At 43.8% G+C, this 57,285-nt stretch carries 59 protein-coding genes, 3 tRNA genes and 3 rRNA genes (2 of these 65 cut by a window edge); 54 read left to right on the top strand and 11 right to left on the bottom strand.

Annotated elements, in window-relative coordinates; genetic code table 11:
• The 23 genes from rpsC to G3341_RS18535 form a co-directional block, all read left to right on the top strand.
• Positions 1 to 682, top strand: the 3' portion of a protein-coding gene (gene rpsC / locus G3341_RS18645) for a 30S ribosomal protein S3 (RefSeq protein ID WP_004926451.1). It extends 20 nt beyond the left edge of the window; 682 of the gene's 702 nt are visible here — the last part of the coding sequence; its start codon lies beyond the left edge, outside the window; the stop codon is at positions 680 to 682.
• Between the two features lie 12 nt (positions 683 to 694).
• Positions 695 to 1,105 (top strand): 50S ribosomal protein L16, encoded by a 411-nt coding sequence (gene rplP / locus G3341_RS18640; RefSeq protein ID WP_004926449.1) that lies wholly within the window; start codon positions 695 to 697, stop codon positions 1,103 to 1,105.
• The gene (rpmC, locus tag G3341_RS18635) at positions 1,105 to 1,296 is read left to right on the top strand and encodes a 50S ribosomal protein L29 (RefSeq protein ID WP_008913885.1); all 192 of its coding nucleotides are present in this window, start codon (positions 1,105 to 1,107) and stop codon (positions 1,294 to 1,296) included. Before rplP ends, rpmC begins: the two co-directional genes overlap by 1 nt.
• Complete coding sequence (gene rpsQ, locus G3341_RS18630) at positions 1,296 to 1,550, top strand: 30S ribosomal protein S17 (RefSeq protein WP_154624956.1); 255 nt, start codon at positions 1,296 to 1,298, stop codon at positions 1,548 to 1,550. Before rpmC ends, rpsQ begins: the two co-directional genes overlap by 1 nt.
• A gap of 177 nt (positions 1,551 to 1,727) precedes the next feature.
• Positions 1,728 to 2,099 (top strand): 50S ribosomal protein L14, encoded by a 372-nt coding sequence (gene rplN / locus G3341_RS18625; protein ID WP_004926446.1) that lies wholly within the window; start codon positions 1,728 to 1,730, stop codon positions 2,097 to 2,099.
• A gap of 11 nt (positions 2,100 to 2,110) precedes the next feature.
• Positions 2,111 to 2,425 carry a 50S ribosomal protein L24 gene (gene rplX / locus G3341_RS18620; protein ID WP_154624955.1) on the top strand — a complete coding sequence of 105 codons (315 nt, stop codon included), beginning with the start codon at positions 2,111 to 2,113 and terminating at the stop codon, positions 2,423 to 2,425.
• Positions 2,426 to 2,440: 15 nt separating this feature from the next.
• Positions 2,441 to 2,980 carry a 50S ribosomal protein L5 gene (rplE, locus tag G3341_RS18615; RefSeq protein ID WP_070928791.1) on the top strand — a complete coding sequence of 180 codons (540 nt, stop codon included), beginning with the start codon at positions 2,441 to 2,443 and terminating at the stop codon, positions 2,978 to 2,980.
• Between the two features lie 12 nt (positions 2,981 to 2,992).
• The gene (gene rpsN, locus G3341_RS18610; protein WP_154624954.1) at positions 2,993 to 3,298 is read left to right on the top strand and encodes a 30S ribosomal protein S14; all 306 of its coding nucleotides are present in this window, start codon (positions 2,993 to 2,995) and stop codon (positions 3,296 to 3,298) included.
• A gap of 34 nt (positions 3,299 to 3,332) precedes the next feature.
• Positions 3,333 to 3,725, top strand: a complete 393-nt coding sequence (gene rpsH / locus G3341_RS18605) for a 30S ribosomal protein S8 (protein ID WP_004907134.1) — start codon at positions 3,333 to 3,335, stop codon at positions 3,723 to 3,725.
• Positions 3,726 to 3,739: 14 nt separating this feature from the next.
• Positions 3,740 to 4,273 carry a 50S ribosomal protein L6 gene (gene rplF, locus G3341_RS18600; RefSeq protein ID WP_154624953.1) on the top strand — a complete coding sequence of 178 codons (534 nt, stop codon included), beginning with the start codon at positions 3,740 to 3,742 and terminating at the stop codon, positions 4,271 to 4,273.
• Between the two features lie 9 nt (positions 4,274 to 4,282).
• Positions 4,283 to 4,636 (top strand): 50S ribosomal protein L18, encoded by a 354-nt coding sequence (rplR, locus tag G3341_RS18595; RefSeq protein WP_070928789.1) that lies wholly within the window; start codon positions 4,283 to 4,285, stop codon positions 4,634 to 4,636.
• A gap of 14 nt (positions 4,637 to 4,650) precedes the next feature.
• Complete coding sequence (gene rpsE, locus G3341_RS18590) at positions 4,651 to 5,151, top strand: 30S ribosomal protein S5 (RefSeq protein WP_004265471.1); 501 nt, start codon at positions 4,651 to 4,653, stop codon at positions 5,149 to 5,151.
• Positions 5,152 to 5,157: 6 nt separating this feature from the next.
• Complete coding sequence (gene rpmD / locus G3341_RS18585; protein ID WP_004265475.1) at positions 5,158 to 5,337, top strand: 50S ribosomal protein L30; 180 nt, start codon at positions 5,158 to 5,160, stop codon at positions 5,335 to 5,337.
• Positions 5,338 to 5,340: 3 nt separating this feature from the next.
• On the top strand, positions 5,341 to 5,775 hold the full coding sequence (gene rplO / locus G3341_RS18580) for a 50S ribosomal protein L15 (protein WP_070928788.1): 435 nt from the start codon (positions 5,341 to 5,343) through the stop codon (positions 5,773 to 5,775).
• A gap of 7 nt (positions 5,776 to 5,782) precedes the next feature.
• The gene (secY, locus tag G3341_RS18575; RefSeq protein ID WP_070928787.1) at positions 5,783 to 7,108 is read left to right on the top strand and encodes a preprotein translocase subunit SecY; all 1,326 of its coding nucleotides are present in this window, start codon (positions 5,783 to 5,785) and stop codon (positions 7,106 to 7,108) included.
• 47 nt (positions 7,109 to 7,155) lie between these two features.
• The gene (gene rpmJ / locus G3341_RS18570; RefSeq protein ID WP_071548716.1) at positions 7,156 to 7,272 is read left to right on the top strand and encodes a 50S ribosomal protein L36; all 117 of its coding nucleotides are present in this window, start codon (positions 7,156 to 7,158) and stop codon (positions 7,270 to 7,272) included.
• 145 nt (positions 7,273 to 7,417) lie between these two features.
• On the top strand, positions 7,418 to 7,774 hold the full coding sequence (gene rpsM, locus G3341_RS18565; protein ID WP_004907144.1) for a 30S ribosomal protein S13: 357 nt from the start codon (positions 7,418 to 7,420) through the stop codon (positions 7,772 to 7,774).
• A gap of 16 nt (positions 7,775 to 7,790) precedes the next feature.
• Positions 7,791 to 8,180 carry a 30S ribosomal protein S11 gene (gene rpsK / locus G3341_RS18560; RefSeq protein ID WP_002919257.1) on the top strand — a complete coding sequence of 130 codons (390 nt, stop codon included), beginning with the start codon at positions 7,791 to 7,793 and terminating at the stop codon, positions 8,178 to 8,180.
• A 34-nt stretch (positions 8,181 to 8,214) separates the two neighbouring features.
• Positions 8,215 to 8,835 (top strand): 30S ribosomal protein S4, encoded by a 621-nt coding sequence (gene rpsD / locus G3341_RS18555; protein WP_004265487.1) that lies wholly within the window; start codon positions 8,215 to 8,217, stop codon positions 8,833 to 8,835.
• A gap of 25 nt (positions 8,836 to 8,860) precedes the next feature.
• Positions 8,861 to 9,850 (top strand): DNA-directed RNA polymerase subunit alpha, encoded by a 990-nt coding sequence (locus G3341_RS18550; RefSeq protein WP_004926425.1) that lies wholly within the window; start codon positions 8,861 to 8,863, stop codon positions 9,848 to 9,850.
• Positions 9,851 to 9,887: 37 nt separating this feature from the next.
• Positions 9,888 to 10,274, top strand: a complete 387-nt coding sequence (gene rplQ / locus G3341_RS18545; protein WP_154624952.1) for a 50S ribosomal protein L17 — start codon at positions 9,888 to 9,890, stop codon at positions 10,272 to 10,274.
• A gap of 127 nt (positions 10,275 to 10,401) precedes the next feature.
• Positions 10,402 to 10,818 carry a Zn(2+)-responsive transcriptional regulator gene (gene zntR / locus G3341_RS18540; RefSeq protein ID WP_154624961.1) on the top strand — a complete coding sequence of 139 codons (417 nt, stop codon included), beginning with the start codon at positions 10,402 to 10,404 and terminating at the stop codon, positions 10,816 to 10,818.
• Between the two features lie 42 nt (positions 10,819 to 10,860).
• Positions 10,861 to 11,061: an alternative ribosome-rescue factor A gene (locus G3341_RS18535; RefSeq protein ID WP_167520927.1), complete on the top strand. Its 201-nt coding sequence runs from the start codon at positions 10,861 to 10,863 to the stop codon at positions 11,059 to 11,061.
• A 3-nt stretch (positions 11,062 to 11,064) separates the two neighbouring features.
• Here the strand turns inward: G3341_RS18535 and mscL are convergent, their stop codons facing one another.
• The 5 genes from mscL to def all read right to left on the bottom strand — a co-directional run bounded on the left by mscL (position 11,065) and on the right by def (position 15,842).
• Positions 11,065 to 11,475: a large-conductance mechanosensitive channel protein MscL gene (gene mscL, locus G3341_RS18530; RefSeq protein ID WP_154624951.1), complete on the bottom strand. Its 411-nt coding sequence runs from the start codon at positions 11,473 to 11,475 to the stop codon at positions 11,065 to 11,067.
• 101 nt (positions 11,476 to 11,576) lie between these two features.
• A complete protein-coding gene (gene trkA / locus G3341_RS18525) occupies positions 11,577 to 12,953 on the bottom strand; it encodes a Trk system potassium transporter TrkA (RefSeq protein ID WP_163863313.1) in 1,377 nt (458 codons plus the stop codon).
• Positions 12,954 to 12,986: 33 nt separating this feature from the next.
• The gene (gene rsmB, locus G3341_RS18520) at positions 12,987 to 14,273 is read right to left on the bottom strand and encodes a 16S rRNA (cytosine(967)-C(5))-methyltransferase RsmB (RefSeq protein ID WP_163863312.1); all 1,287 of its coding nucleotides are present in this window, start codon (positions 14,271 to 14,273) and stop codon (positions 12,987 to 12,989) included.
• Between the two features lie 71 nt (positions 14,274 to 14,344).
• The gene (fmt, locus tag G3341_RS18515) at positions 14,345 to 15,292 is read right to left on the bottom strand and encodes a methionyl-tRNA formyltransferase (RefSeq protein WP_163863310.1); all 948 of its coding nucleotides are present in this window, start codon (positions 15,290 to 15,292) and stop codon (positions 14,345 to 14,347) included.
• 25 nt (positions 15,293 to 15,317) lie between these two features.
• The gene (gene def, locus G3341_RS18510) at positions 15,318 to 15,842 is read right to left on the bottom strand and encodes a peptide deformylase (protein ID WP_163863309.1); all 525 of its coding nucleotides are present in this window, start codon (positions 15,840 to 15,842) and stop codon (positions 15,318 to 15,320) included.
• 134 nt (positions 15,843 to 15,976) lie between these two features.
• Here def and dprA point away from each other — a divergent pair, with 134 nt between their 5' ends.
• From dprA to G3341_RS18485, 5 genes are read left to right on the top strand one after another with little or no spacing between them, the layout of a single operon-like run.
• The gene (dprA, locus tag G3341_RS18505; protein WP_154622877.1) at positions 15,977 to 17,056 is read left to right on the top strand and encodes a DNA-processing protein DprA; all 1,080 of its coding nucleotides are present in this window, start codon (positions 15,977 to 15,979) and stop codon (positions 17,054 to 17,056) included.
• A gap of 17 nt (positions 17,057 to 17,073) precedes the next feature.
• Positions 17,074 to 17,613 (top strand): DNA topoisomerase family protein, encoded by a 540-nt coding sequence (locus tag G3341_RS18500; protein ID WP_163863307.1) that lies wholly within the window; start codon positions 17,074 to 17,076, stop codon positions 17,611 to 17,613.
• 12 nt (positions 17,614 to 17,625) lie between these two features.
• Positions 17,626 to 18,195 (top strand): L-threonylcarbamoyladenylate synthase type 1 TsaC, encoded by a 570-nt coding sequence (gene tsaC, locus G3341_RS18495; RefSeq protein WP_163863305.1) that lies wholly within the window; start codon positions 17,626 to 17,628, stop codon positions 18,193 to 18,195.
• A gap of 7 nt (positions 18,196 to 18,202) precedes the next feature.
• Positions 18,203 to 19,021: a shikimate dehydrogenase gene (gene aroE / locus G3341_RS18490; protein WP_163863303.1), complete on the top strand. Its 819-nt coding sequence runs from the start codon at positions 18,203 to 18,205 to the stop codon at positions 19,019 to 19,021.
• Positions 19,018 to 19,278, top strand: coding sequence for a DUF1488 domain-containing protein (locus tag G3341_RS18485; RefSeq protein WP_163863300.1), 261 nt, complete (start codon positions 19,018 to 19,020; stop codon positions 19,276 to 19,278). Before aroE ends, G3341_RS18485 begins: the two co-directional genes overlap by 4 nt.
• Here G3341_RS18485 and G3341_RS18480 read toward each other — a convergent pair.
• Complete coding sequence (locus tag G3341_RS18480) at positions 19,254 to 19,799, bottom strand: gamma carbonic anhydrase family protein (RefSeq protein ID WP_154622872.1); 546 nt, start codon at positions 19,797 to 19,799, stop codon at positions 19,254 to 19,256. The two genes, G3341_RS18485 and G3341_RS18480, sit on opposite strands and share 25 nt — an antisense overlap.
• Before the next feature lie 555 nt (positions 19,800 to 20,354).
• On the opposite strand from G3341_RS18480, the gene G3341_RS18475 reads away from it, so the two are divergent.
• The 6 genes from G3341_RS18475 to G3341_RS18450 all read left to right on the top strand — a co-directional run bounded on the left by G3341_RS18475 (position 20,355) and on the right by G3341_RS18450 (position 25,793).
• A 16S ribosomal RNA gene (locus tag G3341_RS18475) occupies positions 20,355 to 21,894 on the top strand.
• 133 nt (positions 21,895 to 22,027) lie between these two features.
• Positions 22,028 to 22,103 (top strand) — tRNA-Glu (locus tag G3341_RS18470).
• Positions 22,104 to 22,436: 333 nt separating this feature from the next.
• A 23S ribosomal RNA gene (locus G3341_RS18465) occupies positions 22,437 to 25,342 on the top strand.
• Between the two features lie 119 nt (positions 25,343 to 25,461).
• A 5S ribosomal RNA gene (gene rrf, locus G3341_RS18460) occupies positions 25,462 to 25,577 on the top strand.
• Together the 16S, 23S and 5S rRNA genes with 3 tRNA genes alongside form the textbook arrangement of a ribosomal RNA operon.
• Before the next feature lie 55 nt (positions 25,578 to 25,632).
• A tRNA-Asp gene (locus G3341_RS18455) sits at positions 25,633 to 25,709 on the top strand.
• A gap of 8 nt (positions 25,710 to 25,717) precedes the next feature.
• Positions 25,718 to 25,793: transfer RNA gene (locus G3341_RS18450), tRNA-Trp, on the top strand.
• Positions 25,794 to 26,650: 857 nt separating this feature from the next.
• On the opposite strand, the gene hdfR is transcribed toward G3341_RS18450, so the two are convergent.
• A complete protein-coding gene (hdfR, locus tag G3341_RS18445; protein WP_154624507.1) occupies positions 26,651 to 27,490 on the bottom strand; it encodes an HTH-type transcriptional regulator HdfR in 840 nt (279 codons plus the stop codon).
• 111 nt (positions 27,491 to 27,601) lie between these two features.
• On the opposite strand from hdfR, the gene G3341_RS18440 reads away from it, so the two are divergent.
• Positions 27,602 to 27,940 (top strand): DUF413 domain-containing protein, encoded by a 339-nt coding sequence (locus G3341_RS18440; protein ID WP_004915426.1) that lies wholly within the window; start codon positions 27,602 to 27,604, stop codon positions 27,938 to 27,940.
• A gap of 202 nt (positions 27,941 to 28,142) precedes the next feature.
• On the opposite strand, the gene G3341_RS18435 is transcribed toward G3341_RS18440, so the two are convergent.
• Positions 28,143 to 29,669, bottom strand: a complete 1,527-nt coding sequence (locus G3341_RS18435; RefSeq protein WP_163863298.1) for a YifB family Mg chelatase-like AAA ATPase — start codon at positions 29,667 to 29,669, stop codon at positions 28,143 to 28,145.
• A gap of 479 nt (positions 29,670 to 30,148) precedes the next feature.
• Here G3341_RS18435 and ilvL point away from each other — a divergent pair, with 479 nt between their 5' ends.
• The 6 genes from ilvL (at position 30,149) to ilvA (ending at position 36,729) form a co-directional block, all read left to right on the top strand.
• Positions 30,149 to 30,250 (top strand): ilv operon leader peptide, encoded by a 102-nt coding sequence (gene ilvL / locus G3341_RS18430; RefSeq protein ID WP_071599630.1) that lies wholly within the window; start codon positions 30,149 to 30,151, stop codon positions 30,248 to 30,250.
• Between the two features lie 134 nt (positions 30,251 to 30,384).
• On the top strand, positions 30,385 to 32,031 hold the full coding sequence (gene ilvG, locus G3341_RS18425) for an acetolactate synthase 2 catalytic subunit (RefSeq protein WP_163863296.1): 1,647 nt from the start codon (positions 30,385 to 30,387) through the stop codon (positions 32,029 to 32,031).
• Positions 32,028 to 32,297 (top strand): acetolactate synthase 2 small subunit, encoded by a 270-nt coding sequence (gene ilvM, locus G3341_RS18420; protein WP_154623521.1) that lies wholly within the window; start codon positions 32,028 to 32,030, stop codon positions 32,295 to 32,297. Before ilvG ends, ilvM begins: the two co-directional genes overlap by 4 nt.
• Positions 32,298 to 32,309: 12 nt before the next feature.
• Entirely contained in the window at positions 32,310 to 33,236 is a 927-nt protein-coding gene (locus tag G3341_RS18415) for a branched-chain amino acid transaminase (protein WP_154623520.1), read from the top strand.
• A 65-nt stretch (positions 33,237 to 33,301) separates the two neighbouring features.
• Complete coding sequence (gene ilvD / locus G3341_RS18410; RefSeq protein ID WP_163863294.1) at positions 33,302 to 35,152, top strand: dihydroxy-acid dehydratase; 1,851 nt, start codon at positions 33,302 to 33,304, stop codon at positions 35,150 to 35,152.
• 2 nt (positions 35,153 to 35,154) lie between these two features.
• Positions 35,155 to 36,729, top strand: a complete 1,575-nt coding sequence (gene ilvA / locus G3341_RS18405) for a threonine ammonia-lyase, biosynthetic (RefSeq protein WP_163863291.1) — start codon at positions 35,155 to 35,157, stop codon at positions 36,727 to 36,729.
• Here ilvA and ilvY read toward each other — a convergent pair.
• Complete coding sequence (gene ilvY, locus G3341_RS18400) at positions 36,721 to 37,617, bottom strand: HTH-type transcriptional activator IlvY (protein WP_154623518.1); 897 nt, start codon at positions 37,615 to 37,617, stop codon at positions 36,721 to 36,723. The two genes, ilvA and ilvY, sit on opposite strands and share 9 nt — an antisense overlap.
• Before the next feature lie 177 nt (positions 37,618 to 37,794).
• Between ilvY and ilvC the strand changes: the two genes are divergently transcribed.
• The gene (ilvC, locus tag G3341_RS18395) at positions 37,795 to 39,270 is read left to right on the top strand and encodes a ketol-acid reductoisomerase (protein ID WP_154623517.1); all 1,476 of its coding nucleotides are present in this window, start codon (positions 37,795 to 37,797) and stop codon (positions 39,268 to 39,270) included.
• 375 nt (positions 39,271 to 39,645) lie between these two features.
• Positions 39,646 to 41,670 (top strand): DNA helicase Rep, encoded by a 2,025-nt coding sequence (gene rep, locus G3341_RS18390; RefSeq protein ID WP_163863289.1) that lies wholly within the window; start codon positions 39,646 to 39,648, stop codon positions 41,668 to 41,670.
• A 49-nt stretch (positions 41,671 to 41,719) separates the two neighbouring features.
• Here rep and gppA read toward each other — a convergent pair whose 3' ends face one another.
• Together gppA and rhlB are read right to left on the bottom strand one after the other, a co-directional pair.
• Positions 41,720 to 43,225, bottom strand: coding sequence for a guanosine-5'-triphosphate,3'-diphosphate diphosphatase (gppA, locus tag G3341_RS18385; RefSeq protein ID WP_154623515.1), 1,506 nt, complete (start codon positions 43,223 to 43,225; stop codon positions 41,720 to 41,722).
• An 11-nt stretch (positions 43,226 to 43,236) separates the two neighbouring features.
• On the bottom strand, positions 43,237 to 44,523 hold the full coding sequence (gene rhlB, locus G3341_RS18380) for an ATP-dependent RNA helicase RhlB (protein ID WP_096617953.1): 1,287 nt from the start codon (positions 44,521 to 44,523) through the stop codon (positions 43,237 to 43,239).
• 117 nt (positions 44,524 to 44,640) lie between these two features.
• Here rhlB and trxA point away from each other — a divergent pair, with 117 nt between their 5' ends.
• The 11 genes from trxA to wzxE form a co-directional block, all read left to right on the top strand.
• Positions 44,641 to 44,967, top strand: coding sequence for a thioredoxin TrxA (trxA, locus tag G3341_RS18375; protein WP_096617951.1), 327 nt, complete (start codon positions 44,641 to 44,643; stop codon positions 44,965 to 44,967).
• A gap of 680 nt (positions 44,968 to 45,647) precedes the next feature.
• On the top strand, positions 45,648 to 46,907 hold the full coding sequence (gene rho, locus G3341_RS18370) for a transcription termination factor Rho (RefSeq protein ID WP_004915469.1): 1,260 nt from the start codon (positions 45,648 to 45,650) through the stop codon (positions 46,905 to 46,907).
• 730 nt (positions 46,908 to 47,637) lie between these two features.
• On the top strand, positions 47,638 to 48,726 hold the full coding sequence (wecA, locus tag G3341_RS18365) for a UDP-N-acetylglucosamine--undecaprenyl-phosphate N-acetylglucosaminephosphotransferase (protein WP_163863287.1): 1,089 nt from the start codon (positions 47,638 to 47,640) through the stop codon (positions 48,724 to 48,726).
• A 31-nt stretch (positions 48,727 to 48,757) separates the two neighbouring features.
• Entirely contained in the window at positions 48,758 to 49,816 is a 1,059-nt protein-coding gene (gene wzzE, locus G3341_RS18360; protein WP_163863285.1) for an ECA polysaccharide chain length modulation protein, read from the top strand.
• A gap of 98 nt (positions 49,817 to 49,914) precedes the next feature.
• Positions 49,915 to 51,045 (top strand): non-hydrolyzing UDP-N-acetylglucosamine 2-epimerase, encoded by a 1,131-nt coding sequence (gene wecB / locus G3341_RS18355; protein WP_163863284.1) that lies wholly within the window; start codon positions 49,915 to 49,917, stop codon positions 51,043 to 51,045.
• Positions 51,042 to 52,304: a UDP-N-acetyl-D-mannosamine dehydrogenase gene (gene wecC, locus G3341_RS18350; RefSeq protein WP_154624222.1), complete on the top strand. Its 1,263-nt coding sequence runs from the start codon at positions 51,042 to 51,044 to the stop codon at positions 52,302 to 52,304. The genes wecB and wecC overlap by 4 nt, the downstream gene beginning before the upstream one ends.
• Entirely contained in the window at positions 52,301 to 53,368 is a 1,068-nt protein-coding gene (gene rffG / locus G3341_RS18345) for a dTDP-glucose 4,6-dehydratase (RefSeq protein ID WP_154624223.1), read from the top strand. The genes wecC and rffG overlap by 4 nt, the downstream gene beginning before the upstream one ends.
• 9 nt (positions 53,369 to 53,377) lie before the next feature.
• Positions 53,378 to 54,259, top strand: coding sequence for a glucose-1-phosphate thymidylyltransferase RfbA (gene rfbA / locus G3341_RS18340; protein ID WP_154624224.1), 882 nt, complete (start codon positions 53,378 to 53,380; stop codon positions 54,257 to 54,259).
• On the top strand, positions 54,237 to 54,977 hold the full coding sequence (gene rffC, locus G3341_RS18335) for a dTDP-4-amino-4,6-dideoxy-D-galactose acyltransferase (RefSeq protein ID WP_163863282.1): 741 nt from the start codon (positions 54,237 to 54,239) through the stop codon (positions 54,975 to 54,977). Before rfbA ends, rffC begins: the two co-directional genes overlap by 23 nt.
• On the top strand, positions 54,964 to 56,094 hold the full coding sequence (gene rffA, locus G3341_RS18330; RefSeq protein ID WP_154624225.1) for a dTDP-4-amino-4,6-dideoxygalactose transaminase: 1,131 nt from the start codon (positions 54,964 to 54,966) through the stop codon (positions 56,092 to 56,094). Before rffC ends, rffA begins: the two co-directional genes overlap by 14 nt.
• Positions 56,094 to 57,285: the 5' portion of a lipid III flippase WzxE gene (wzxE, locus tag G3341_RS18325; RefSeq protein ID WP_163863280.1), read on the top strand. The gene runs 59 nt beyond the window's last position; the window shows 1,192 of its 1,251 coding nt (coding positions 1–1,192); it begins with the start codon at positions 56,094 to 56,096; its stop codon lies off the right edge, out of view. Before rffA ends, wzxE begins: the two co-directional genes overlap by 1 nt.

The following is a 57,285-nucleotide window of genomic DNA, read 5'->3' as shown; positions in this document are numbered from 1 at the left end:
TAATGGTATTCGCCTGGGTATTGTCAAACCTTGGAACTCTACTTGGTACGCGAATACTAATGAATTCGCTGACAACCTAGACAGCGATTATAAAGTACGCCAGTACTTGAACAAAGAATTGGCAAAAGCGTCAATTTCACGCATCGTTATCGAGCGTCCTGCAAAAAGCATCCGTGTGACTATTCACACTGCTCGCCCAGGTATCGTTATCGGTAAGAAAGGTGAAGACGTAGAAAAACTGCGTAAAACAGTAGCGGATATCGCTGGTGTTCCTGCGCAAATCAATATCGCCGAAGTTCGTAAACCAGAACTAGACGCTAAATTGGTTGCTGATAGCATCGCTTCACAGCTGGAACGTCGTGTTATGTTCCGTCGTGCTATGAAACGTGCTGTACAGAACGCAATGCGTCTGGGCGCTAAAGGTATCAAAGTTGAAGTCAGTGGCCGTTTAGGCGGTGCTGAAATCGCTCGTACCGAGTGGTATCGTGAAGGCCGTGTGCCACTGCACACTCTACGTGCTGATATCGATTATAACACTTCAGAAGCGCACACTACTTATGGTGTTCTCGGCGTTAAGGTATGGATCTTCAAAGGTGAGATTCTGGGTGGTATGGCTGCTGTTGAACAAGCTGAGAAACCAGCTGCTCAACCTAAAAAGCAGCAGCGTAAAGGCCGCAAGTAAGGAGAGTCGCTGATGTTACAACCAAAGCGTACAAAATTCCGTAAAGTGCATAAAGGCCGCAACCGTGGTCTGGCACAAGGTACGGATGTTAGCTTCGGCACTTTCGGTCTTAAAGCTGTGGGCCGTGGTCGTCTGACTGCTCGTCAGATCGAAGCGGCACGTCGTGCTATGACCCGTGCAGTTAAGCGTCAAGGTAAAATCTGGATCCGTGTGTTCCCAGATAAGCCAATTACTGAAAAGCCACTCGAAGTTCGTATGGGTAAAGGTAAAGGTAACGTAGAATATTGGGTTGCTTTGATCCAGCCTGGTAAAGTCCTGTATGAAATGGACGGTGTGCCTGAAGAGCTGGCTCGTGAAGCATTCTCTCTGGCAGCAGCGAAACTGCCTATCAAAACCACCTTTGTAACTAAGACGGTGATGTAATGAAAGCACAAGAGCTGCGCGAAAAAAGCGTTGAAGAGCTGAATTCTGAACTGCTGAATCTGCTGCGTGAACAATTCAATTTACGTATGCAGGCTGCAAGCGGTCAGCTACAACAGTCTCATCTGTTGAAACAAGTGCGTCGCGATATCGCACGTGTGAAGACTTTACTGACTGAGAAGGCAGGTGCGTAATGAGCGATAAAATCCGTACTCTGCAAGGTCGTGTAGTTAGCGATAAAATGGAGAAATCCATCGTTGTTGCTATCGAGCGTATGGTGAAGCACCCTCTGTATGGTAAATTCATCCGTCGTACGACTAAATTGCACGTACATGACGAGAACAATGAATGTGGTATCGGTGACGTGGTAGAAATCCGCCAAACTCGTCCACTGTCTAAGACTAAGTCTTGGGCCTTAGTTCGCGTTGTTGAAAAAGCAATTCTGTAATAGAATAGCTTCTTCTGATAAATAAACGGCTCTTTTTTTACTGGGCCGTTTATTTTTTTCTGTCCATAACGAAGATGTGGTGTTATAATGCCGCGCCCTCGTATTATGGGGTATATTGAACGGTCTCTTCAATAATGAAGTGGCTCAGTAGTAGTTGACATTTAGCGGAGCACTAAAATGATCCAAGAACAGACTATGCTGAACGTGGCCGACAACTCCGGTGCACGTCGCGTAATGTGTATCAAGGTTCTAGGTGGCTCGCACCGTCGCTACGCAGGCGTCGGCGACATCATTAAAATTACTGTTAAAGAAGCAATTCCACGCGGTAAAGTGAAAAAAGGTGATGTCCTGAAGGCGGTAGTGGTGCGCACCAAGAAGGGTGTACGTCGCCCGGACGGTTCTGTCATTCGCTTCGATAGTAATGCATGCGTTATTTTAAACAATAACAGCGAGCAGGTAGTCGGTACGCGTATTTTTGGGCCGGTAACTCGTGAACTTCGTACAGAGAAGTTTATGAAAATTATTTCACTGGCACCTGAAGTACTCTAAGGAGCGGAACTATGGCAGCGAAAATCCGTCGTGATGACGAAGTTATCGTGCTGACTGGTAAAGATAAAGGTAAGCGCGGTAAAGTAAAACAGGTTATTTCTTCTGGTAAAGTTATCGTTGAAGGTATCAATCTGGTTAAGAAACATCAGAAGCCTGTCCCGGCTCTGAACCAACCAGGTGGCATCGTTGAAAAAGAAGCGGCTATTCAAGTTTCTAACGTTGCAATCTTTAACAAGGCAACCGGTAAGGCTGACCGTGTAGGCTTTAGATTTGAAGACGGTAAAAAAGTCCGTTTCTTCAAGTCTAACAGTGAAACTATCAAGTAATTTTTGGAGTATACGATGGCGAAACTGCATGATTACTATAAAGACGAAGTAACTAAACAACTGATGACTCAGTTTGGTTACAATTCTGTCATGCAAGTCCCTCGGGTCGAGAAGATCACCCTGAACATGGGTGTTGGTGAAGCGATCGCTGATAAGAAACTGCTGGATAATGCAGCAGCTGACTTAGCAGCAATCTCTGGTCAAAAACCACTGATCACCAAAGCACGCAAATCTGTTGCAGGCTTCAAAATCCGTCAGGGCTATCCAATCGGCTGTAAAGTAACTCTGCGTGGCGAACGCATGTGGGAGTTCCTTGAGCGACTGATTTCTATTGCTGTACCACGTATTCGTGACTTCCGTGGCTTGTCCGCTAAGTCATTTGATGGTCGCGGTAACTACAGCATGGGTGTACGTGAACAAATCATCTTCCCTGAAATCGATTACGATAAAGTGGATCGTGTACGTGGTTTAGATATTACTATCACCACGACTGCGAAATCAGATGATGAAGGTCGCGCACTGTTAGCAGCGTTCAACTTCCCGTTCCGCAAGTAAGGCAGGGTACTCATGGCTAAGAAATCTATGAAAGCGCGTGATGTTAAGCGTGCTAAATTAGCTGATAAGTTCTTCGCAAAGCGCGTTGAGCTGAAAGCTATCATCTCTGATGTAAAAGCATCTGATGAAGATCGCTGGGACGCTGTTCTCAAGCTGCAAACACTGCCACGTGATTCAAGTCCTTCTCGTCAGCGTAACCGCTGCCGTCAAACTGGGCGTCCGCACGGTTTCCTGCGGAAATTTGGTCTGAGCCGTATTAAAGTCCGTGAAGCCGCTATGCGCGGTGAAATCCCGGGCCTTAAAAAGGCTAGTTGGTAATTGTCACCATATTGAATCACGGGAGTAAAGACAGATGAGCATGCAAGATCCCATCGCGGATATGCTGACCCGTATCCGTAACGGTCAGGCCGCGAACAAAGTTGCGGTCACCATGCCTTCCTCCAAGCTGAAAGTGGCAATTGCCAAAGTGCTGAAGGAAGAAGGTTATATTGAAGATTTTAAAATTGAAGGCGACATCAAGCCAGAATTGGAACTGACTCTGCGTTATTTCCAAGGTAAGGCTGTTGTAGAAAGCATTCAGCGTGTAAGCCGCCCAAGTCTGCGCATCTATAAGAAAAAAGATGAGCTGCCACAAGTTATGGCTGGCCTAGGCATCGCTGTTGTTTCTACCTCTAAAGGTGTCATGACTGATCGTGCAGCTCGCCAAGCTGGTCTTGGTGGCGAGATTCTCTGCTACGTAGCTTAATTCGGGAGGAAAGAATGTCTCGTGTGGCAAAAGCACCCGTCGTCATTCCTGCCGGCGTAGAGGTAAAACTCAACGGTCAGGTTATTTCGATTAAGGGTAAAAACGGCGAGCTTACTCGTACTATCCATAATGCGGTTGAAGTTAAACATGAAGATGGCCGCTTAACTTTCGCACCACGCGAAGGTTTTGCTGATGCTTGGGCACAGGCGGGTACTTCTCGTTCTTTGCTTAACTCAATGGTTGTTGGTGTTACTGAAGGCTTCACTAAAAAACTTCAACTAGTCGGTGTTGGTTACCGTGCAGCAATCAAAGGCAATGCAGTTAGCTTGTCTTTAGGTTTCTCGCATCCGGTTGAACACGCACTGCCAGCAGGCATTACTGCAGAATGTCCAACACAAACTGAAATCGTACTGAAAGGTGCTGATAAGCAAGTGATTGGTCAAGTCGCGGCAGAACTGCGTGCTTACCGTCGTCCTGAGCCTTACAAAGGCAAGGGTGTTCGTTACGCCGATGAAATCGTGCGTACTAAAGAGGCTAAGAAGAAGTAAGGTAACACTATGGATAAGAAAGCAGCTCGTATCCGTCGTGCGACCCGCGCACGCCGCAAGATCCAAGAGTTGGGTGCGACACGCCTGGTGGTACACCGTACTCCACGCCATATTTATGCGCAGGTTATCGCTCCAAACGGTTCTGAAACTTTGGTGGCCGCTTCTACTACAGAAAAAGCTATCAATGAGCAAGTGAAATTCACTGGAAACAAAGACGCAGCAGCAGTTGTTGGTAAAATTATTGCTGAGCGCGCACTGGAAAAAGGCATCACTGTTGTTGCTTTTGACCGTTCTGGTTTCCAATATCATGGTAGAGTCCAGGCACTGGCAGATGCTGCCCGTGAAGCTGGCCTTCAGTTCTAAGGTAGAGGTGTAAGATGGCTCACATCGAGAAACAAGCTGGTGAACTGCAGGAAAAGCTGATCGCGGTAAACCGCGTAGCAAAAACCGTTAAAGGTGGCCGTATTTTCAGCTTTACAGCACTAACAGTAGTTGGTGATGGTAACGGTCGCGTTGGTTTTGGCTACGGCAAAGCGCGCGAAGTTCCGGCAGCAATCCAGAAAGCGATGGAAAAAGCCCGTCGCAGTATGAAAACCGTTGCTCTAAACAACGGCACACTGTTCCACCCTGTGAAAGGTACACACACCGGTTCTCGCGTGTTTATGCAACCTGCTCACGAAGGTACCGGTATCATTGCCGGTGGTGCAATGCGTGCTGTTTTAGAAGTAGCTGGAGTTCGCAACGTACTGGCTAAAACCTATGGTTCCACAAACCCAATCAACGTGGTTCGTGCAACACTGGATGCTTTAGACAGCATGAAGTCTCCAGAAATGGTCGCAGCTAAGCGTGGAAAATCCGTCGAAGAAATTCTGGGGTAATCAGCCATGGCTAAGACTATTAAAATTACACAAGTTCGCAGTTCAATCGGTCGTCTGCCTAAGCATAAGGCAACTTTGGTCGGTTTAGGTCTGCGTCGCATTGGTCATACAGTAGAACGTGAGGATACTCCTGCTGTTCGCGGTATGGTCAACTTGGTTTCCTACATGGTTAAAGTTGAGGAGTAAGAGATGCGTTTAAATACTCTGTCTCCGGCTGAAGGTGCCAAGCACGCGCCTAAGCGCTTAGGTCGTGGTATCGGTTCTGGTCTGGGTAAAACCGGCGGACGTGGTCACAAAGGTCAGAAATCTCGTTCTGGCGGTGGCGTACGTCGTGGTTTTGAAGGTGGCCAGATGCCTTTATACCGTCGTCTACCAAAATTTGGTTTTACTTCACGTAAAGCAATGATCACCGCAGAGATTCGTCTGTCTGATTTTGCTGCTGTTGAAGGCGATGTAATTGATCTGAACGCACTAAAAGCCGCGAATGTTGTTGGCATCCAGATTGAATATGCGAAAGTTATTCTGTCTGGCGAAGTGAATCGTGCAGTTACTGTACGTGGCCTTCGTGTTACTAAAGGTGCTCGCGCTGCGATTGAAGCTGCCGGCGGTAAAATTGAGGAATAAGTGACAGATGGCTAAACAACCAGGATTAGATTTTCAAAGTGCCAAGGGTGGAGTTGGTGAACTGAAGCGCAGACTTTTGTTTGTTATTGGTGCACTAATCGTTTTCCGAATTGGTTCTTTTATTCCAATCCCTGGTATTGATGCCACTGTGCTTGCCAAATTGCTCGAACAGCAACAAGGCACCATCATTGATATGTTTAACATGTTCTCTGGTGGTGCTCTTAGCCGAGCTTCTATCTTTGCTTTGGGTATTATGCCGTATATTTCTGCGTCAATTATTATCCAATTATTATCTGTGGTTAACCCACGATTAGCAGAGATTAAGAAAGAAGGTGAAGCAGGTCGTCGGAAGATAAGCCAATATACCCGTTGGGGTACTTTGGTTTTAGCAATATTCCAATCTGTTGGTATTGCGATGGGTCTTCCGAATATGCCAGGGATGCAAGGGCTAGTTATTGATCCGGGTCTCCCGTTCTACTTCACGGCTGTTGTTAGCTTAGTTACTGGAACCATGTTCTTGATGTGGCTAGGTGAGCAGATAACTGAAAGAGGTATTGGTAACGGTATCTCAATCATTATCTTCGCTGGTATCGTTGCGGGTCTACCGCCGGCCATTGGCCATACTATCGAGCAAGCTCGGCAAGGCGATCTGCACTTCCTCCTGTTGCTGTTGGTTGCAGTGCTCGTATTCGCGGTAACTTTCTTTGTTGTATTCATGGAGCGTGGTCAACGTCGTATCGTTGTTAACTACGCGAAACGTCAACAAGGACGCCGTGTTTATGCTGCACAAAGCACACATTTACCACTAAAAGTGAATATGGCGGGTGTAATTCCTGCAATTTTTGCTTCCAGTATCATACTGTTCCCGGGTACAATAGCATCCTGGTTCGGTGATGGGACTGGTTGGGACTGGTTAACGACTATTTCGATGTATTTACAACCAGGCCAACCGTTGTATGTGTTGCTTTATGCTTCTGCGATCATCTTCTTCTGTTTCTTCTATACGGCGTTGGTTTTCAACCCAAGAGAAACGGCAGATAACCTGAAGAAGTCCGGTGCATTTGTACCAGGAATTCGTCCGGGAGAGCAAACGGCCAAGTACATTGATAAGGTAATGACACGTCTAACTTTAGTTGGCGCGCTCTATATTACCTTTATCTGCCTAATCCCGGAGTTCATGCGTGACGCAATGAAAGTACCTTTTTACTTTGGTGGTACTTCCCTATTAATCGTAGTCGTCGTTATCATGGACTTTATGGCTCAAGTGCAAACTCTCATGATGTCAAGTCAATATGAGTCTGCATTGAAGAAAGCAAATCTTAAAGGTAAGTAATCACTTAGTGTGATTATGGTTTGCTTTAGAAGTTACGGAGAGTAAAAATGAAAGTTCGTGCTTCCGTCAAGAAATTATGCCGTAACTGTAAAGTTATCCGTCGCAATGGTAGCGTTCGTGTAATTTGCAGTGTTGAACCAAGACATAAACAACGTCAAGGTTAAGAAAAAGCATTTTTTTCTTGCAAAGTTGGGTTGAGCTGGCTAAATTAGCCAGCCAATCTTTTTTATCGAAGATACATTATTGTTTGAGTATCCTGAAAACGGGCTTTTCAGCACAGTAATGTATATTTTAACTTAGGAGTGCATAGTGGCCCGTATAGCAGGCATTAACATTCCTGATCATAAACATACCGTAATCGCTTTAACATCGATTTTCGGAATCGGCAAAACTCGTTCACAGGCTATCTGTGAAGCAACTGGTATTGCTGAAAATGTTAAGATCAGTGAGCTGTCTGAAGAACAAATCGACAAGCTGCGTGACGAAGTTGCCAAGTATGTGGTAGAAGGTGACCTACGTCGTGAAATTACCCTGAGCATCAAGCGTCTGATGGACCTTGGATGTTACCGTGGTTTACGTCATCGTCGTGGTCTTCCTGTGCGCGGACAGCGTACTAAGACTAACGCTCGTACCCGTAAGGGTCCGCGTAAGCCGATCAAGAAATAAGTCGGGGTACTGAATAATGGCAAAGGCACCAATTCGTGCACGTAAACGTGTAAGAAAACAAGTCTCAGACGGTGTGGCTCATATCCATGCTTCTTTCAACAACACAATCGTTACTATTACTGATCGTCAGGGTAACGCATTAGGTTGGGCAACTGCCGGTGGTTCCGGTTTCCGTGGTTCTCGCAAATCCACTCCGTTTGCAGCTCAGGTTGCAGCAGAGCGTTGCGCAGAAGCCGTGAAAGAATACGGTATCAAGAACCTGGAAGTTATGGTTAAGGGACCGGGTCCGGGTCGCGAATCAACAATTCGTGCTCTGAACGCCGCAGGTTTCCGCATCACAAATATTACTGATGTGACTCCTATCCCTCATAACGGTTGTCGCCCACCGAAAAAACGTCGCGTTTAATACGTTTCGTTTTTAGGACTGTTGGAGAAAGAAAATGGCTAGATATTTGGGTCCTAAGCTCAAGCTGAGCCGTCGCGAAGGAACAGACCTCTTCCTGAAGTCTGGTGTTCGCGCGATTGACACCAAGTGTAAATTAGAACAAGCACCTGGCCAGCACGGCGCGCGTAAACCGCGTCTGTCTGACTACGGTGTTCAGTTACGTGAAAAACAAAAAGTTCGTCGTATTTACGGTGTTCTAGAACGTCAATTCCGTAACTATTACAAAGAAGCAACACGTCTGAAAGGCAACACAGGTGAAAACCTGCTGACTCTGCTGGAAGGCCGTCTTGATAACGTCGTTTACCGTATGGGCTTTGGCGCAACTCGCGCAGAAGCACGTCAAATGGTTAGCCACAAGGCTATCATGGTAAATGGTCGAGTAGTTAATATCGCTTCTTATCAGGTTTCCCCGAATGACGTTATCAGCGTTCGTGAGAAAGCGAAAAAACAGTCTCGTATTAAGGCTGCTTTAGAGCTGGCTGAACAGCGTGAGAAGCCAACTTGGCTGGAAGTTGATGCTGCTAAAATGGAAGGTGTGTTCAAACGTATTCCTGAACGTACTGACCTGTCTGCGGACATTAACGAACACCTGATCGTCGAGCTTTACTCTAAGTAAAGCTTAGCACCAAAGAGAGGACACAATGCAGGGTTCTGTGACAGAGTTTCTAAAACCGCGCCTGGTAGATATCGAGCAAGTGAGTTCGACGCACGCCAAGGTGACCCTTGAGCCTTTAGAGCGTGGCTTCGGTCATACTCTTGGTAACGCACTGCGCCGTATTCTGCTTTCGTCTATGCCGGGTTGTGCGGTGACAGAGGTTGAGATTGATGGTGTACTGCATGAGTACAGCACCAAAGAAGGTGTACAGGAAGATATCCTGGAGATTCTCCTCAACCTGAAAGGGCTGGCGGTAAAAGTTCAGGGGAAAGATGAAGTTATTTTAACCTTGAATAAATCTGGCATTGGCCCTGTGACTGCAGCCGACATCGTCCATGATGGCGATGTCGAAATCGTCAAGCCACAGCACGTTATCTGCCACCTGACAGACGAAAGCGCATCAATCAATATGCGTATCAAAGTTCAGCGTGGTCGTGGTTATGTGCCGGCTTCTGCCCGAGTACATTCGGAAGAAGATGAGCGCCCAATTGGTCGTTTGTTAGTCGATGCTTGCTATAGCCCTGTAGAGCGTATTGCCTACAATGTTGAAGCAGCTCGTGTTGAGCAACGTACTGACTTGGATAAGTTAGTTATCGAAATGGAAACTAACGGTACAATCGATCCTGAAGAGGCGATTCGCCGTGCAGCGACTATCCTGGCTGAACAACTTGAAGCTTTTGTTGACTTACGTGATGTTCGTCAGCCTGAAGTTAAAGAAGAGAAACCAGAGTTCGATCCTATCTTATTGCGCCCAGTTGACGATCTGGAATTGACTGTCCGCTCTGCTAACTGCCTTAAAGCAGAAGCTATCCACTACATCGGTGATCTGGTACAGCGTACTGAAGTTGAGTTGCTTAAAACGCCTAACCTTGGTAAGAAATCTCTTACTGAAATTAAGGACGTCTTGGCATCTCGTGGTCTTTCTCTGGGCATGCGCTTAGAAAATTGGCCACCAGCAAGTATTGCTGATGATTAGGATCACAGGTTAAGGTTTTACTGAGAAGGATAAGGTCATGCGCCATCGTAAGAGTGGTCGTCAATTGAACCGCAACAGCAGCCACCGCCAAGCTATGTTCCGTAACATGGCAGGTTCTTTAGTTCGTCATGAAATCATCAAGACGACTCTGCCTAAAGCGAAAGAACTGCGTCGCGTCGTTGAGCCGCTGATTACTCTTGCCAAGACCGACAGCGTAGCTAATCGTCGTCTGGCATTCGCCCGTACTCGTGATAACGAGATCGTGGCAAAATTGTTTAATGAATTGGGACCTCGCTTTGCAGCGCGTGCGGGCGGTTACACTCGTATTCTTAAGTGTGGCTTCCGTACTGGTGACAATGCTCCGATGGCTTACATCGAGCTTGTTGACCGTGCTGTTGAGTCTCAAGAAGTAGCTGCAGAGTAATCTGTTTGCTATCAAAAAAACCGGGTATATTTGCCCGGTTTTTTTGTACCTGCTATTCTATCTTCCACTGAACATCATCCTTGATTTATTCCATTTAGACCTTATTTAAAGTGGAGTACCCATGAGTATGTATAAAATAGGGCAAATTGCTCGTCTTGCTGATGTTACCCCTGATACGATCCGCTTTTATGAAAAGCAAGGTCTGATGGGGCATAAGCTTAGGACTGAAGGCGGTTATCGCTTGTATACGGATCAAGATCTGCAACGGCTGCGTTTCATCCGTTATGCAAAGCAATTAGGTTTTACTTTGGAAGCGATTACTGAGCTTTTATCGATAAGAGTCGATCCTGAACATCATACATGCCAAGAGTCAAAAAAAATTGTTGATTTGCGTCTGTTTGAAGTTGAAAAAAAGATCCAAGAACTTATTATTATGCGTGATTCTTTGAAGATGCTTAGCTCCGCTTGCTGTGGCGAGGAACACGCAACAACATATTGTTCGATAATGGAGATTCTTGAAAAGGGTGCATCCAAAGTCTATTAGTTGATTACCATTTAGTTTTATTGTTATAGGAAGGTATATACCATGAGCCAATATCAACATAAACGTGGTCAGATAAAAGATAATGCAATTGAAGCATTGTTACACGACCCATTATTTAGGCAACGAGTTGAAAAAAATAAGAAAGGAAAAGGAAGCTATACTCGGAAAGGTAAACATCAAAGAAATGGTAACTGGGAGGCCAGTGGTAATAAGTTATTCTACGTATTACCACTGGCTTTTTAGTTATTACTTTTTATTTTGTTCTTTTAATAAATCACGAATTTCTGATAATAAAACTTCTTCTTTACTCGGTGCCGGTGGCGCTTCAGGTTCTGCTTCTTTTTCGCGACGTACTTTATTCATCACTTTAATTGCCATGAAAATAGCAAATGCGACAATAACAAAATCAAATACCGTTTGAATAAACATACCATAATTAAGAACAACAGCAGGCATATCTCCTTCAGCCGCCCTTAAAATAACACTGAATTGTTTAAAGTCGACCCCGCCAATTAATAAGCCGAGAGGGGGCATAATGACATCAGCTACTAATGAAGAAACAATCTTACCGAATGCTGCACCAATAATGATACCGACAGCCATGTCGACAACATTGCCCTTCATTGCAAATTCACGAAACTCTTTTAAAAAACTCATTTGACCCCCTAATTAAAAACTCTGTTTCATAAAATAAATATTTAGTTAACAAATTATAGTACCTAGATCAATTAAGCTGCAAATGAATCGTCATTTTATTTTTATAAAAAGAAAGGGCTAGGCTGAAATAGTTTTTCAACGTCAGGTACATATTTTTTATCTGTAATAAACATGATGACATGATCACCTTGTTCAATAATATGATAATCATTGGCAATAATAACTTCATCTTCTCTAACTAAAGCGCCAATAATTGTCCCCGGTGGAAGCTTAATATCTGAAATTTTCTTTCCTACAACTTTAGATGTATTTTCATCTCCGTGTGCAATTGCCTCAATGGCTTCAGCAACCCCCCTTCTTAATGAGGAAACGCTGACAATATCGGCTTTTCGGACATGACCAAGTAATGCCGAGATTGTTGCTTGCTGTGGTGATACAGCAATATCAATCACCCCTCCTTGAACTAATTCAACATAAGCGGTGCGTTGAATTAAGACCATGGCTTTTTTAGCCCCCATTTTTTTAGCTAACATAGCCGACATGATATTTGCTTCGTCGTCGTTAGTTAGGGCTATGAATACATCCATTTGCTCAATATGCTCTTCGGTTAATAACTCTTGATCAGAAGCATCACCATAAAACACGATCGTATCATGAAGTAGTTCAGCCAGTTCTGTTGCGCGTTGTTGATTACGCTCTATTAGTTTGACGCTATAATCTTTTTCTAGCCGTTTTGCTAAGCCTGCACCAACATTACCGCCACCTACTATCATTAAACGTTTATAAGGTTTTTCTAGACGTTGTAATTCACTCATGACAGCGCGAATATGTTGTGTTGAAGCGACAAAAAATACTTCATCTCCAGCTTCAATGATGGTCGAGCCTTGAGGTCTTATAGGACGATCTTGACGGAATATTGCTACGACTCTGGTATCAATATGTGGCATGTGTTCACGTAAGCTTGATAGAGCATTACCCACGAGTGAACCGCCATAATAGGCTTTAACCGCAACAATACTGACTTTACCTTCGGCAAAATTAACTACTTGGAGTGCGCCAGGGTATTGGATTAGTTTGTAAATATAGTCTATGACTAATTGTTCCGGAGAGATTAAATAATCAATAGGAATTTGTTCAGGTAAAAATAGCTTGTCTGCTTCACGGATATATTCAGTTGCTCTAATACGCGCGATTTTATTCGGGGTATTAAAAAGACTATAGGCAATTTGACATGCGATCATGTTAGTCTCATCTGAATTAGTCACTGCGACTAACATATCTGCATCTTCAGCTCCCGCATCACGGAGTACTCGTGGGTGGGAGCCGTGACCATTGACGACTCTAAGATCAAACTGATCTTGTAATTGACGCAAGCGATCAGCATTCGTGTCAACGACAGTAATATCATTGTTTTCGTCTACTAGATTTTCAGCGAGAGTTCCACCAACTTGTCCTGCACCTAAAATAATGATTTTCATTGAATATTCCTATCTTAGACAAGCCTTATCCAGTTAATTTATTTGCTTTACTAGGCGTGCGTAGAAGAAACCATCACCCCCTGTTTCACTGGGAAGTATTTGTAATCCTGCACTTGTGCCATCATTCAGTTTAGCTTCCGGGTGTTTAGCTAAAAAGTTTTTTATTTGCAGGCTATTCTCTTCGGGCATAACAGAGCAAGTTGCATAGACAAGAGTACCGCCTACTTTTAAATATGGCCAAATAGACTCGAGTATTTTTGCTTGAAGAACGGTGAGTTCATTAATATCAGAATCTCGTCTTAACCATTTTATATCTGGGTGACGTCGAATAACACCGGTTGCTGAACATGGTGCATCAAGCAATATGCGATCAAACAATTTACCCTCAGCCCATTGCTCAGGAGTAGTTCCATCACCTTGAATAACAACAGCATGTTGCTTGAGTCGCGACAAATTTTCGTTTACGCGTTTTAGGCGAGATTCATCAATATCGACAGCCACAACATGCGCTTTTGGTGCTATTTCTAAGATATGAGTTGTCTTACCGCCAGGTGCTGCACATAGGTCGAGAATATGTTCATTATTTTGAGGTGCAAGTATTTCGGCACAACCTTGGGCGGAGACATCTTGTACTGTAGACCAGCCATCATCAAAGCCGGGTAGTTTTGCTACTGAAGTTGGTTCAGATAGCCTTAATGCGGAAGGGTGTTTAAGATGTCGCTCAGATGTAATTCCTATTTCTTCCAACAGCTTTTGGTATTGTTCAGCACTATGATGTTGAGCGTTAACCCTCAACCACATAGGTGGACGTTGGTTGTTCGCTTCAACAATGGATTGCCATTCGTTAGGGTATGCGTTTTGCAGTCTTTTTAGTAACCAACTAGGATGTAAATATTGACTATTATGATTTGCGCTACGTTCTTCTAACTGAGCTTGTTGTCTTTGGAATGAACGCAATACACCATTGATAAGCCCTTTTAGTTGAGGACGTTTTAATGCAACGGCTCCATTGACTGTTTCAGCAAGGGCTGCATGAGCTGGAATACGTGTATAGAGTAGCTGATAAATACCAACCATAATGAGGTAGTGTAATGTTCGTTGCTTACCTGTCAGTGGTTTTTCCATTAGTTGGCTAACAAACCATTCAAGTTTAGGTAAATAGCGGAGAACACCAAAACAGATCTCTTGTAATAGAGACTTATCTTTATCGCTAATATTTTTTTGTAATTCAGGTAGTACCGTACTTAGGGATTGGCCTTTGTCAATGACTTGACCAATGGCTATTGCTGCGATGCTACGCAAGTTATATGTATTCTTCATAAATGAGGGTGAGTCTATTCGTCACGAAATAAATTTGCCTGAATATATTATCAGGCAAATTTATTGGTGTTTTAATTAAGTAGTGTTCCAGGAGCGAACCATTCACGGCGAGAGTTTAATAGATCTTGTGCTGCCATGGCTTTTTTACCTGGAGGCTGTAATTGAACGATATTCAATTTTCCGCTAGCAGTGGCGACACATATACCATTTTTATCGGCGCTAATAATCGTACCTGGTTTTTCACTGTGATTTTCTGAAATCACTTCAGCCTGCCAAACTTTTATCAGTTGATCTTGAACCATAAAATAGCTCATAGGCCAAGGATTAAACGCTCTAACACAACGTTCTATCTGCTCTGCTGATAATTGCCAATCAATACGCGCTTCTTCTTTAGATAATTTCTCTGCATAATTTGCTAAGGAATCGTCCTGTTTTTCAGGAAGGCATTGTTGGCTAGATATCAGATCTAAGGTGTGTATTAGGGCTTCTGGACCAATAACAGCCAATTTTTGATAGAGTGTTGCGCTAGTATCTTCTGGCAGGATAGGGCATTTCGCTTTATAGAGCATATCACCGGTATCTAAGCCTTCATCCATTTGCATAATCGTGACGCCCGTTTCAGCATCACCCGCCCAAATAGAACGTTGAATAGGAGCAGCCCCACGCCAGCGAGGTAGTAGTGAGCCGTGGACATTTAGGCAACCTAAACGGGGGATATCTAAAACGGCTTTTGGCAAAATAAAGCCATAAGCAACAACAATCATCAAATCAGCATTTTGCTCTTTGATCCATTGATGGTTTTCTTCCTTTTTCAGTGTAGTAGGCTGAAAAACGGGAATATTATTTTCTTGCGCTAATACTTTTACAGGGCTAGGTGTCAGCTTCTTTCCTCTTCCCGCGGGCTTATCTGGTGGAGTGAGGACACCTACAACCTGATGTTTAGTGTTAAGCAAAGCAGCTAAATGACCAGCAGCAAAATCAGGTGTACCTGCAAAGATAATTTTTAATGATTCTGACACGTTTATGTTCCCTGTATAAATCTATCTATTTAGCTATTTTGGCTTCTTTAGCTCTCATTCTATCCAACTTTTCAACTTTTTGGCGGATACGTTGGCGTTTTAATGGAGAGAGATAATCGACAAATAGTTTCCCAACAAGGTGATCCATCTCATGTTGAATACAAATAGCGAGTAAGCCATCGGCCTCAAGTTCAAACGTTTCGCCATTATAGTCGAGAGCTCGAATTTTAACGTTTTCGGCTCTTGGGACAAATCCATGCTGTTCAGGAATGGAGAGACAGCCTTCCTCTATACCTGTTTCACCTGATTTGTCGAGTAATTCAGGATTGATCAATACCAGTCGTTCATCACGCGTTTCGGAAACATCAATAACGATGATCCGCTGATGAATATCAACTTGGGTCGCAGCAAGACCGATACCTTCTTCTTCATACATCGTTTCGAACATATCATCGATAATACGTTGAATTTCGGCATCTACTTTTTCTACTGGCTTAGCAATAGTGCGTAAGCGTTCGTCTGGGTAATGTAATACGTTTAATACTGACATAAATTTTTTCGAGCAGCGTCCAAAAAAGTGAATAAGAATTAATGCCTATTCTAGACATTTATTGGTCATATTGACAGTATTGGTGATGATTTGTTCATTGATGAACTCATTTATTATAACGTCAGGAAGATGCGATGGATTCTCAAGAAATATGGTTAAGAATGTCTCAAGTCAGCCGGTTATCACCGCATAAGGCATTAAGAATAATTAACAAGCTACTCTTATTAGAGAAAGTTAGTCTGCCTATCTTACGAGAATGTGGGCTGAATGAGTTGCAATGCTTACAGTTTCAACATTTTTCTTCGACCAAGTTAACTCAAACGATTAAATGGTTGGAAAAAGAAGAGCACCAGCTGATCACCTTTTATGATTCACACTATCCCCTTTTGCTAAAACAAATCTCGAATTTTCCGCTGGTGTTGTTTGTCATCGGGCAAAGGGAATTAATTGCAACAGCACAGATTGCAATCGTTGGTAGCCGCCAAACGAGTGCTTACGGCCGTAAATGGGCCGAGCTGTTTGCCAAAGAATTTACACGTTATGGTTTAACGATTACGAGTGGGCTAGCCTTTGGAATCGATGTTGTTAGTCATCGGGCGGCATTAAATGAAAAAGGGAAAACAATCGCTGTTTTAGGTAGTGGACTCGCAAATATCTACCCCAAGCAACATATTTTTTTGGCGGAAAAAATAAAAGAAGAAGGCGCATTAATTTCTGAATATTTACCTCATACACCGCCACTCCCTAAGCAATTTCCTCGGCGAAATCGAATCATTAGTGGTTTAAGTAAAGCCACCGTTGTTATTGAGGCAGGTATGAAAAGTGGTTCATTGATAACAGCACGCTATGCTATTGAACAAAATAGAGATCTTTTTACGATACCCGCACCGTTAGGAGATCCCGCTTTCAGTGGCAATCATTGGTTATTGCAGCAAGGCGCGTATTTATTAGTTGATCCCGAAGATATTAAACCTCATCTAGAGGCCGGACTGAATTGGTTGCCTGTCGAATCGTTAATTAAAGAAGAAATTAATTCTGAATTTAATCTGACAGAAAACAAAATATTGAGTATGGTTGAGTATCATCCTTTACCCGCAGATGTTATTGCTGAGCGCGCACAACAGCCCATAACAGAAGTGACTTCTATTTTGACTGAATTAGAAATAGATGGTGTGATCGCTTCAGTTGCTGGTGGATATATAAAATTAAGTTAGTTGGCTAAGAGAAAATCATGTCAAAGCAATTGCCTTTTGAAACAGAAAAAAATGAACATTGCCCTGAATGCGGTGCGGTATTGGTTATTCGTAATGGTGCACATGGACCTTTTTTTGCGTGTTCTTCATATCCGCAGTGTCATTATGTCAAACCTATGCGCCCTTCAGCAGAAAGCCATGTAATAAAGGTATTAGAAGGACAGGCATGCCCTCAATGTGGTTATGATCTCGTTTTGAAACAAGGGCGATTTGGTATGTTTATTGGGTGTAGTCACTACCCTGAATGTGAGCATATAGAATTAATTGATAAGCCAGATGAAACGAAAGTTTCTTGCCCTCAGTGTCAAACAGGGCATCTGTTGCAACGTAAATCTAGGTTTGGTAAGACATTTTATGCTTGCGATAGCTATCCATCCTGCCAATTTATTCTTAATAACAAGCCCGTATCTGGCGAGTGTGAGCATTGTCATTATCCATTACTTATGGAAAAAAGGGGTGCTCAAGGAGTAAGATTATTTTGTGCCAGTAAACGATGTGGTAAACCACAGAAAGAATAATGAGTTAAAAAGATGCAAAATAAATCTACACCTACAATTGAAAATATTATCACAGCCCTTAATAAAGGGGATGTTATCGCTTATCCCACAGAGGCTGTTTTTGGACTTGGCTGTGACCCCGATAGTGAACAAGCGGTCAATAAATTACTTGAATTGAAACAACGTCCTTGGGAAAAAGGGTTGATTCTCATTGCTGATAATTATGAGCAATTGAAAAGTTACGTTGATGATAATCAGCTAACAGATGAACAAAAACAAGTCATGTTTGAAAGCTGGCCTGGCCCCGTTACGTGGGTTATCCCAGCGAAGCCATCTACACCTAAATGGTTAACGGGTCGCTTTGATACTTTGGCGGTAAGGGTGACTGACCATAAGTTAGTAAAAGCACTTTGCCGAGAATATGGAAAACCATTGGTATCAACGAGCGCAAATTTGAGTGGAAAGGAGCCTTGTAGAACGACCCATGAAGTTATAGAGCAGTTTGCGGGAAGTATCCCTGTACTGGATGGGGCTGTAGGTGGACGTCAAAACCCATCAGAAATTCGTGATGCTAAAACTGGGCAATTATACCGAAAAGGATAACTATTTTATGGATAAGTATGCCGTCTTTGGCCATCCGATTGCACATAGTAAATCTCCTATCATTCATCAGATGTTTGCTCAACAAACAGGGATCTCGTTGGAGTATGAACGTATTCTGGCTCCGATAGATGAATTTGAGCAACAACTCTCTGAGTTTTTTGCTCAAGGAGGAAAAGGAGCGAATATCACTCTTCCTTTTAAAGAAAGAGCACATCACATGATGTCAGAACTAACAGAACGGGCTCAATCATGTGGTGCTGTCAATACGGTCATGAAACTTGATGACCATCGGTTCTTAGGTGATAACACGGATGGTGTAGGTCTATTATTAGACCTGCAACGGCTGAAGTTTATTCGTACGGATAGTAAAATATTAATGATTGGTGCTGGTGGCGCAACTCGCGGAGCGCTGTTACCACTTTTGGAATTTGGGTGTGAAATAACGCTAACAAATAGAACTTTCTCTAAAGCGAAAACATTAGTAAACCAATTTGCAAGTTTTGGAACAATTACCGCACAGCCGATCGATGAGATCAAAACTGCGACTTTTGATCTTATCATCAACGCAACATCTTCTGGCGTTAGTGGGGAAATTCCTGAACTTGATCCTGCGGTATTTTCTAAGCAAGTCGCTTGTTATGACATGTTCTATCAACAATCATTAACGCCATTTTTATCTTTTGCGAAAGCTTATAATGTTGAACAGCTTGCTGACGGCTTGGGAATGCTCGTTGGGCAAGCCGCTTTTGCCTTTAAGTTATGGCATGGTGTACTGCCAGATATGGAACCAGTCTTGTATGCGTTACAGAAGGAATTGAAAAAATGAATCAAGCAATTCAATTCCCAGATAGAGAAGAATGGGATGTAATGACTGGAAAGGTACGATTTCCAGTATTAATTAATGGAATGTTAGCGCATTGCGTCATATCGGACAGGTTACTATATAAAAGATATGGGATGGGAGCCGAACCATTAGCATTATTTCAAACTCACCGTTGGGATATAGAAGAAGAGTTTGAGGTCTTGATCGCTCAAGACCTTTTAGACAATGGTAATGATTACTCTTTGCCTGATGATAAGTAGTCATTTTTCCATTGAACATAGTTATTAGCGGAATAGCGCAAATGCTCCAACTCCCCTTCAGTCAGTTTGCGGGCCGCTTTTGCTGGGCTACCGACATATAGGTAGCCACTTTCGAGTTTTTTACCTTGGGTAACTAAACTATTAGCACCTATAACAACGTCATCCGCAATAATTGCACCATCTAATACAATCGACCCCATTCCAACTAAAACGCGATCCCCAATGGTACAGCCATGCAGCATCACTTTATGGCCGACAGTGACATCTTCACCGATAATTAACGGGTTACCGTCAGGGTTGTGTTTTGACTTATGGGTAACATGTAAGACTGAACCATCTTGTATATTCGTGCGAGATCCAATTTCAATATAATTCACATCACCACGTAATACAGACAGAGGCCAAATACTTACATCATCGGCTAAGCGAACATCTCCGATAACAACAGCGGAAGGATCGATAAATACGTCAGTGCCAGTAGTTGGGTAAATACCTAAATAAGGTCTTAAATGTTTATTCATAGCAGTCGCCATAGTCAATAAATGGTAGTGTTAAAAGCATAGTTAATATGTATACATACAATGAAGATGTTTAATCTGCAAAAGGTAAAGTATTCAAAGTATCTTTTCGTTGTCTATTTCAGCATCATATTGCTAGAAAAAAAAACATAATGATGATTTTATCTTCAAACAGTATTTTTTTTCAAAAAAAGGGTTGCCAGAATTTTCTGACTCCCTATAATGCGCATCCGTTGTCACGACAAACCGCTTCGGTGGTCAGGTTGAAAAAGAAACCCTCGTGATGACTGAGGTGAAAAAGAGAGAAAAAGTTGAAAATAATCACTTGACTTTCTGACAGAAAAACGTAGTATACGACACCTCGCGACAACAACCTAAACGGTTAATATCGAAAGATAAAGTCGCAACGCTCTTTAACAATTTATCAGACAATCTGTGTGGGCACTCACAGGACACTATCAAAAAAATATTTGATTTTAAGTCTTGAAGAGTGACTAACACGTTAATTCATATATGAAAGAATGTAGTCAGTTTAATTCTTTGAGCATCAAACACTTTTAATTGAAGAGTTTGATCATGGCTCAGATTGAACGCTGGCGGCAGGCCTAACACATGCAAGTCGAGCGGTAACAGGGGAAGCTTGCTTCTCGCTGACGAGCGGCGGACGGGTGAGTAATGTATGGGGATCTGCCCGATAGAGGGGGATAACTACTGGAAACGGTGGCTAATACCGCATAATCTCTAAGGAGCAAAGCAGGGGACCTTCGGGCCTTGCGCTATCGGATGAACCCATATGGGATTAGCTAGTAGGTGGGGTAATGGCTCACCTAGGCGACGATCCCTAGCTGGTCTGAGAGGATGATCAGCCACACTGGGACTGAGACACGGCCCAGACTCCTACGGGAGGCAGCAGTGGGGAATATTGCACAATGGGCGCAAGCCTGATGCAGCCATGCCGCGTGTATGAAGAAGGCCCTAGGGTTGTAAAGTACTTTCAGTCGGGAGGAAGGCGTTGATGCTAATATCATCAACGATTGACGTTACCGACAGAAGAAGCACCGGCTAACTCCGTGCCAGCAGCCGCGGTAATACGGAGGGTGCAAGCGTTAATCGGAATTACTGGGCGTAAAGCGCACGCAGGCGGTTGATTAAGTTAGATGTGAAATCCCCGGGCTTAACCTGGGAATGGCATCTAAGACTGGTCAGCTAGAGTCTTGTAGAGGGGGGTAGAATTCCATGTGTAGCGGTGAAATGCGTAGAGATGTGGAGGAATACCGGTGGCGAAGGCGGCCCCCTGGACAAAGACTGACGCTCAGGTGCGAAAGCGTGGGGAGCAAACAGGATTAGATACCCTGGTAGTCCACGCTGTAAACGATGTCGATTTGGAGGTTGTGCCCTTGAGGCGTGGCTTCCGGAGCTAACGCGTTAAATCGACCGCCTGGGGAGTACGGCCGCAAGGTTAAAACTCAAATGAATTGACGGGGGCCCGCACAAGCGGTGGAGCATGTGGTTTAATTCGATGCAACGCGAAGAACCTTACCTACTCTTGACATCCAGAGAACTTAGCAGAGATGCTTTGGTGCCTTCGGGAACTCTGAGACAGGTGCTGCATGGCTGTCGTCAGCTCGTGTTGTGAAATGTTGGGTTAAGTCCCGCAACGAGCGCAACCCTTATCCTTTGTTGCCAGCGATTCGGTCGGGAACTCAAAGGAGACTGCCGGTGATAAACCGGAGGAAGGTGGGGATGACGTCAAGTCATCATGGCCCTTACGAGTAGGGCTACACACGTGCTACAATGGCGTATACAAAGAGAAGCGACCTCGCGAGAGCAAGCGGAACTCATAAAGTACGTCGTAGTCCGGATTGGAGTCTGCAACTCGACTCCATGAAGTCGGAATCGCTAGTAATCGTAGATCAGAATGCTACGGTGAATACGTTCCCGGGCCTTGTACACACCGCCCGTCACACCATGGGAGTGGGTTGCAAAAGAAGTAGGTAGCTTAACCTTCGGGAGGGCGCTTACCACTTTGTGATCCATGACTGGGGTGAAGTCGTAACAAGGTAACCGTAGGGGAACCTGCGGTTGGATCACCTCCTTACCATTGAAGTGTTTTGTGAAGTGTTCACACAGATTGTCTGATGAAAAGTAGAGCAATAGGCTATACGTGGGAGACTTACCACAGGGTAAGACTTGCATGAAATAGGCCACAACATGGTTGTGCAATATTTCGTGTCCCCTTCGTCTAGAGGCCTAGGACACCGCCCTTTCACGGCGGTAACAGGGGTTCGAATCCCCTAGGGGACGCCAATTGCGCCGATATCGAGTGAAAGACGATGTCCTCAATAATGATTAAACTAATTCACTGAGTTAGTTTAACAATTATGCTCTTTAACAATCTGGAACAAGCTGAAAATTGAAACAACGCACATTGTTTATCGCTTAAACAATGTGAGAGTCTCTCAAAAATCTCAACTTGAATGCTGTTTTCCGAAGCATCGAGTCGACGAGCGAAATGAGTTCGAGGCGGCCAGCGCGCAGCAAGCGCAGCGTACTTAAAGTACGTGAGCATTGCGAGCACTGCCCAACAAAGAAATCATGAAGCGCAGTCACTCGTTGTCAGAAGACACCTTCGGGTTGTGAGGTTAAGCGACTAAGCGTACACGGTGGATGCCTAGGCAATCAGAGGCGATGAAGGACGTGCTAATCTGCGAAAAGCGTCGGTAAGGTGATATGAACCGCTATAGCCGACGATGTCCGAATGGGGAAACCCAGTGCAATTCGTTGCACTATCGTTTGATGAATCCATAGTCAAACGAGGCGAACCGAGGGAACTGAAACATCTCAGTACCTCGAGGAAAAGAAATCAACCGAGATTCCCCTAGTAGCGGCGAGCGAACGGGGAGCAGCCCAGAGTCTTAATCAGCATCAGCATCAGGAGAACGGTCTGGAAAGTCCGGCAGTAAAGGGTGATAGCCCCGTATCCGAAGGTGTTGGTGTTGTGAACTCGACGAGTAGGGCGGGACACGTGTTATCCTGTCTGAATATGGGGGGACCATCCTCCAAGGCTAAATACTCCTGATTGACCGATAGTGAACCAGTACCGTGAGGGAAAGGCGAAAAGAACCCCGGCGAGGGGAGTGAAATAGAACCTGAAACCGTGTACGTACAAGCAGTGGGAGCACCTTTTAGGTGTGACTGCGTACCTTTTGTATAATGGGTCAGCGACTTATATTCTGTAGCAAGGTTAACCGTATAGGGGAGCCGTAGGGAAACCGAGTCTTAACTGGGCGATTAAGTTGCAGGGTATAGACCCGAAACCCGGTGATCTAGCCATGGGCAGGTTGAAGGTTGGGTAACACTAACTGGAGGACCGAACCGACTAATGTTGAAAAATTAGCGGATGACTTGTGGCTGGGGGTGAAAGGCCAATCAAACCGGGAGATAGCTGGTTCTCCCCGAAAGCTATTTAGGTAGCGCCTCGTGAACTCATCTTCGGGGGTAGAGCACTGTTTCGGCTAGGGGGTCATCCCGACTTACCAACCCGATGCAAACTACGAATACCGAAGAATGTTATCACGGGAGACACACGGCGGGTGCTAACGTTCGTCGTGAAGAGGGAAACAACCCAGACCGCCAGCTAAGGTCCCAAAGTCATGGTTAAGTGGGAAACGAAGTGGGAAGGCTCAGACAGCCAGGATGTTGGCTTAGAAGCAGCCATCATTTAAAGAAAGCGTAATAGCTCACTGGTCGAGTCGGCCTGCGCGGAAGATGTAACGGGGCTAAACCATGCACCGAAGCTGCGGCAGCGACATGTAAATGTTGTTGGGTAGGGGAGCGTTCTGTAAGCCTGTGAAGGTGTGCTGCGAGGCATGCTGGAGGTATCAGAAGTGCGAATGCTGACATAAGTAACGATAATGCGGGTGAAAAACCCGCACGCCGGAAGACCAAGGGTTCCTGTCCAACGTTAATCGGGGCAGGGTGAGTCGACCCCTAAGGCGAGGCAGAAATGCGTAGTCGATGGGAAACAGGTTAATATTCCTGTACTGGTGATAATTGCGATGGGGGGACGGAGAAGGCTAGGCTGGCCGGGCGACGGTTGTCCCGGTTTAAGGATGTAGGCAGGTGAATTAGGCAAATCCGGTTCACTACATGCTGAGGTCTGATGACGAGTCACTACGGTGGCGAAGTAGCTCATGCCCCGCTTCCAGGAAAAGCCTCTAAGCTCTAGATTATCATTAATCGTACCCCAAACCGACACAGGTGGTCAGGTAGAGAATACTCAGGCGCTTGAGAGAACTCGGGTGAAGGAACTAGGCAAAATGGTGCCGTAACTTCGGGAGAAGGCACGCTGGCGCTAGGTGAAGTCCCTCGCGGATGGAGCTGAAGCCAGTCGCAGATACCAGCTGGCTGCAACTGTTTATTAAAAACACAGCACTGTGCAAACACGAAAGTGGACGTATACGGTGTGACGCCTGCCCGGTGCTGGAAGGTTAATTGATGGGGTTATCCGTAAGGAGAAGCTCTTGATCGAAGCCCCAGTAAACGGCGGCCGTAACTATAACGGTCCTAAGGTAGCGAAATTCCTTGTCGGGTAAGTTCCGACCTGCACGAATGGCGTAATGATGGCCAGGCTGTCTCCACCCGAGACTCAGTGAAATTGAACTCGCTGTGAAGATGCAGTGTACCCGCGGCAAGACGGAAAGACCCCGTGAACCTTTACTATAGCTTGACACTGAACATTGAGCCTTGATGTGTAGGATAGGTGGGAGGCTTTGAAGTGTGGACGCCAGTCTGCATGGAGCCAACCTTGAAATACCACCCTTTAATGTTTGATGTTCTAACGTGGCCCCATCATCTGGGGTGCGGACAGTGTCTGGTGGGTAGTTTGACTGGGGCGGTCTCCTCCCAAAGAGTAACGGAGGAGCACGAAGGTTGGCTAAGCATGGTCGGACATCATGCGGTTAGTGCAAAGGCATAAGCCAGCTTGACTGCGAGAGTGACGGCTCGAGCAGGTACGAAAGTAGGTCTTAGTGATCCGGTGGTTCTGAATGGAAGGGCCATCGCTCAACGGATAAAAGGTACTCCGGGGATAACAGGCTGATACCGCCCAAGAGTTCATATCGACGGCGGTGTTTGGCACCTCGATGTCGGCTCATCACATCCTGGGGCTGAAGTAGGTCCCAAGGGTATGGCTGTTCGCCATTTAAAGTGGTACGCGAGCTGGGTTTAGAACGTCGTGAGACAGTTCGGTCCCTATCTGCCGTGGGCGTTGGAAGATTGAAAGGGGCTGCTCCTAGTACGAGAGGACCGGAGTGGACGCACCACTGGTGTTCGGGTTGTCATGCCAATGGCACTGCCCGGTAGCTAAGTGCGGAAGAGATAACCGCTGAAAGCATCTAAGCGGGAAACTTGCCTTGAGATGAGTCTTCCCTGACTCTTTAAGGGTCCTAAAGGAACGTTTAAGACTAAGACGTTGATAGGCTGGGTGTGTAAGCGTAGCGATACGTTGAGCTAACCAGTACTAATGAACCGTGAGGCTTAACCTGACAACACCGAAGGTGTTTTAGAGAGAACGTTGTGAAGCGCACGCAGAGTGCGAGAAATTAGCTTGTTCAAGATTGCTGTTCTGGTTGGTGTAAGCCGACGGGAACGAAAACCGAATTTGTCTGGCGGCAATAGCGCGGTGGTCCCACCTGACCCCATGCCGAACTCAGCAGTGAAACGCCGTAGCGCCGATGGTAGTGTGGGGTCTCCCCATGTGAGAGTAGGGAACTGCCAGACATTAAATTAAAGACTTATTGCGAAGCGATAAGCAGCCGTTAGGCGAAAGAATAGTGGAGCGGTAGTTCAGTTGGTTAGAATACCTGCCTGTCACGCAGGGGGTCGCGGGTTCGAGTCCCGTCCGTTCCGCCACTTAATTTAGGGGCGTAGTTCAATTGGTAGAGCACCGGTCTCCAAAACCGGGTGTTGGGAGTTCGAGCCTCTCCGCCCCTGCCAGTTACCAATTAAGTAAAAATAAAAGAAGTATCTTATTGATAACCCGATTATTTTAATCGGGTTTTTCTTTATCTAACCTACAGACACATCACCATCTCCCACCGAGCAGACATCCCACTTGTATTACCCTTTGATAATGCAGTCAATGACTCAATTTTGGGATTAAAGAGAACACTATCACTCTTTGATCAAATTGAGTAATAGAGTGCGTATATAAGCAGTTACACCCTACCTCAATGCTAAAATGCCTAAAAGTGACTTTTGGGTTGTATTAATATCCCCTAACACGCTGAATGAACTTAAAGATTAAATGTAGCTTATTAACGGAATATCATTGTGACGTTAAACGGCGCAGTTATTACTGTCATTGATAGCTCAATTTAGACCTATCAGTGTTGTTAGGTTTTAATGGGAACGGCTTTCTATCGATTTTTCTCTTTCTACTTACATGCTAAGAAGGTTTGATTGTTTTAATCTATCTGGCATGAAGACTTGGTTTTTGTTTGCCTACCTATATACCTTTCGATTGTGACTTCGTTTAAGCCAATATGACTAATGCCATGACTTTAAAGAAGCGTGCCAAGTGATGTGATGATGTTTATATATTGCATGTTTAGGACATTGCCGTCGCTCACCCAAGCCGGTAAATACCCCATAAAATTTAATAGCATTAATTTTGGGCGATAGGGGTATTATCAAATATCACCATTTTTTATTGGCAGGGAATGATAACTTATTTAGATATCAATAAAATGGGATAGCTCTTTGATGTGCCTGTGACTTTCGAGCAAATTAACATTATTGAAAAACTAGACGCTCGATAAAACAATCGAGCGTCATGGCGTGATGAGCTTATTTTATGGGATTAATTGAGCATTCTTAATAGGGGTTTTTATTAGTTGATTAATCAATGCTTGTTGATCGTTCTTCTGTAGCCAAACAGCGTAGAGTGGTTTTGTCATTGGACTTTCTGAGAGTGTTTTTAGCCCAGGGTACTGGATACTCCAGTGAGAAGGTAAAAACGCAGCAGAAAGTGATACAGAGAGTAATTGACGGGCTATATGCGCTGATGTCGTTATCATGACAGGTGAGTCATCAGGCGTTAAAGCTGAATCATTTTGAGGATGGAAATCGGCTCCCCACTCTAATTTGATATAATTATAATTTGTTAGCGCAATATTTTTTTGTGAAGCCATTAGCTGAAGTTCAATCGTACCAATAATGGTGCTTTCAAACTCATCCATTTTCGGTGGCTCCGTTGCTATCAGCAAATCGAGTTCTCTGGAGTGTAGTTGCTTGACGAGTGATTGACGCGTTGATACTCGCGCTTCTAATCGTAGCTCATCATGCTGTTCATATAATGCTTGTACCCAGTCCGTCAGATAGCCTTCCCACAGTGATGCGGTCGCTCCAATTGATAGTTCAGTATGCTGTGATGCATGTGAGATCTCTTTTTTAGCCTGTAACCATGTATTCATCAACGATTCTGCATAGGGGACTAAGCGCTCCCCCGCGGCCGTTAATCGAATGTTATTACGATGCCGAGTAAATAGGTTTGTGCCTAGTTGTGTTTCAAGTTGTCTGATACGAAAGCTAACAGCAGATTGTGTTAAATATAGTGATTCTGCGGCTCGGCCGAAGTGTCTGGTTCTACTGACTTCCAAAAAAGTTTTTAATAACTCAGTATCCACATACATCTCCAATAATTTTTGTCGTGATGATTTAAATGTTTTGTTTTACAGATTGTCAATGCTGTCTAATACTCCGCGCCATAAAGAGTTGACAGTAATAAGTTAGGAGTGTGTCAGATGGCAGAAAGCTTCATCACGACTAATCGTTTTTTTGATAATAAACATTACCCACGTGGCTTTTCTCGTCATGGTGATTTCACCATCAAGGAAGCTCAGTTACTCGAACGTCACGGTCAAGCTTTTTCTGAGCTTGATTCTGGCAAACGCGCTGCACAGACTGATGAAGAAAAACTGTTCGTTGCAGTTTGCCGTGGCGAAAGGGAACCAGTAACTCCTGAAGAAAAGGTGTGGGCGAAATATTCTAGCCGTATAAATCGTCCAAAACGCTTTCATACTCTCTCTGGCGGTAAACCTCAGATAGACCCTTCAGATGACTATACAGATACAGATGATTAATATCATCAATATATTTACAGAGGGGCTTTAGGCCCCTTAGTTTATTTATCGGATATTAGTATGACTTATCGACCATGTTATTCTTGCAAATGTGTGCTTATCTAATCGCATATCGTCATCATTTCATGCATTCTGTACCTATCCACTGAAAATTGTTAGGTTCTCTGTTTTATTTTTCTGTCTTTAACTCTCTCCCAGCCAGTCAGCTTACTTGTTTTTGCAAATGAAGCAATAACTTATCCATCGCTCGGTAACCTAATGCTTCGAGAAGATGCGGTTTTTCAATATTGTCTGTATTTTGTAAATCAGCAATGGTACGAGCAACCCTTAAGATCTTATGCCAAGCCCTGATAGATAATCCGAGCTTATTTAAAGCCTGCTCTAAAAAAAAGGCATCCTTGGTATTGAGTTGACAGAGTGCAGTGGTTTCTTTCTCGGTTAACTGGCTGTTTAATTTCCCTATTCTTTTCATTTGAATGTTTCTTGCAAGTAGGACCCTAGAGCGTATTTGTTCGCTATTTTCACTGTGAGAGGATGGGTGGCTTAGCGTGCCTAGAGGTAGTAATGGAATCTCTATTGAAAGATCAAATCGATCAAGAAAAGGGCCTGAAATACGTGAGAGATAGCGTAAAATTTTAGTTGGAGAGCTGCGGCAAAAGTTTCCTTGATATTGACCTGTAGGGCTTGGATTTAAGGCAGCAATGAGTTGAAAGTTAGCAGGGAAAGAGACTTTTGCTTTAGCACGAGAAATAATGATTTGCCTTGATTCTAGCGGCTCACGTAATGCATCAAGTACAGTGCGGCTAAATTCCGGTAATTCATCTAGAAACAAAATCCCATTATGCGCTAGGGATATCTCCCCCGGCTTCGGTAAACTTCCTCCGCCAATAAGTGCTGCCATTGAGGCGCTATGATGAGGCGCTCTAAATGGCCGAGGAGGCCAATCATAACTTAAGTGAGTGGATTGACATAGACTATGTATTGAAGCGACTTCTAACGCTTCCTGTGGCGTTAGAGTGGGTAAAAGCGTCTTGAGTCTGCTTGCTAACATTGTTTTTCCAGTACCAGGAGGGCCTAATAAGAGTAAATTATGTCCACCACTGGCACAGATTTCTAATGCTCTTTTTCCTTGTTCTTGCCCAATGATATCGCTGATGTTGTCATTACAATTGAGTGATGCAGGGATGTTAGTTGGATGGAAATTACGTGGTAAGGCGGTCTTTTCATATAAAAAATGGCAAAGTTCTAATAGTGTTCCTGCAAACATAACGCTGTTATCAGGGAGTAAGTTCAGCTGTTGTGGATTTTCCGCTGCAAGAATGAGCTGTCTTTTTTTTGTTAATGCAGCCAAAGCGGCAGGAATAGCGCCATTAACATGACGAATTTGGCCAGATAAAGCAAGTTCGCCGAGAAATTCATATTGATGAAGTATCTTAGCGGGGACTTGGCCTGAAGAAACTAAGATAGCAATGGCTATCGCTAGATCATAACGCCCCCCTTCTTTAGGGAGATCGGCAGGGGCCAAGTTAATTGTCATTTTTTTGGTTGGATATTCAAAGCCGCTGTTTATTAGAGCGCTTCGTACCCTATCTCTAGATTCTTTAACAGCGGTTTCTGGCAGACCGACAAGCGTTAAGCCTGGAAGTCCATTACTAATATGGGCTTCAACAGTCACAAGTGGGGCATCCATTCCTATCGAGGCTCTGGTGTAGACAATCGCTAGTGCCATATTTTCTCCCTTTTAGTAAACAGAGTAATATTCTGTTTAACAAAAAGGCTGTGCAATCGCATGTTTTAATGTTGAGAAGCCGTTTGGAAAGCAGATTAGAAAATATTTAGCAATCATCATTTTCTTGCGAAGATGTTCACAAAATTATTATTTATCATGGCATTGGGTTTTATTTATAAATAATCATTAAGTGTTACTTTAGATAATTGTTATTGAAAAGTGATATATGAAATAAATTTAATATCTTCAATGTTAGGTTTAGATAATGGAATATCAGACTAATTATTCAACCAGAACAATATGTATTTGCTATATATGTAGCGAAATACTAGATAATCATGCTGAATATTGTGTAGTGCTATGTTTTTAAAGTAAATTTATTTTTTAATAGGAAAAAAAGAAAATAAAAGTTGTCAAAGTAATTTTAACATGATAACTCTTTAATATAGATAACGAATAACAGTGAAAGAAAAAAACAGATGAACGCATTTTTCCGAGTGATTAGCCTAATTATTATCAGCGTGGTGGTGATTATTATCCCACCGTGCGGGGCTGCACTTGGACGACGAAGGCTAAATTAGTAGCCAGATCTCACGAGAACCCCGCACCGAAAGGCGCGGGGTTTTTTTTGACATAAAAGTTTACCAACATCATTCAACCTAAAAAAACAAAATAAATACAAATAGATAAAGCAAATGGAAGACAGGAGAGAAGCATGAATGGGGCACAATGGTTAGTTCAAGCATTAAGAACTCAAGGGGTTGAAACCGTGTTTGGTTACCCTGGTGGTGCGATTATGCCAGTGTATGATGCATTGTATGATGGCGGCGTTGAGCATCTGTTATGCCGCCATGAGCAAGGCGCTGTGATTGCGGCGATTGGTTATGCGCGATCAACCTCGAAAACGGGAGTATGTATTGCGACATCTGGGCCGGGTGCCACAAACTTAATTACAGGATTAGCCGATGCGTTGTTAGATTCAGTTCCTGTTGTTGCCATTACAGGGCAGGTGAGCTCTGAATTTATTGGTACGGATGCTTTTCAGGAAATTGATGTTTTAGGGTTATCGCTTGCCTGTACTAAGCACAGTTTTTTAGTGGAATCTCTTGAAGACCTGCCTCGTATTGTTGCTGAAGCTTTCGCAATCGCAAATAGTGGTCGTCCAGGACCTGTACTGATTGATATTCCGAAAGATATTCAACTACAGCAGGCCGACCTAGCACCATTTTTAATGCCTGTTGAACAGGATTTGCCTATCCAAACTGATGAAGTACAGCAAGCAAGAGCGTTACTCCAACAGTCGCAAAAGCCGATGTTATACATTGGTGGCGGTGTTGGTATGTCGGGAGCGGTTGCCGAGTTAAGACACTTTATTGCGTGCACAGGGATCCCTTCTGTGGCGACGTTAAAAGGGTTGGGGGCTGTAGCGGCGACGGAGCCTTATTATCTTGGCATGTTAGGTATGCATGGAACGAAAGCCGCTAACCTAGCGGTACAACGTTGCGATTTATTGATTGCGGTTGGTGCGCGTTTTGATGATCGTGTGACGGGCAAATTAAATACATTCGCTCCGGATGCCAAAGTCATACATATCGATATTGACCATGTTGAGCTTGATAAATTGCGTCAAACGCATGTGGCTTTGTTAGGTGATGCCAAACAGCTATTACCTGAATTGACGATGGAAAAAAATATTTCGTCATGGCAGGAAGAGGTGCAGCAGTTAAAACACGAATTCAGTTGGCGTTATGACCATCCTGGCGAAGCTATTTATGCCCCTTTGCTGTTAAAGCAACTTTCCGATCGTATGGGGCCTAATACGGTTGTCACAACGGATGTTGGGCAGCACCAAATGTGGTCAGCTCAGCATTTAGAGTTTGATGCCCCTGAAAACTTTATAACTTCAAGTGGTCTGGGAACCATGGGCTTTGGTATTCCTGCGGCGGTCGGTGCTCAGGTTGCTCGTCCTGAAGATACCGTGATCTGTGTTTCTGGAGATGGCTCGTTCATGATGAACGTTCAAGAGTTGGGAACCATTAAGCGTAAACAGTTACCGGTTAAAATTTTATTGTTAGATAACCAACGTTTAGGCATGGTTCGTCAGTGGCAAGAGCTGTTTTTTGAGCAACGTTATAGTGAAACTATTTTAACGGATAACCCTGATTTTGTCGCTTTGGCGCAGGCTTTTGATATTCCTGGACGCCGTATCACTGCAAAATCGGAAGTCGATGCTGCGCTAGATGAATTACTTAATAGTGAAGGCGCTTACATCTTGCAGGTTTCAATAAATGAATTAGAAAACGTCTGGCCGCTGGTTCCACCAGGGGCGAGTAATGAAAAAATGATGGAGAAACCGTTATGATGCAACATCAACTCGCAATACAAGCCCGTTTCCGTCCTGAGGTTTTAGAGCGTATATTACGGGTGACTCGCCATCGTGGATTCCAAATCAGTTCAATGACTATGGATCACATGCCAGATGGTGATAATGTAAATATTGAAATGACTGTGAATAGCCAGAGGCCACTCACCCAGCTATATGCACAGTTAACTAAGTTGTCTGATGTTTCAGAAGTTGAAATAAGAGAACAAGAATCACGACTATTACGCACTCAGAGTGCAATGTAAGGAATAAATACAATGACTAAGAAAGCTGACTATATTTGGTTTAACGGTGAAATGACGCCATGGGCTGATGCTAAGGTACACGTTATGTCTCATGCTCTGCATTATGGAACATCGGTATTTGAAGGCGTCCGTTGCTATGACTCTCACAAAGGGCCAGTTGTATTCCGCCATAGAGAACACATGCAACGTTTGCGTGATTCCGCAAAAATCTACCGTATGCCTGTCAGCTATAGCGTAGATGAGTTAATGGAAGCTTGCCGTGCCACTCTGCGTAAAAACAACTTAGTCAGTGCATATATTCGTCCACTCGTTTTTATCGGTGATGTTGGCATGGGAGTGAACCCACCGGACGGTTATAAAACAGATGTCATCATGGCTGCTTTCCCATGGGGAGCGTATTTAGGGGAAGAAGCATTAGACCAAGGTATTGATGCAATGGTCTCTTCTTGGAATCGTGTGGCACCAAATACTATCCCAACAGGTGCAAAAGCTGGCGGTAACTATCTGTCATCGCTGTTAGTAGGGAGTGAGGCTCGCCGTCATGGCTACCAAGAAGGTATCGCGTTAGACGTTCATGGTTATCTATCTGAAGGTGCGGGCGAAAACATCTTTGAAGTGAAAGATGGTATTTTATTTACTCCTCCATTTACTTCTTCTGCTCTACCGGGGATCACTCGTGACGCTATTTTAACCCTAGCAAAAGACATGGGGATTGAGGTGCGTGAGCAAACATTATCACGTGAGTCACTTTATCTTGCTGATGAAGTCTTTATGACAGGAACCGCGGCGGAAATTACCCCAGTACGTAGCGTTGACGGTATCCAAGTCGGCATTGGCCGTTGTGGCCCTGTGACGAAAAAGATCCAGCAAGCATTCTTTGGCTTGTTTGATGGATCGACGGAAGATAAATGGGGTTGGTTAGATCCAGTAAACCCTTAATAACAAATATAAACAGACTTACAGGCGGTCGTTCCCCGCCTGTTTTAAAACACGGGAGTAAAGATATGCCTAAGTACCGTTCAGCAACAACCACTCATGGCCGTAATATGGCAGGCGCTCGTGCATTATGGCGTGCCACCGGTATGACGGATGCTGATTTTGGAAAACCAATTATTGCAGTGGTTAACTCATTTACTCAATTTGTTCCAGGGCACGTTCATTTGCGCGACCTAGGGAAGCTGGTTGCTGAGCAAATTGAAGCTGCGGGTGGTGTTGCGAAAGAGTTTAATACGATTGCCGTTGATGATGGTATCGCTATGGGGCATGGCGGGATGCTTTATTCCTTACCTTCCCGTGAGTTAATTGCAGATTCTGTTGAATATATGGTGAATGCGCACTGTGCAGATGCCATGGTTTGTATCTCCAACTGTGACAAAATCACTCCGGGCATGTTAATGGCGTCATTACGTTTGAATATTCCGGTGATATTTGTTTCAGGTGGCCCAATGGAAGCGGGTAAAACGAAGCTTTCAGATCAAATCATTAAGTTGGACTTGGTCGATGCGATGATCCAAGGTGCTAACCCTAATGTCAGTGATGCGGATAGTGAACAAATTGAACGTTCGGCTTGCCCAACGTGTGGATCTTGCTCGGGAATGTTCACCGCTAACTCGATGAACTGTTTAACAGAAGCGCTTGGCTTATCACAACCCGGAAATGGATCCTTATTAGCCACTCATGCTGACCGTAAAACCCTTTTCATTAATGCGGGTAAACGCATTGTCGAACTGACAAAACGCTATTATGAGCAGAATGATGAAAGTGCATTACCACGTAATATCGCCAACAAAGCCGCGTTTGAAAATGCGATGACACTGGATATTGCGATGGGAGGATCGACAAATACCGTATTGCACTTGCTTGCTGCCGCGCAAGAAGCAGAGGTTGATTTTACCATGGCGGATATTGATCGTTTGTCACGCCAAGTTCCGCACTTATGTAAAGTCGCGCCGAGCACCCAGAAATACCATATGGAAGACGTTCACCGTGCTGGTGGTGTGATTGGTATTTTAGGTGAGTTGAGCCGAGCAGGTTTATTACAAGAAAATGTGAAAAATATTCTGGGGCTGACTTTTAAACAGACGCTTGAGCAATACGACGTCATGTTGACGAAAGATGAGTCAGTTAAATCGATGTTTTTAGCGGGGCCTGCGGGTATTCGCACAACACAAGCATTCTCGCAAAGTTGCCGTTGGCCTTCCTTGGATACTGACCGTGAAAATGGGTGTATTCGTAATATTGAACATGCTTATAGCTTAGATGGCGGATTAGCGGTATTAGCCGGTAATATCGCCGAAGATGGTTGCATTGTAAAAACTGCGGGTGTTGATGAAGGAAGTTTAACGTTCCGAGGCCCCGCTAAAGTGTATGAGAGCCAAGATGATGCTGTTGAAGCGATACTTGGTGGCAAGGTTGTTGAAGGTGATGTGGTCGTTATTCGTTATGAAGGCCCGAAAGGCGGTCCAGGCATGCAAGAGATGCTCTATCCGACGTCATACCTTAAATCGATGGGATTAGGTAAGGCCTGTGCACTGATTACAGACGGTCGTTTCTCTGGGGGAAGTTCTGGGTTATCGATCGGTCATATTTCACCGGAAGCAGCAAGTGGTGGTTTGTTAGCCTTAGTACAGGATGGTGACATCATTGATATTGATATCCCAAAGAGAACCATTGCTTTGGATGTGAGTGAAGATGAGCTAAATAAACGCCGTGATGCGGAATTAGCGCGAGGTGATAAAGCTTATACACCACGTGATCGTCAGCGTGAAGTCTCTTTTGCTTTACGTGCCTATGCATCTCTTGCAACCAGTGCAGATAAGGGCGCTGTACGCGATAAGTCTAAGTTGGGAGGCTAACGGTGGCAGCTGCAAAACCATTACCATCAGCCCCAACGAGTGCTGATTATCTAAAAGCGGCGCTGAGTGCGCCGGTTTATGAAGTCGCTCAAGTTACGCCATTGCAAGAAATGAGCAAAGTCTCGGCTCGTATGGGAAATACGATCCTCGTTAAACGTGAAGATAGGCAGCCTGTGCATAGTTTTAAGTTGCGCGGTGCTTACGCCATGATTGCAGGGTTGACCGACGAGCAAAAAGCGAAAGGTGTCGTGACCGCTTCTGCGGGAAACCATGCTCAAGGGGTAGCCTTATCGGCGAGCCGTGTTGGTGTGAAAGCAAAAATTGTGATGCCTGTTGCGACAGCGGATATCAAAGTTGATGCAGTACGTAACTTTGGGGGCGAGGCCATTTTGCATGGCGCTAATTTTGATGAGGCGAAAGCAAAAGCCATTGAGATGGCAACTCAAGAGGGCTATACCTTTGTTCCTCCTTTCGATCATCCCGCGGTCATTGCAGGTCAAGCAACGATTGCATTAGAGCTACTGCAACAAGATGTGCATCTTGACCGAATTTTTATACCTGTTGGTGGTGGTGGCCTAATCGCGGGTGTGGCGGTTTTAATCAAACAATTAATGCCAGAAATTAAAATCATCGGCGTTGAAGCAGAAGATGCCGCCTGTTTAAAAGCAGCGCTAGAGGCTGGCCATCCGGTTGACTTACCTCGAGTTGGTTTATTTGCAGAAGGTGTGGCAGTAAAACGTATTGGGGATGAAACATTTCGTCTCTGCCAACAATATGTCGATGATGTGATCACGGTAGATAGCGATGCGATCTGTGCAGCCTTGAAAGATATTTTTGAAGACGTACGTGCTATTGCCGAACCATCCGGTGCATTGGCGCTGGCGGGCCTGAAAAAATATGTGCAACAGCATAATATTAAAGGCGAACGTTTAGCGCATATTTTGTCTGGCGCCAATATGAACTTTCATGGGCTACGTTATGTGTCTGAGCGCTGTGAAATTGGTGAACAGCGGGAAGCACTACTTGCCGTTACGATCCCTGAACAAAAAGGCAGCTTTTTACGTTTTTGTCAGTTGCTAGGTCATCGGTCTATCACGGAGTTCAACTATCGTTATACCGATGCAGATCCTGACCGCGCGTGTATTTTTGTCGGGGTAAGACTTAATGGCGGGGAAAGTGAGCGAATTGAAATAATTCAGGAGCTACAACAGAACGGCTATGAAGTGGCTGACCTTTCCGATGATGAAATGGCAAAATTACATGTCCGCTATATGATTGGTGGTCGCCCATCGAAACCATTGGAAGAGCGCCTCTATAGTTTCGAGTTTCCTGAGTCACCCGGGGCACTGTTGAAATTCTTAGAGACGTTAGGTACCTATTGGAATATTACACTGTTCCATTATCGGAGTCATGGCACTGACTACGGGCGTGTGTTAGCCGCGTTTGAGTTATCTGGACCAGAAGTTCGCTTTGATAGGCACCTTGATGCATTAGGCTATGAATATCATGATGAAACGGGGAATCCCTCTTTCCGTTTCTTTTTAGCGCCCCAACGTCTCCCTCAAACATTAGATTAAGCTTTCTGGGAGTAGTTGCCAGAATGATTTGATTAAGGGTTCGCTAAGGCGTTTGCTAAGTGAGCAAACGCCTAGTTCAAAAGGCTCCACTAGCGAAATATTATCTAATTGTAATATACGACTACGTACCGGTTCTGGGCTGTTATCAACCACGACGCTCGGAATCAAAGCGATACCACAACCAAGCGCGACCATTGAGACGATTGCTTCATGCCCAGAGACGGTTGCATAGATCACGGGGTTATTGATGTGGTGGCGACGGAACCATAGTTCGATACGTTTTCTTGAGGGGCCGTGTTCAGGCAGGATAAAAGGAATGGCAGACCAATCAGGTTGTGGTTCTGTCGCCATGGTGCGTACCGCACAAGGCAATGCCGGAGCAATCAGAACCAATGGAATTTCACCAATTTTAGTAAATTTTACATTATCAGGAAGGCGTTCCGGTTTACCGGCAATCCCTAAGTCCGCTTCTTTGGTTTCGACTTTATCGACGGCATCGGCAGCATCCCCTGTGGTGAGTTTTATTTCAACGAGTGGGTGAAGGGCTCGGAATTTATCTAAAACCTGTGGTAAATGGCTGTAGGCGGCTGTTACTGAACAAAAAAGGCGTAGCTCACCCGTGAGAGAGGGGCTTTGTTGATTGAGAACATGTTGCAGTTGTTGATATTGCAATAAGGTTTGTTGAGCAAATTGTTTTAAATGCTCTCCAGCTTGCGTCAGTTTTACCGAACGATTATCACGAATAAATAGCGGATGCCCTAGCTGTTCTTCTAAGCGTTGAATTTGTCTCGATAAGGTTGAGGGGCTGACATACATTGCTTTAGAGGTTCGACCGAAATGGCAGCTTTCTGCTAAATGAAGAAATAGCTTTAAATCACGAATATCCATTTTTGTATTAGCCTCAGATTCAATAAATATGACGTTGCAAAATATGCAACATTGTATTGTTAATATATCAATTTAAGCAATGCAAATCATCGCATATAGTAAAACCATAACCGCTTAATAAAAGCGACGGGCCAAGGGCCTGACATAACGAACACAACAGAACAATGGAGTAAGACAATGGCGAATTATTTTAATACTTTGAATCTGCGTCAGCAGTTGGAACAATTAGGCAAGTGTCGTTTCATGAAGCGCGAAGAGTTTGCTGATGAAGCAGGATACTTAAAAGGTAAAAAAATCGTCATCGTCGGTTGTGGTGCTCAAGGCCTAAACCAAGGCTTGAATATGCGTGACTCGGGCTTAGATATTGCTTACGCACTGCGCGCTGAAGCTATCGCTGAGAAGCGTGCATCATGGCGCAAAGCGACAGAAAATGGTTTCAAAGTGGGCACTTATGAAGAGTTGATCCCAGAAGCTGACTTAGTGATTAACTTAACGCCAGACAAACAGCACTCAACCGTTGTTCGTGCTGTTCAACCAATGATGAAACAAGGCGCGGCTTTAGGTTATTCGCACGGTTTTAACATTGTCGAAGTTGGCGAAGAAATTCGTAAAGATATTACTGTTGTGATGGTAGCACCGAAGTGCCCTGGTACTGAAGTACGTGAAGAATACAAACGTGGCTTTGGTGTTCCAACGCTGATTGCGGTTCATCCTGAAAATGATCCGAAAGGTGAAGGAATGGCAATTGCTAAAGCTTGGGCTGCTGCAACGGGAGGTCATCGCGCTGGGGTATTAGAATCTTCATTTGTTGCTGAAGTTAAGTCTGACCTGATGGGCGAGCAAACTATCCTGTGCGGTATGTTGCAAGCTGGTGCTTTGCTGTCTTACGACAAAATGGTTGCTGATGGTGTTGAGCCAGGCTATGCAGGCAAATTGATTCAGTTTGGTTGGGAAACCATTACCGAAGCCTTGAAACAAGGTGGTATCACGCTGATGATGGATCGCCTGTCTAACCCAGCTAAACTGCGTGCATTTGCTCTGTCAGAACAATTGAAAACCATCATGGCGCCTTTATTCCAAAAACATATGGATGACATTATCTCAGGCGAATTCTCAGCAACTATGATGGCTGACTGGGCTAATGATGATAAAAACCTACTGGCTTGGCGTGAAGAAACAGGTAAAACGGCGTTTGAAAATTACCCAGAATATACTGGTAAGATTTCGGAGCAAGAGTATTTCGACCATGGCGTTCTGTTAGTTGCAATGGTTAAAGCAGGGGTTGAGTTAGCATTCGATACGATGTTAGAAGCGGGTATTCTTGAAGAGTCTGCTTATTACGAATCACTGCATGAATTGCCGCTGATTGCCAATACGATTGCTCGTAAGCGTTTGTATGAAATGAACGTGGTTATTTCAGATACCGCAGAATATGGTAACTACCTGTTCTCATTTGCAGCCGTTCCAATGCTGAAAGACTTTATGAGTAAACTGCAAGCCGGTGATTTAGCTAAACCTGTTGCTGATAATGGCACTGATAACGCGCAACTACGTGATGTGAATGAAGCGATTCGTAACCATCCTATCGAGAAAATCGGTAAGACATTACGTGGCTATATGACGGATATGAAGAAAATCTCTAGCGCGCAATAATCCTTACCATTCTCCGCATCAATAGATGCGTTGGCTGAACGGAGGTTACCCAAGTCACATACTGAATGTATGCTCCTTGGGATAACCTCCTTTTTCGTCACTCTTCGCGTGATAGGTGCGTTTGCTTCACTCGGTTACCCAAGTCACATATTTAATGTATGTTCCTTGGGATAACCTCCTTTGCCGCCTTCCTCTAACGCGAATAGTTTAGAAAAATGTATTGATGTTATAAAAGAAAAAGAACAGAACCACATCGGTCTAATGAATGATGTGGTTTTTTGCTTTTATAAAGGATCGTTGCTCAAGAGTTGGCTAGGTTTCTGCTACAATCCCTAGAGAGTTCCATTTTGAATAACTAAGTGATGTAGAGAAACCATGCGATTAAATCCAAGCCAACAGCAGGCTGTTGAATTTGTGGATGGCCCATGCCTTGTGCTGGCGGGTGCCGGTTCGGGAAAAACCCGAGTTATTACCAATAAAATAGCGCATCTGATCCGCCATTGTGGCTATCAGCCTCGTCAAATCGCTGCGGTAACGTTTACCAATAAAGCGGCGCGTGAGATGAAAGAGCGTGTCGCCCAAACCTTGGGTAAAAAAGAAGCGCGTGGGTTGATTATCTCGACATTCCATACTCTTGGCTTGGAGATCATCAAGCGAGAATATAAAGCATTAGGTATTAAAGCGAACTTTTCTCTGTTTGATGATCAGGACCAAATGGCATTACTAAAAGAGCTAACCTTTGATTTATTAGAAGAGGATAAAGATCTTTTACAGCAATTGATCTCATCGATCTCAAATTGGAAAAATGATCTATTATCACCTGATCAAGCATTGGCGCGTGCCAGAAGTGAAAAAGAGCACCATTTCGCTGAATGCTATCGCCGCTACGAATTACATTTAAGAAGCTGTAACGTATTGGATTTTGATGACCTTATCAGTAAGCCAACGTTACTTTTGTCACATAACGAAGAGGTTCGCGAACGTTGGCAACAAAAAATTCGTTATTTGCTGGTGGATGAATATCAAGATACCAATACTAGCCAATATCAATTGGTTAAGTTGTTGGTTGGTCAGCGCGCGCGCTTTACGGTGGTAGGGGATGATGATCAATCTATCTACTCTTGGCGTGGTGCTAGACCACAAAACTTGGTGCTGTTAAGTCAAGACTTTCCAAAACTGAATGTGATTAAGTTGGAGCAAAACTACCGTTCATCTGAGCGAATACTCAAAGCGGCAAATATTTTGATTGCCAATAACCCTCATGTATTTGAAAAACAATTGTTCTCGACACTGGGCTACGGTGCGCCACTCAAAGTGATTACCGCCAACAATGAAGATCATGAGGCAGAAAGGGTGATTGGTGAATTGATTGCTCATCACTTCATCAATAAAACACAATATAAAGATTATGCGATTTTATATCGTGGTAACCACCAATCTCGTATTTTTGAAAAAATGTTGATGCAAAATCGCATCCCATATCGCATTTCAGGGGGAACCTCCTTTTTTTCTCGTCCTGAAATAAAAGATTTATTAGCGTATTTGCGGGTACTGACTAATCCTGAAGATGATAGTGCTTTCTTGCGTATCGTGAATACGCCACGTCGTGAAATTGGTCCGAAAACAATCCAAAAGCTTGGTGAATGGGCTAATCAGCGGGGCAAGAGCCTCTATCAAGCCAGTTTTGATTTGGGCTTAGAGCAAACGTTAACAGGCAAAGGATTAAACGCGCTTCAGCAATTCGCTCATTGGATGGACAAGATTGTGAAATTGGCTGAACGTGAGCCATTGATAGCGGTACGTGATTTGCTGCGTGAAATGGATTATGAAAGCTGGTTGTATGAAACTTCCGCCAGTACTAAAGCTGCCGAAATGCGAATGAAAAACGTGAATCAATTGTTTACGTGGATGAGTGAAATGGTAGAAGGCGACGACTTGAATGACCCAATGTCGTTAGATCAGGTTGTAACGCGTTTCACGTTACGTGACATGATGGAACGAGGTGAAGATGATGAAGAGTCAGACCAAGTTCAGTTAATGACCTTACATGCATCAAAAGGGCTTGAGTTTCCTTATGTTTTCCTAGTCGGTATGGAAGAAGGGCTGTTACCACATCAAAGCAGTATTGATGAAGACAATATCGATGAGGAACGCCGTCTAGCTTATGTTGGAATTACTCGGGCACAAAAAGAGCTCTTTTTTAGTCATTGTCGTGAACGTCGCCAATATGGGGAGCTAATCCGACCTGAGTTAAGCCGCTTTTTATTAGAATTACCACAAGATGATTTAGAGTGGGAGCAACAGCGGAAAGTCGTTACGGCGGAGGAGCGAATGCAAAAAGGGCAATCAGCACTTGCCGATATTAAGGCCCGTCTAGGACTGAATAAAAAAGATAAGTAGGAGATTGCCCCTCACACTGCTTGTGCTTATCGAGTGTGAGGGGGAAAAACTAACTATTGGAACTATTGCGTTCTTCAAGTTTCAAAGGCCAGTTAACATAACCTTGCCATTGAACTTCTTGTTGCAAGTTTTCTGATCGTAATGGATGCTCCGCTAACCAACGATATGGTAATACAATCGTGAGGGTATCCGATTCAGCCTGAAGCCTCAATGCCGGCAATGTGTCATCACGTCGACGGCTAGCAAAAATGATCGCCAAACGCAGCAAGCGGCATAAATAGTAGGCTTGTTGCATGGGGAGCGCATTTTGTTGACTCAGTGTAGCAAGATCAACAGGGCCTTGCTGATTACGTAACAGTGCTGCTAATAAGCGTTTTTGTGCCGGAGTAAAACCGGGTAAATCTAGGTTGGTGATCAGGTAGCTGGCATGTTCAGGGCCTTTGCGAAAGTCCACACTAAGGCCTATTTCATGTAAGGCACACGCACTGGATAATAACTCACGACAGCGTAGGTCGAGCTCCCAGTGTTTGGCGACTTGCAAAAAGAAATGTTCAGCTAATTGACTCACACGGGCGGCTTGCTCAATATCCACTTGGAAACGGCGTTGAATATTCCGCAATGTTCGCGCACGAACATCTTGTTCTATCGGTAATTCAAGCATGCCGTAGACCAGACCTTCACGTAATGCACCACCGGCGAGGGTCATATTATCAATCGACAGGGTTTCGAAAATAGCGATGAGGATTGATAGGCCGCTTGGGAATACGAGTGCTCGCTCAAACGTTAAACCTTCAATTTCTAGCTCTTCAAGCTTATGGCATTGAATCGCTTTATATTTGAGCTGCTGTAGTTTATCGAGAGTGATCAGCTCATCCATCCCTTGCGAAATCATGATTTCTTGGATGGCCTGAACGGTACCCGATGCGCCAACACAAATTTTCCAACCATGACGTGTTAACGTCTCGGCAACAGGTGCAATAACTGCGCGCGCGGCACGTTCTGCTTGCGCAAAATTTTCTTCCGTCAGCGCGCGGTCACTAAAATATTTTTCAAGCCAAGTGACACAGCCCATTTCAAGACTGAATAATTGCTCGGCTTTGGCTCCTGTTCCCGCCACAAGCTCTGTACTACCACCACCGATATCCACCACTAACCGTTGATCAGGGCCGCCGGTTGTATGGGCAACACCTTGGTAAATCAAACGTGCTTCTTCTTCTCCCTGAATGACCTTAACGGTATTACCTAGAATTTCACTGGCTTTTTGCACAAAAATATCGGCATTTTTTGCCAACCGCAATGTTGCAGTTGCGACGACACGTATTTGAGAGCTAGGAATATCCTGTAAATGCTCAGAAAAAAGTCGCAAACATTGCCAACCGCGCTCCATAGCTTGCTCTGACAGCCTATTTTGACTGTCTAAACCCGCTGCGAGACGCACTTTGCGTTTTACTCTTGAAATAATCTGAATACTACCCGCAACTTCACGAACGACCAGCATATGAAAACTGTTCGAACCTAAATCAATCGCTGCATAGAGAGAAGAGGATTTCAGCATATCGTTATCACTCAGCCTGAACGTTTATGGTTATTACGTGGGCCATTATGGCGACGTGGCGAATTTGAATTGCGACGAGGCCCTCCTGGACGCGGACGATGGCGACGTTTCGGAGTCGGAAGGTCGGTTAATAACGCTTCGCTGTTATATTTGCTCACTGGGATCGAATGTTGAATATAGTCTTCAATAGCCGGTAGATTCAACGCATATTCTTCACAAGCGAGACTGATTGAATGACCACTTTCACCGGCTCGGCCGGTACGACCAATACGGTGTACATAGTCTTCACAATCGTCAGGTAAATCATAGTTAAAAACATGGGTCACTGAAGGAATGTGTAAGCCACGGGCTGCAACATCGGTCGCCACTAAAATATCAAGGTTGCCTTGTGTAAACTCTTCTAAAATGCGCAGACGTTTCTTTTGAGCGACATCCCCTGTTAAGAGACCAACGCGATGTCCGTCAGCAGCAAGGTGTGCCCAAATTTCATCACAACGATGTTTGGTGTTAGCAAAAATAATGCAACGCTCTGGCCACTCTTCCTCTAGTAGCGTCTGTAATAAGCGCATTTTTTCTTCATTTGAAGGATAAAACAGTTCTTCTTTAATACGGTGACCTGTTTTTTGTAATGGCTCGACTTCAATATATTCAGGGTTACTCATTTGTTCAAATGCCAGTTCTCTTACGCGATAAGAAAGCGTTGCTGAAAAGAGGAGATTCAATCTTTCAGCGACGGATGGCATACGGCGAAATAGCCAGCGAATATCTTTAATAAAGCCAAGGTCATACATGCGATCCGCTTCATCAAGGACAACAACTTGTACTGCACCTAAGTCAACATGCCCTTGTTTAGCGTAGTCAATTAAACGCCCAGTCGTGCCGATTAGGATATCAACACCACGTTGTAGCACTTTTAATTGCTCATCATAACCATCGCCACCATAAGCAAGCCCCATTTTTAAGCCAGTATACTCGGCAAGTTCTTTGGCATCCGAGTAGATTTGTACCGCCAATTCACGCGTTGGTGCCATGATAAGAGCGCGAGGCTGATTGGCTTGTTTCCCCTCAATGGCAGGGTGAGTTAGTAAATAATGAAATGTAGACGTTAAAAATGCTAACGTTTTTCCGGTTCCAGTTTGCGCTTGCCCCGCAACATCTTTGCCTTCGACAGTGAAAGGCAAGGTAGAAGCCTGTATAGGCGTGCAAAAATTGAAGCCTTTTTTATTCAGGGCTTCAATGACTTTTGGGTGCAAGGCGAAGTCGGAAAACTTCTTTTCTGTCAAGTGTGCTTTACTCATAGTGTGGTAGAATATCAGTTAACGGTTGGTTTACGAAAGTGTATCTTTTGAAATAAAGCATACTGCTGCCAATTAATGTTACACTAAGACTGCAAAAATGATCCATTGGAGTACAACATGAGCAACAAAATTATTCATATCACTGATGCAAGTTTTGAGACCGCAGTACTGAAAGCTGGTTCACCTGTTCTTGTCGATTTTTGGGCAGCATGGTGTGGTCCTTGTAAAATGATCGCGCCAATTCTTGATGAAGTTGCTGAAGAATATACAGGCAAACTGACTATCGCAAAACTGAATATTGATGATAACCCTGCTACAGCACCAAAATATGGTATTCGTGGTATCCCAACACTTTTACTATTTAAAAATGGTAGTGTAGCGGCAACAAAAGTGGGTGCATTATCTAAAGCTCAGTTGAAAGAATTTTTAGACGAAAATCTGTAAGTTATCGTTGTTAGTTTAGATAAAACGTTTAGCGGTACATCTATTTTATAGAGGGGACCGCTAGACGTCCTGATTGAAGCATGGTAAGTTATCCTCAATCTCCATATCGCACCCGAATGAATTACCTTGTAATCCGTTGCTCTTATCAAAAATATCTGGTTTGTCAGTTCAGTTGTGGTTCATATCATGTGATCTAGGGCTGATAATGTGTTGATTTCTGAAATTATCAATTGAAAATTGAGTTGTTGCGCTTACAACGTTCAATTATTTCTTTCGTGGTATATTTACAATATCAATTTATGATAGTGATAAACAGCAACTGTTAAGGGTTATTTAGGTTAGTGGAGATTGCAAAGTGGCGCTTTTGTTTTTTCGTGCGTTGAAAGCTGACAATTTGCCATATTGAGATATATGTTGTCTTAAATGTACAAAAAACTATTGCTAATATTGTCTGTGTTTCTAATAATAAGCCGCACATCATTCAGATGAATCGCCGCGATATGTTAGTGCAGTCTTAGCAAGAATAAGCGCAAGAATTTTTACGCATTGTTAATGGTTTCTGTTTGTAACTATCAACAGGGCGTTATAAAGTTAAGCTGGCAGTTATATATCTTATATATAGTTGTCTTCAATTTACGTTCATAGTTCGAGAATTACCCCGAGTTAAAGAACCCACCATTATGAATCTTACCGAATTAAAAAATACGCCAGTATCAGAATTGATTACGTTAGGCGAAAACATGGGGCTAGAAAACTTAGCCCGTATGAGAAAGCAAGATATTATCTTCTCGATTTTAAAGCAGCATGCTAAAAGCGGGGAAGATATCTTTGGCGATGGCGTGTTGGAGATATTGCAGGATGGATTTGGTTTCCTCCGTTCAGCAGACAGCTCTTACCTCGCAGGTCCCGATGATATCTATGTTTCCCCCAGCCAAATTCGCCGCTTTAACCTTCGTACAGGTGATACAATTTCAGGAAAAATCCGTCCTCCTAAAGAAGGTGAACGTTATTTTGCCCTGTTAAAAGTTAATGAAGTTAACTTTGATAAACCTGAAAACGCCCGCAGCAAAATTCTTTTTGAAAACTTAACCCCATTACATGCTAATAATCGTCTTCGTATGGAACGTGGTAACGGTTCAACAGAAGATTTAACGGCACGTGTTCTGGATTTAGCGGCTCCGATTGGTCGTGGTCAGCGTGGTTTGATTGTTGCTCCACCAAAAGCAGGTAAGACAATGTTACTGCAAAATATTGCCGCTAACATTGCACATAATTACCCAGATTGCGTATTGATGGTTCTGCTGATTGATGAGCGTCCAGAAGAAGTGACCGAGATGCAGCGCTTAGTGAAAGGTGAAGTGATTGCGTCTACGTTTGATGAGCCAGCAGCACGTCACGTGCAAGTTGCTGAAATGGTTATCGAGAAAGCAAAACGTTTAGTTGAGCATAAGAAAGATGTGATTATTCTTCTCGACTCCATTACTCGTTTGGCTCGCGCTTATAATACCGTTGTTCCTTCATCGGGTAAGGTATTAACAGGTGGTGTCGATGCAAACGCATTACATCGTCCTAAGCGTTTCTTCGGTGCAGCTCGTAATGTGGAAGAAGGTGGTAGCTTAACGATTATTGCTACAGCACTGGTCGACACAGGCTCGAAAATGGATGAAGTCATTTACGAAGAGTTTAAAGGTACAGGTAACATGGAATTACACCTGTCTCGTAAAATTGCGGAAAAACGTGTTTTCCCTGCGATTGATTATAATCGCTCAGGTACACGTAAAGAAGAGTTACTGACTTCACAAGATGAATTACAAAAAATGTGGATCCTCCGTAAGATCATTCACCCTATGGGCGAAATCGATGCGATGGAATTCCTCATCAGTAAGTTAGCGATGACGAAAACTAACGAAGAATTTTTCGACTTTATGAAAAGAGCATAATCGCTAAATTTTCAACATGGTTGAATGGATTAAGCGCTGTCGATGACAGCGCTTTTTTTATGGCTATTTTTTTTGATTTTCAAATGGATATTGCATTTATTTTGCCCTGCATAATATCCGTATCCGTTTGTAACTCATAAAAAATATAAGTTAAGTTTATATTTATAGTAACGAAATCATCATTGAATGATTCTAATTTATAATAATTAAATATCATTTATGGTGATTAAAATAGGGTTATTAAAAAAATAATATTTTTTATATTGGATTTTTGGTGTAACAAAATGGAAAATCAATTCGTTGCATAGAATTGATTATTGTTTTATTCCAAGATTGATTGGTTTGAAGTAATACATGCATTCAATGTCTTCATTTATTTAAAGATTATGTCATTTTGGTAATGGCGTTTTTTGACTTGTCAGAAAAGGTTCATTTATTAAACAAAAAAGCAACTTAAAATTAGCATCATAGAAAATAACAGTTCGTTATGGCATGCATCTTGCTTTTATTAAGTATAAAATCGGCAGATAAGGCATAGCTGTATAAAAAACTACACTGATAACTGAGCTGGGTAAATTTTTATATAGTTATAATAGTCGTGATTAAAGACTCGTCTTATAGCAGTTATTTCTTTTGAGAGAATAATGCATTAGCTGTCGGTCATAGGATCTGCATGGGCTTAAACGTTTTAGTTTTAGGTTGATTAGATAAAGAATAAGAGAGTTGACTCGTGGACACCGCACAATTTATTGCCAGTCTTTTTTATGTTTTTTTGTTCACGTTAGTATTTATTTTTATCGCTCGAGTTGTTGCAACGAAAATCGGGCTGGTAGATAAACCTAACTTCCGAAAAAAACATGTAGGATTAGTTCCTTTAGTGGGAGGGATTACGGTATTTTTTGGCATCTGCTTCGCATTTGTGATAACGGAGGAATATATTCCTCACAAATGGTTATACCTAATATGTGCAGGCCTACTTGTTTTAATTGGCGCTTTGGATGACCGGTTTGATATCAGTGTGAAGTTAAGAGCGGGTGTGCAGGCAATTGTTGCTGTCGTGATGATGACGGTTGCCGACCTAAAATTAGAATCATTAGGTTATGCTTTTGGTCCATGGGAGCTAGTGCTCGGGCCGTTTGGTTATATCGTGACGCTATTTGCTGTTTGGGCAGCTATTAATGCGTTTAACATGGTTGATGGTATTGATGGCCTGTTAGGTGGGTTATCGTGTGTTTCTTTTGGCGCATTAGGCTTTTTACTTTATCAAAGTGGTAACTATGCGTTAGCATTTTGGTGTTTTGCCTTCATTGCCGCTATCCTTCCTTATATCTTTTTAAATTTAGGTTTGTTAGGCCGACGCTTTAAGGTCTTTATGGGGGATGCTGGAAGTACACTTATTGGCTTTACGATTATTTGGATCCTAGTTGAATCAACTCAGGAAACAGTACATCCACTGAATCCTGTTACAGCGCTTTGGATCATTGCAATCCCGTTGATGGACATGGTTGCAATAATGTATCGACGTATTCGTAAGGGAATGAGTCCATTTTCACCGGACCGTCAACATATTCACCATTTAATCATGCGTTCAGGTTTTACGCCTAAAGGTGCTTTTGTACTAATTACCCTAGCGGCTGCATTTTTGGCATGCATAGGAATTATTGGTGAACGCTTAACATTTATCCCAGAATGGGTCATGTTGGCATTGTTTTTGCTTGTATTCTTTATGTATGGTTACTGCATCAAACGAGCATGGAAAGTGGCTCGTTTTATTAAGCGCATCAGACGTCGTATGCGGAGAGGTGGTGCAGTACGGTAACGACAAACGGAAATAATAGAGGTTCTGTGCAGTGAAAAACTCAGAAACACAACCTAATCAGTATCAGCCGCCGATAGAACCGGAATTGGATATCCGTGGTTTATGTCGCTCTTTGTGGCAAGGTAAAATTTTGATCGTGGCATTTGCGGTAATTTTTGCCGCTGTTGCATTAGGCGCATCTTATTTTATGCAGCAAAAATGGAGTGCAACCGCGATCACCGACCTGCCAACTGTTAATAATTTAGGCAGCTATTATTCGCAGCAACAATTTTTGCGTAATCTTGATTCTCGTATTAATACGACGGGGCAAGAAGGGCAATTGCCAACGATAGCGAATGAGGCTTATCAAGAGTTCATCAAACAGGTGGGCTCTTATGATACTCGTCGTCAATTTTGGTTAACCACTGATTATTACAAGCAGCGGTTAGAAAATGACCCGAAAGCAGATGCGGCATTATTAGATGAGCTGATTAACAATATTGAATTTACGCCAGCAGATAATCTGAAAAATCTCACTGACAATATTAAATTGATTGCTGAAACCTCTACCGATGCGAATCAGCTATTACGTCAGTACATTCAGTTTGCCAACCAGCGAGCAACGGCTAACCTGAATGATGAAATCAAAGGAACTTGGGCAACCAAAATGCAATCCATGAAAGCGTTGGTAAAACGTGAGGATATGGTGGCTCAATCTGCTTATGAAAGACGCTTAAATGTACTTGAACAGGCATTGAAAGTCGCTCAAAAACAAGGCATTTCACGTAATCAAAGTACAACGCCTGTTGATGAAATCCCTGATTCTAAAATGTTCATGTTAGGGGTGCCATTGCTGGAAGCTCAAATTGAGACGCTAAAAGCTACGGGGCCAGATCATGACACAGATTACGATCAAAACATGGCAATGCTATCAACATTGAGTGTTGGACCGACCCTTCAAGACCGTTTTCAGGCTTACCGTTATTTAAGAACACCTGAAGATCCCGTCAAACGCGATAGCCCACGTAGAGCCTTTATGATGGTTCTCTGGGGCGCTATAGGTGCGTTGGTTGGTGCTGGTGTGGTACTTGCACGCCGTCGCCCGTCCTAATTTTACATAAGTGGCAGGCTTAATGTCTGCCACTATATAAAGTTATCAATAATGAGATCAAGCAGCTAACTGCATTAGATAAAAATAAGAGAGTCACTGTGAAAGTATTGACTGTATTCGGCACTCGACCTGAAGCCATCAAAATGGCTCCGTTGGTTCATGCACTTGCTAATGATGCGGCTTTTGAAGCCAAAGTCTGTGTGACGGCCCAGCACCGAGAAATGCTCGATCAGGTACTGAAGCTATTTGAGATCACGCCTGATTATGATCTCAATATTATGAAGCCAGGGCAAGATTTAACAGATATTACGTGTCGTATTTTGGAAGGATTGAAAACGGTATTTGCCGATTTCCAACCGGATGTTGTTTTAGTCCATGGTGATACTGCAACGACGATGGCAACCAGCCTCGCTGCCTTCTACCATCGTATTCCTGTTGGGCATGTGGAAGCAGGATTACGTACGGGGAACCTATATTCGCCATGGCCGGAAGAAGCCAATCGAAAAATTGCGGGTCATCTCGCCATGTATCATTTCGCTCCCACAGAAAACTCGCGTCAAAATCTATTGAAAGAGTCTATCCCAGATAAGCATATTTTTGTGACAGGGAATAGCGTGATCGATGCTTTATTGTGGGTACGCGATAAAGTGATGAGCGACCAGCACATGGCCGAAAAATTGGCGGCAAATTATCCCTTTATTGATCCAAATAAAAAAATGATTTTAGTGACGGGGCACCGCCGCGAAAGCTTTGGTGGAGGCTTCGAGCGTATTTGTCATGCATTAGCTGAAATAGCTCAAAGTCATCCGGACGTTCAGGTGGTTTACCCTGTGCATTTAAATCCAAATGTTAGCGAGCCTGTCAAACGTATTTTGCATGGCATTGATAATATTATTCTGATTACTCCACAAGAGTATTTGCCCTTTGTTTATTTAATGAATCATGCTTATCTAATCTTAACAGACTCCGGTGGCATTCAAGAAGAAGCGCCATCGCTAGGTAAGCCCGTTTTAGTGATGCGGGATACGACCGAACGTCCTGAAGCGGTTGATGCGGGAACAGTACGTCTTGTGGGAACAGACACACAAAAAATTGTTGCAGAAGTTAATAGGTTACTGACAGATGAAGCGGAATATCATGCAATGAGCCGCGCTCATAACCCTTATGGTGATGGTCATGCTTGTCAGCGAATTCTTGAAGCACTAAAAAGCAATCAGGTGAAATTATGAGTTTTGAAACTATTTCTGTTATTGGCCTTGGGTATATTGGTTTACCAACAGCGGCAGCTTTTGCATCACGTAAAAAGCAAGTGATTGGTGTTGATGTCAACCAGCATGCGGTTGATACCATTAATCGCGGTAAAATCCATATTGTCGAACCTGAACTGGACCTTGTTGTAAAAACAGCGGTTGAAGCAGGTCACTTGAAAGCATTTACTAAGCCACAACCTGCCGATGCTTATTTGATCGCAGTACCAACTCCGTTTAAAGGTGAGCATGAACCTGACCTGACTTATGTCAGAGCAGCCGCAGAGTCGATCGCACCTGTGTTGAAAAAAGGGGATTTGGTTATTTTAGAGTCAACGTCTCCTGTTGGCACAACCGAACAGATGGCGGAGTGGATGGCTCAAGTCCGTCCAGATTTGACGTTCCCTCACCAAGCGGGTGAAGACGCTGATATTGATATGGCTTATTGTCCGGAACGTGTTCTGCCTGGGCAGGTGATGGTTGAGTTGATTAAAAATGACCGTGTTGTCGGTGGTATGACACCTAAGTCATCCTTGCGTGCTAGCGAGCTGTACAATATTTTCCTTGAAGGTGAATGTGTTATTACTAATGCCAGAACAGCGGAAATGTGCAAATTAACTGAAAACAGTTTCCGTGATGTGAATATCGCATTTGCTAATGAATTATCACTGATTTGTGCCGAGCAAGATATTAACGTGTGGGAATTGATTAGCTTGGCTAACCGCCATCCACGCGTCAACATTCTACAACCAGGTCCTGGTGTCGGCGGGCACTGTATCGCTGTCGATCCATGGTTTATTGTGGCGCAAAACCCCAAACAATCTCGCTTAATTCATACGGCTCGTTTAGTGAACGATGGCAAGCCTATCTGGGTTGTCGACCAAGTCAAAGCTGCTGTAGCGGATTGCTTATCTGAGACAGGTAAAAAAGCCAGTGAAGTGACTATTGCTTGTTTTGGTCTGTCATTTAAACCCAATATTGATGATTTACGTGAAAGCCCAGCCATGCATATCACTAAAATGATCGCGAATTGGAATACAGGTAAAACCTATGCGGTTGAACCGCATATTGAAGCGCTACCAACGTCTCTTAAAGGGATTGCGGAATTAGTTTCGATTGAGACCGCGGTGAATGAAGCCGATATCATTTTGATGTTGGTTGATCATACGGTCTTTAAAGGAATCCAAGGTTCTGCTATTCCACAGAAATGGGTTGTGGATACAAAAGGAGTTTGGCGTTGAAACGTATTCTAATTACGGGTGGAGCGGGATTTATCGGTTCTGCTGTTGTGCGACATATTATTGAGAACACTCGCGATAGCGCAATTGTTGTCGATTGTTTGACCTATGCCGGTAATTTAGAGTCACTCAGTGAAGTCTCTAACAGTGATCGCTATGCGTTTGAACAAGTGAATATCTGTGATCGCATAGCGCTAGACCGCGTGTTTGCTGAATATCAACCTGATGCGGTGATGCATTTGGCTGCTGAAAGCCATGTAGACCGTTCTATTGATGGCCCTGCGGCGTTTATTGAGACCAATATTGTTGGCACTTATACCTTACTTGAGGCCGCACGCCACTATTGGATGGGACTGGATGGCAATAAGAAAGCGCAATTCCGCTTCCATCATATCTCTACTGATGAAGTCTATGGTGATTTAGAAGGTCCTGATGGTTTCTTCACTGAAACAACACCTTATGCACCAAGTAGTCCTTATTCAGCATCTAAAGCATCGAGCGACCACTTAGTACGCGCGTGGCATCGTACTTATGGGTTGCCGACCATGATCACGAATTGTTCAAATAATTATGGGCCATATCATTTTCCAGAAAAATTGATTCCATTAATTATTCTCAATGCATTAGCCGGCAAGCCATTACCTGTTTATGGTAAAGGCGAGCAGATCCGTGATTGGTTATTCGTTGAAGACCATGCGCGGGCATTACATTTGGTGGCAACCACGGCTCAGCCGGGGACAACTTATAACATTGGTGGGCACAATGAGCGCCGTAATATTGATGTTGTTAACACCATTTGTGAATTGCTTGAAGAACTTCATCCTCAAAAACCGCAGGGTGTTGCACATTATCGCGATTTAATTACCTATGTGACGGATAGGCCTGGGCATGATATGCGTTATGCCATTGATGCTGACAAAATAGCGCGTGAGTTAGGGTGGACACCACAAGAAACCTTTGAGTCGGGGATCCGCAAAACGGTGTTGTGGTACCTCAATAATGAGACTTGGTGGCGTCGTGTGCAAGATGGCTCTTATGCCGGTGAACGCCTTGGTTTAGGCGCTTAAGGGGGGATCATGAAAGGTATTATACTTGCTGGTGGTTCGGGAACTCGTTTACATCCTATTACGCGAGGCATCTCGAAGCAGTTGTTACCCATCTATGATAAGCCAATGATTTATTATCCATTGTCAGTGCTAATGCTGGCAGGGATCCGTGAAATATTGATCATTTCTACGCCTGAAGATTTGCCGATGTTTAAACGCTTGCTGGGTGATGGTCATGAATTTGGTATCGAGCTGAGCTATGCTGAGCAACCCTCTCCTGATGGCTTGGCTCAAGCCTTTATCATCGGTGAAGAGTTTATAAATGGTGATGCATGCTGTTTAGTGTTAGGCGATAACATTTTCTTTGGGCACTCGTTTAGCCCAAAACTGAAATCCGTTGCGGCGAGAACCCAAGGTGCCACGGTATTCGGTTATCAGGTCATGGATCCTGAGCGTTTTGGTGTCGTAGAATTTGATGACGATTTCAAAGTGCTATCGATTGAAGAGAAACCGAAAAAGCCACTATCTAACTGGGCAGTCACTGGGCTTTATTTTTATGATCACCAAGTGGTTGATTTTGCAAAGCAGGTGAAACCATCTGAACGCGGTGAGTTGGAAATTACCTCAATCAACCAGATGTATCTCGATAAAGGTGAGTTGAACGTAGAGTTATTAGGCCGAGGTTTCGCTTGGTTAGATACAGGTACTCACGATAGCCTGATAGAAGCGGGTACTTTTGTTCAAACTGTTGAAAAACGTCAAGGTTTTAAGGTCGCCTGTCTAGAAGAAATCGCATGGCGTAATGGTTGGTTAACTGACGAGCAAGTCAAAATGTCAGCTAAACAACTCAGTAAGACAGGGTATGGTCAGTATTTAGAGGATCTACTCCGTGTCCGTCCGCGCCAATATTGATTATTTATCATGGGAGTCTGAGTTTTTCGGACTCTCAACAGCAAAGCTAGACTTCACTGCTCCTCAGGCAGAGATGATCCTTGCAAGCCAATTAGATGACTATGCGATAACTCAAGCCAAAATACGGGCTAATGAAACAGAGCGCTTAGATGAATTAAGGCGGCTTGGTTTCTCTTTGGTTGAAGGGGAAGTCGATTTTGCGCTGACTGTTGGCATAGAAAATGCTTACTTGAATAGTGATTTACGGAAAAAAGTGCGCATTGAACCCGCGGTTACTGAAGATATACCTGTATTGCGTCAGGTAGCGGAGCAGGTTTTTAGCCAAAGCCGCTTTCGAACGCCTTGGTATCGTGAAGGTGATAGTGGACGCTTTTATGCATTGTGGATAGAAAAAGCAGTCTTAGGCACTTTCGATCATACCTGTTTATTAGTCAAAAATGTGGCAGGAGATATTTTAGGTTTCGTTAGTTTAAGGCACCTTGATGATGACACAGCACGTATAGGCCTACTCGCTGTTATGCCGAATGCTCATGGGCAGGGAGTTGGTCGTAAATTGATGTCAGCAGCCGTTGTTTGGTGTGAGCAGCACAAAAAAAGACAGTTAAATGTGGCCACTCAAATAAGCAATATTGCGGCATTGAATCTTTATTCACGTAGTGGTGCGGCAGTTGCTAGCACTGCATATTGGTTATATAGGGGACAACATGATTCCATTTAATAAGCCACCCGTTGTAGGAACAGAATTAGCATATATGAAGCAAGCCATGGAAAGCGGCAAGCTGTGTGGTGACGGTGGTTTTACAAAACGTTGTGAAGAGTGGATGGAAAAGCGTTTTAATTGCCCTAAAGTCCAGCTAACACCTTCTTGCACAGCGTCATTAGAAATGGCGGCAATCCTGATTAATATTCAGCCTGGTGATGAAGTGATCATGCCAAGCTTTACCTTTGTGTCTACTTCTAATGCGTTTGTACTGAGAGGGGCAACCATTGTTTTTGTCGATATTCGTCCAGATACAATGAATATTGATGAAACCAAAATCGAAGCTGCCATTACTGAACGTACTCGTGCAATTGTTCCTGTGCATTATGCGGGCGTAGCCTGTGAAATGGACACCATCATGGCAATAGCCCAAAAACATAACTTATTTGTGATTGAAGATGCGGCTCAAGGGGTGATGTCGACTTATAAAGGTCGTGCACTCGGAACGATTGGCCATATTGGCGCTTACAGTTTTCACGAAACGAAAAACTACTCTTCTGGTGGTGAAGGTGGCGCCACGTTAGTGAATGATAAGTCTCTGATTAACCGTGCTGAAATTATTCGTGAAAAAGGGACTAACCGTAGCCAATTTTTCCGTGGGCAAGTTGATAAATATACGTGGCGCGATATCGGCTCCAGCTATTTGTTGTCTGATTTACAGGCGGCTTATTTATGGGCTCAGCTTGAGGAAGCAGACAAGATTAATGACCGTCGTCTGTTGTTATGGCAGCGTTATTATGATGCTCTAGCACCTTTAGCACAGGCAGGCCAGTTAGCATTACCTATCGTACCGGAAGGATTAAAACATAATGCACATATGTTTTATATCAAGTTGAAGGATGTCGAAGAGCGTACTGCTTTCAATGACTATATGAAGTCAAATGACATTTTAACGGTATTCCACTATGTTGCGTTACATACCAGCCCTGCTGGGGAGAAATTTGGGCGTTTCGATGGCGAAGACCGTTATACAACAAGTGAGAGTGACCGTTTAGTACGTCTGCCAATGTTCTACAACATGACAGATGAGGAACAGCAAACGGTTATCACAAAAATTAAGGCGTTTTTTGCCTAATGTCGTTAGCTAGAGCATCGGTTTGGACTGCGGGGTCTACCTTGATAAAAATCGGGGCAGGCCTGCTTATTGTTAAGTTATTAGCAGTCACATTTGGCCCCAGTGGGGTAGGACTGGCGGGAAACTTCCGCCAGTTAATCACTGTGTTAGGGGTATTATCGGGCGCGGGTATTTTTAATGGGGTGACCAAATATATTGCGGAACACCATGAAGACCCTGAAAAATTGCGCGCGGTATTAGGGACCTCTTCAACACTTATTCTTGGTTTTTCGACGTTATTGGCGCTGGTATTTCTATTTTTTAGTGCCCCGATCAGTGAAGCGCTCTTTGATAGTCGGGAGTATCAATCGGTCATTCAAGCTGTTGCCTTGATTCAGATGGGCATTGCCTACGCTAACTATTTTTTGGCGATCCTCAAGGGATATCGGGATGCGTCGGGTAATGCACAATCCATTATTTTTGGTAGCATAATTGGTGTTGTTGCCTATTATTTATGCTATACGTTCGGTGGTTATGAAGGGGCATTAGTCGGATTAGCTTTGGTTCCGGCGTTAGTGGTTTTACCTGCTATCGGGATGATTGTTCGCCGTAAGCGGTTTGCATTATCGATGTTGAAACCGGCTTGGAATAAGGCGATTGCCACCAACTTAGGTAAATTTACCATTATGGCGTTAATTACGTCGGTCACTTTACCTGTCGCCTATGTCATGATGCGAAACTTGTTGGCTGCAAAATATAGCTGGGATGACGTAGGTCTATGGACGGGAGTTAGCACTATTTCGGATGCTTATTTGCAGTTTATCACTGCAACATTTTCCGTGTATTTGCTGCCTACACTTTCTCGATTACAACACAAGAATGACATCTCTGCGGAGATCATTAAGACGCTAAAATTTGTATTACCTGCTGTTGCCGTTGCAAGCTTTATGGTGTGGCTATTACGCGATTTCGCAATTTGGCTACTGTTCTCCGAAAAATTTAATGGCATGCGCGATTTATTTGCATGGCAATTGGTAGGGGATGTACTGAAAGTTGGCGCTTATGTCTTTGGCTATCTGGTGATTGCGAAGGCGGCATTACGTTTTTATATTTTAACTGAGGTGAGCCAGTTTATCCTCTTAATGGGCTTTTCCCATTGGTTGATACCTATGCATGGTGCGATAGGGGCAACACAAGCCTATATGGCAACAT

The sequence above is a fragment of the Providencia vermicola genome (genome assembly GCF_010748935.1).
Classification (GTDB): domain Bacteria; phylum Pseudomonadota; class Gammaproteobacteria; order Enterobacterales; family Enterobacteriaceae; genus Providencia; species Providencia zhejiangensis.
The sequence above is the reverse complement of the archived record's forward strand: the minus strand, read 5'-3'. Positions and strand labels throughout refer to the sequence as shown.

Coding starts and splice junctions, on each gene's coding strand:
- rplP (WP_004926449.1), top strand. CDS start 695: ATGTTACAACCAAAGCGTACAAAATTCCGTAAAGTGCATAAAGGCCGC.
- rpmC (WP_008913885.1), top strand. CDS start 1,105: ATGAAAGCACAAGAGCTGCGCGAAAAAAGCGTTGAAGAGCTGAATTCT.
- rpsQ (WP_154624956.1), top strand. CDS start 1,296: ATGAGCGATAAAATCCGTACTCTGCAAGGTCGTGTAGTTAGCGATAAA.
- rplN (WP_004926446.1), top strand. CDS start 1,728: ATGATCCAAGAACAGACTATGCTGAACGTGGCCGACAACTCCGGTGCA.
- rplX (WP_154624955.1), top strand. CDS start 2,111: ATGGCAGCGAAAATCCGTCGTGATGACGAAGTTATCGTGCTGACTGGT.
- rplE (WP_070928791.1), top strand. CDS start 2,441: ATGGCGAAACTGCATGATTACTATAAAGACGAAGTAACTAAACAACTG.
- rpsN (WP_154624954.1), top strand. CDS start 2,993: ATGGCTAAGAAATCTATGAAAGCGCGTGATGTTAAGCGTGCTAAATTA.
- rpsH (WP_004907134.1), top strand. CDS start 3,333: ATGAGCATGCAAGATCCCATCGCGGATATGCTGACCCGTATCCGTAAC.
- rplF (WP_154624953.1), top strand. CDS start 3,740: ATGTCTCGTGTGGCAAAAGCACCCGTCGTCATTCCTGCCGGCGTAGAG.
- rplR (WP_070928789.1), top strand. CDS start 4,283: ATGGATAAGAAAGCAGCTCGTATCCGTCGTGCGACCCGCGCACGCCGC.
- rpsE (WP_004265471.1), top strand. CDS start 4,651: ATGGCTCACATCGAGAAACAAGCTGGTGAACTGCAGGAAAAGCTGATC.
- rpmD (WP_004265475.1), top strand. CDS start 5,158: ATGGCTAAGACTATTAAAATTACACAAGTTCGCAGTTCAATCGGTCGT.
- rplO (WP_070928788.1), top strand. CDS start 5,341: ATGCGTTTAAATACTCTGTCTCCGGCTGAAGGTGCCAAGCACGCGCCT.
- secY (WP_070928787.1), top strand. CDS start 5,783: ATGGCTAAACAACCAGGATTAGATTTTCAAAGTGCCAAGGGTGGAGTT.
- rpmJ (WP_071548716.1), top strand. CDS start 7,156: ATGAAAGTTCGTGCTTCCGTCAAGAAATTATGCCGTAACTGTAAAGTT.
- rpsK (WP_002919257.1), top strand. CDS start 7,791: ATGGCAAAGGCACCAATTCGTGCACGTAAACGTGTAAGAAAACAAGTC.
- rpsD (WP_004265487.1), top strand. CDS start 8,215: ATGGCTAGATATTTGGGTCCTAAGCTCAAGCTGAGCCGTCGCGAAGGA.
- G3341_RS18550 (WP_004926425.1), top strand. CDS start 8,861: ATGCAGGGTTCTGTGACAGAGTTTCTAAAACCGCGCCTGGTAGATATC.
- rplQ (WP_154624952.1), top strand. CDS start 9,888: ATGCGCCATCGTAAGAGTGGTCGTCAATTGAACCGCAACAGCAGCCAC.
- zntR (WP_154624961.1), top strand. CDS start 10,402: ATGTATAAAATAGGGCAAATTGCTCGTCTTGCTGATGTTACCCCTGAT.
- G3341_RS18535 (WP_167520927.1), top strand. CDS start 10,861: ATGAGCCAATATCAACATAAACGTGGTCAGATAAAAGATAATGCAATT.
- mscL (WP_154624951.1), bottom strand. CDS start 11,475: ATGAGTTTTTTAAAAGAGTTTCGTGAATTTGCAATGAAGGGCAATGTT.
- trkA (WP_163863313.1), bottom strand. CDS start 12,953: ATGAAAATCATTATTTTAGGTGCAGGACAAGTTGGTGGAACTCTCGCT.
- rsmB (WP_163863312.1), bottom strand. CDS start 14,273: ATGAAGAATACATATAACTTGCGTAGCATCGCAGCAATAGCCATTGGT.
- def (WP_163863309.1), bottom strand. CDS start 15,842: ATGTCAGTATTAAACGTATTACATTACCCAGACGAACGCTTACGCACT.
- dprA (WP_154622877.1), top strand. CDS start 15,977: ATGGATTCTCAAGAAATATGGTTAAGAATGTCTCAAGTCAGCCGGTTA.
- G3341_RS18500 (WP_163863307.1), top strand. CDS start 17,074: ATGTCAAAGCAATTGCCTTTTGAAACAGAAAAAAATGAACATTGCCCT.
- tsaC (WP_163863305.1), top strand. CDS start 17,626: ATGCAAAATAAATCTACACCTACAATTGAAAATATTATCACAGCCCTT.
- aroE (WP_163863303.1), top strand. CDS start 18,203: ATGGATAAGTATGCCGTCTTTGGCCATCCGATTGCACATAGTAAATCT.
- G3341_RS18485 (WP_163863300.1), top strand. CDS start 19,018: ATGAATCAAGCAATTCAATTCCCAGATAGAGAAGAATGGGATGTAATG.
- G3341_RS18480 (WP_154622872.1), bottom strand. CDS start 19,799: ATGAATAAACATTTAAGACCTTATTTAGGTATTTACCCAACTACTGGC.
- hdfR (WP_154624507.1), bottom strand. CDS start 27,490: ATGTATGTGGATACTGAGTTATTAAAAACTTTTTTGGAAGTCAGTAGA.
- G3341_RS18440 (WP_004915426.1), top strand. CDS start 27,602: ATGGCAGAAAGCTTCATCACGACTAATCGTTTTTTTGATAATAAACAT.
- G3341_RS18435 (WP_163863298.1), bottom strand. CDS start 29,669: ATGGCACTAGCGATTGTCTACACCAGAGCCTCGATAGGAATGGATGCC.
- ilvL (WP_071599630.1), top strand. CDS start 30,149: ATGAACGCATTTTTCCGAGTGATTAGCCTAATTATTATCAGCGTGGTG.
- ilvG (WP_163863296.1), top strand. CDS start 30,385: ATGAATGGGGCACAATGGTTAGTTCAAGCATTAAGAACTCAAGGGGTT.
- ilvM (WP_154623521.1), top strand. CDS start 32,028: ATGATGCAACATCAACTCGCAATACAAGCCCGTTTCCGTCCTGAGGTT.
- G3341_RS18415 (WP_154623520.1), top strand. CDS start 32,310: ATGACTAAGAAAGCTGACTATATTTGGTTTAACGGTGAAATGACGCCA.
- ilvD (WP_163863294.1), top strand. CDS start 33,302: ATGCCTAAGTACCGTTCAGCAACAACCACTCATGGCCGTAATATGGCA.
- ilvY (WP_154623518.1), bottom strand. CDS start 37,617: ATGGATATTCGTGATTTAAAGCTATTTCTTCATTTAGCAGAAAGCTGC.
- ilvC (WP_154623517.1), top strand. CDS start 37,795: ATGGCGAATTATTTTAATACTTTGAATCTGCGTCAGCAGTTGGAACAA.
- rep (WP_163863289.1), top strand. CDS start 39,646: ATGCGATTAAATCCAAGCCAACAGCAGGCTGTTGAATTTGTGGATGGC.
- gppA (WP_154623515.1), bottom strand. CDS start 43,225: ATGCTGAAATCCTCTTCTCTCTATGCAGCGATTGATTTAGGTTCGAAC.
- rhlB (WP_096617953.1), bottom strand. CDS start 44,523: ATGAGTAAAGCACACTTGACAGAAAAGAAGTTTTCCGACTTCGCCTTG.
- trxA (WP_096617951.1), top strand. CDS start 44,641: ATGAGCAACAAAATTATTCATATCACTGATGCAAGTTTTGAGACCGCA.
- rho (WP_004915469.1), top strand. CDS start 45,648: ATGAATCTTACCGAATTAAAAAATACGCCAGTATCAGAATTGATTACG.
- wecC (WP_154624222.1), top strand. CDS start 51,042: ATGAGTTTTGAAACTATTTCTGTTATTGGCCTTGGGTATATTGGTTTA.
- rfbA (WP_154624224.1), top strand. CDS start 53,378: ATGAAAGGTATTATACTTGCTGGTGGTTCGGGAACTCGTTTACATCCT.
- rffA (WP_154624225.1), top strand. CDS start 54,964: ATGATTCCATTTAATAAGCCACCCGTTGTAGGAACAGAATTAGCATAT.